At 70.6% G+C, this 56,754-nt stretch carries 53 protein-coding genes (1 of these 53 only partly in view); 39 read left to right on the top strand and 14 right to left on the bottom strand.

Annotated elements, in window-relative coordinates; translation table 11 throughout:
- From treY to ACIBF7_RS26120, 4 genes are all read left to right on the top strand, one after another.
- Positions 1-88: the 3' end of a malto-oligosyltrehalose synthase gene (gene treY / locus ACIBF7_RS26135; RefSeq protein WP_397198369.1), read on the top strand. It extends 2,081 nt beyond the left edge of the window; only the last 88 of its 2,169 coding nucleotides appear in the window; its start codon lies off the left edge, out of view; it ends in the stop codon at positions 86-88.
- A complete protein-coding gene (gene treZ, locus ACIBF7_RS26130) occupies positions 78-1,790 on the top strand; it encodes a malto-oligosyltrehalose trehalohydrolase (protein ID WP_364226301.1) in 1,713 nt (570 codons plus the stop codon). The genes treY and treZ overlap by 11 nt, the downstream gene beginning before the upstream one ends.
- Positions 1,791-1,959: 169 nt before the next feature.
- A complete protein-coding gene (locus ACIBF7_RS26125; protein ID WP_271275453.1) occupies positions 1,960-2,856 on the top strand; it encodes a hypothetical protein in 897 nt (298 codons plus the stop codon).
- A gap of 49 nt (positions 2,857-2,905) precedes the next feature.
- Positions 2,906-3,844, top strand: coding sequence for a hypothetical protein (locus ACIBF7_RS26120; protein WP_397198368.1), 939 nt, complete (start codon positions 2,906-2,908; stop codon positions 3,842-3,844).
- A gap of 89 nt (positions 3,845-3,933) precedes the next feature.
- Here the strand turns inward: ACIBF7_RS26120 and ACIBF7_RS26115 are convergent, their stop codons facing one another.
- The 8 genes from ACIBF7_RS26115 to ACIBF7_RS26080 all read right to left on the bottom strand — a co-directional run bounded on the left by ACIBF7_RS26115 (position 3,934) and on the right by ACIBF7_RS26080 (position 11,967).
- Positions 3,934-5,535, bottom strand: a complete 1,602-nt coding sequence (locus tag ACIBF7_RS26115; protein ID WP_397198367.1) for an FAD-dependent monooxygenase — start codon at positions 5,533-5,535, stop codon at positions 3,934-3,936.
- An 80-nt stretch (positions 5,536-5,615) separates the two neighbouring features.
- Positions 5,616-5,906, bottom strand: a complete 291-nt coding sequence (locus ACIBF7_RS26110; protein ID WP_271275450.1) for an MTH1187 family thiamine-binding protein — start codon at positions 5,904-5,906, stop codon at positions 5,616-5,618.
- A 63-nt stretch (positions 5,907-5,969) separates the two neighbouring features.
- The gene (locus tag ACIBF7_RS26105) at positions 5,970-6,299 is read right to left on the bottom strand and encodes a hypothetical protein (protein ID WP_148033944.1); all 330 of its coding nucleotides are present in this window, start codon (positions 6,297-6,299) and stop codon (positions 5,970-5,972) included.
- A gap of 9 nt (positions 6,300-6,308) precedes the next feature.
- The gene (locus ACIBF7_RS26100) at positions 6,309-6,986 is read right to left on the bottom strand and encodes a uracil-DNA glycosylase (RefSeq protein ID WP_148033943.1); all 678 of its coding nucleotides are present in this window, start codon (positions 6,984-6,986) and stop codon (positions 6,309-6,311) included.
- A gap of 108 nt (positions 6,987-7,094) precedes the next feature.
- Positions 7,095-7,994, bottom strand: coding sequence for a carbohydrate ABC transporter permease (locus ACIBF7_RS26095; RefSeq protein ID WP_397198366.1), 900 nt, complete (start codon positions 7,992-7,994; stop codon positions 7,095-7,097).
- On the bottom strand, positions 7,991-9,376 hold the full coding sequence (locus tag ACIBF7_RS26090; RefSeq protein WP_397198365.1) for an ABC transporter permease subunit: 1,386 nt from the start codon (positions 9,374-9,376) through the stop codon (positions 7,991-7,993). Before ACIBF7_RS26090 ends, ACIBF7_RS26095 begins: the two co-directional genes overlap by 4 nt.
- Positions 9,377-9,382: 6 nt before the next feature.
- Positions 9,383-10,708 (bottom strand): ABC transporter substrate-binding protein, encoded by a 1,326-nt coding sequence (locus ACIBF7_RS26085; protein ID WP_364226315.1) that lies wholly within the window; start codon positions 10,706-10,708, stop codon positions 9,383-9,385.
- 8 nt (positions 10,709-10,716) lie between these two features.
- A complete protein-coding gene (locus ACIBF7_RS26080; RefSeq protein WP_271275448.1) occupies positions 10,717-11,967 on the bottom strand; it encodes an ABC transporter substrate-binding protein in 1,251 nt (416 codons plus the stop codon).
- A gap of 130 nt (positions 11,968-12,097) precedes the next feature.
- Here ACIBF7_RS26080 and ACIBF7_RS26075 point away from each other — a divergent pair, with 130 nt between their 5' ends.
- Genes ACIBF7_RS26075 through ACIBF7_RS26065 form a run of 3 tightly spaced genes read left to right on the top strand, consistent with a single transcriptional unit; the run spans position 12,098 to position 15,608 of the window.
- Positions 12,098-12,604 carry a PadR family transcriptional regulator gene (locus tag ACIBF7_RS26075; protein ID WP_148033938.1) on the top strand — a complete coding sequence of 169 codons (507 nt, stop codon included), beginning with the start codon at positions 12,098-12,100 and terminating at the stop codon, positions 12,602-12,604.
- On the top strand, positions 12,601-13,335 hold the full coding sequence (locus ACIBF7_RS26070; protein ID WP_148033937.1) for an ABC transporter ATP-binding protein: 735 nt from the start codon (positions 12,601-12,603) through the stop codon (positions 13,333-13,335). The genes ACIBF7_RS26075 and ACIBF7_RS26070 overlap by 4 nt, the downstream gene beginning before the upstream one ends.
- Positions 13,332-15,608: an ABC transporter permease gene (locus tag ACIBF7_RS26065; RefSeq protein ID WP_148033936.1), complete on the top strand. Its 2,277-nt coding sequence runs from the start codon at positions 13,332-13,334 to the stop codon at positions 15,606-15,608. The genes ACIBF7_RS26070 and ACIBF7_RS26065 overlap by 4 nt, the downstream gene beginning before the upstream one ends.
- A 56-nt stretch (positions 15,609-15,664) precedes the next feature.
- On the opposite strand, the gene treS is transcribed toward ACIBF7_RS26065, so the two are convergent.
- Both treS and ACIBF7_RS26055 read right to left on the bottom strand, forming a co-directional pair.
- Positions 15,665-17,365, bottom strand: a complete 1,701-nt coding sequence (gene treS, locus ACIBF7_RS26060; protein WP_148033935.1) for a maltose alpha-D-glucosyltransferase — start codon at positions 17,363-17,365, stop codon at positions 15,665-15,667.
- 271 nt (positions 17,366-17,636) lie between these two features.
- The gene (locus ACIBF7_RS26055; RefSeq protein WP_397198364.1) at positions 17,637-19,286 is read right to left on the bottom strand and encodes an asparagine synthetase B family protein; all 1,650 of its coding nucleotides are present in this window, start codon (positions 19,284-19,286) and stop codon (positions 17,637-17,639) included.
- A 70-nt stretch (positions 19,287-19,356) separates the two neighbouring features.
- Between ACIBF7_RS26055 and ACIBF7_RS26050 the strand changes: the two genes are divergently transcribed.
- From ACIBF7_RS26050 to ACIBF7_RS26025, 6 genes are all read left to right on the top strand, one after another.
- Positions 19,357-21,198 carry a hypothetical protein gene (locus ACIBF7_RS26050; RefSeq protein ID WP_397198363.1) on the top strand — a complete coding sequence of 614 codons (1,842 nt, stop codon included), beginning with the start codon at positions 19,357-19,359 and terminating at the stop codon, positions 21,196-21,198.
- Positions 21,199-21,220: 22 nt separating this feature from the next.
- Positions 21,221-21,841 (top strand): anticodon-binding protein, encoded by a 621-nt coding sequence (locus ACIBF7_RS26045; protein ID WP_397198362.1) that lies wholly within the window; start codon positions 21,221-21,223, stop codon positions 21,839-21,841.
- A 117-nt stretch (positions 21,842-21,958) separates the two neighbouring features.
- Positions 21,959-23,341, top strand: coding sequence for a diaminopimelate decarboxylase (gene lysA / locus ACIBF7_RS26040; protein ID WP_148033932.1), 1,383 nt, complete (start codon positions 21,959-21,961; stop codon positions 23,339-23,341).
- Positions 23,338-24,627, top strand: a complete 1,290-nt coding sequence (locus tag ACIBF7_RS26035; protein WP_271275442.1) for a homoserine dehydrogenase — start codon at positions 23,338-23,340, stop codon at positions 24,625-24,627. Before lysA ends, ACIBF7_RS26035 begins: the two co-directional genes overlap by 4 nt.
- A 228-nt stretch (positions 24,628-24,855) precedes the next feature.
- The gene (locus ACIBF7_RS26030) at positions 24,856-25,938 is read left to right on the top strand and encodes a glycosyltransferase (RefSeq protein ID WP_148033931.1); all 1,083 of its coding nucleotides are present in this window, start codon (positions 24,856-24,858) and stop codon (positions 25,936-25,938) included.
- Complete coding sequence (locus ACIBF7_RS26025) at positions 25,935-27,563, top strand: glycosyltransferase (RefSeq protein WP_397198361.1); 1,629 nt, start codon at positions 25,935-25,937, stop codon at positions 27,561-27,563. Before ACIBF7_RS26030 ends, ACIBF7_RS26025 begins: the two co-directional genes overlap by 4 nt.
- 16 nt (positions 27,564-27,579) lie before the next feature.
- Here ACIBF7_RS26025 and ACIBF7_RS26020 read toward each other — a convergent pair whose 3' ends face one another.
- Complete coding sequence (locus ACIBF7_RS26020; protein WP_261808806.1) at positions 27,580-28,962, bottom strand: glycosyltransferase family 2 protein; 1,383 nt, start codon at positions 28,960-28,962, stop codon at positions 27,580-27,582.
- A 251-nt stretch (positions 28,963-29,213) separates the two neighbouring features.
- Between ACIBF7_RS26020 and thrC the strand changes: the two genes are divergently transcribed.
- From thrC to rho, 3 genes are all read left to right on the top strand, one after another.
- Positions 29,214-30,272, top strand: coding sequence for a threonine synthase (gene thrC / locus ACIBF7_RS26015; RefSeq protein ID WP_148033928.1), 1,059 nt, complete (start codon positions 29,214-29,216; stop codon positions 30,270-30,272).
- Positions 30,273-30,410: 138 nt separating this feature from the next.
- A complete protein-coding gene (thrB, locus tag ACIBF7_RS26010; RefSeq protein ID WP_219551283.1) occupies positions 30,411-31,316 on the top strand; it encodes a homoserine kinase in 906 nt (301 codons plus the stop codon).
- A 457-nt stretch (positions 31,317-31,773) separates the two neighbouring features.
- Entirely contained in the window at positions 31,774-33,762 is a 1,989-nt protein-coding gene (gene rho / locus ACIBF7_RS26005; protein WP_397198360.1) for a transcription termination factor Rho, read from the top strand.
- Between the two features lie 50 nt (positions 33,763-33,812).
- Here the strand turns inward: rho and ACIBF7_RS26000 are convergent, their stop codons facing one another.
- Complete coding sequence (locus tag ACIBF7_RS26000; protein WP_397198359.1) at positions 33,813-34,847, bottom strand: hypothetical protein; 1,035 nt, start codon at positions 34,845-34,847, stop codon at positions 33,813-33,815.
- A gap of 215 nt (positions 34,848-35,062) precedes the next feature.
- Here ACIBF7_RS26000 and rpmE point away from each other — a divergent pair, with 215 nt between their 5' ends.
- From rpmE to ACIBF7_RS25905, 19 genes are all read left to right on the top strand, one after another.
- A complete protein-coding gene (gene rpmE / locus ACIBF7_RS25995) occupies positions 35,063-35,281 on the top strand; it encodes a 50S ribosomal protein L31 (protein ID WP_148033924.1) in 219 nt (72 codons plus the stop codon).
- 85 nt (positions 35,282-35,366) lie between these two features.
- The gene (prfA, locus tag ACIBF7_RS25990) at positions 35,367-36,419 is read left to right on the top strand and encodes a peptide chain release factor 1 (RefSeq protein WP_397198358.1); all 1,053 of its coding nucleotides are present in this window, start codon (positions 35,367-35,369) and stop codon (positions 36,417-36,419) included.
- Entirely contained in the window at positions 36,416-37,270 is an 855-nt protein-coding gene (gene prmC / locus ACIBF7_RS25985) for a peptide chain release factor N(5)-glutamine methyltransferase (protein ID WP_219551045.1), read from the top strand. Before prfA ends, prmC begins: the two co-directional genes overlap by 4 nt.
- 103 nt (positions 37,271-37,373) lie before the next feature.
- Positions 37,374-38,021 carry an L-threonylcarbamoyladenylate synthase gene (locus ACIBF7_RS25980; protein WP_148033921.1) on the top strand — a complete coding sequence of 216 codons (648 nt, stop codon included), beginning with the start codon at positions 37,374-37,376 and terminating at the stop codon, positions 38,019-38,021.
- An 88-nt stretch (positions 38,022-38,109) separates the two neighbouring features.
- Positions 38,110-40,482, top strand: coding sequence for a hypothetical protein (locus tag ACIBF7_RS25975; RefSeq protein ID WP_397198357.1), 2,373 nt, complete (start codon positions 38,110-38,112; stop codon positions 40,480-40,482).
- On the top strand, positions 40,482-40,856 hold the full coding sequence (locus ACIBF7_RS25970) for a hypothetical protein (RefSeq protein ID WP_148033919.1): 375 nt from the start codon (positions 40,482-40,484) through the stop codon (positions 40,854-40,856). Before ACIBF7_RS25975 ends, ACIBF7_RS25970 begins: the two co-directional genes overlap by 1 nt.
- Before the next feature lie 50 nt (positions 40,857-40,906).
- Positions 40,907-42,169 carry a serine hydroxymethyltransferase gene (glyA, locus tag ACIBF7_RS25965; protein ID WP_397198356.1) on the top strand — a complete coding sequence of 421 codons (1,263 nt, stop codon included), beginning with the start codon at positions 40,907-40,909 and terminating at the stop codon, positions 42,167-42,169.
- A 60-nt stretch (positions 42,170-42,229) separates the two neighbouring features.
- Positions 42,230-43,516 carry a glycosyltransferase family 4 protein gene (locus ACIBF7_RS25960; protein WP_219551051.1) on the top strand — a complete coding sequence of 429 codons (1,287 nt, stop codon included), beginning with the start codon at positions 42,230-42,232 and terminating at the stop codon, positions 43,514-43,516.
- Positions 43,517-43,645: 129 nt separating this feature from the next.
- Complete coding sequence (locus tag ACIBF7_RS25955; RefSeq protein WP_148033917.1) at positions 43,646-44,065, top strand: hypothetical protein; 420 nt, start codon at positions 43,646-43,648, stop codon at positions 44,063-44,065.
- A gap of 67 nt (positions 44,066-44,132) precedes the next feature.
- Entirely contained in the window at positions 44,133-44,348 is a 216-nt protein-coding gene (locus ACIBF7_RS25950; protein WP_187281350.1) for an AtpZ/AtpI family protein, read from the top strand.
- A 67-nt stretch (positions 44,349-44,415) separates the two neighbouring features.
- The gene (gene atpB / locus ACIBF7_RS25945) at positions 44,416-45,213 is read left to right on the top strand and encodes a F0F1 ATP synthase subunit A (RefSeq protein ID WP_271280216.1); all 798 of its coding nucleotides are present in this window, start codon (positions 44,416-44,418) and stop codon (positions 45,211-45,213) included.
- 70 nt (positions 45,214-45,283) lie between these two features.
- On the top strand, positions 45,284-45,514 hold the full coding sequence (gene atpE / locus ACIBF7_RS25940; protein WP_148033915.1) for an ATP synthase F0 subunit C: 231 nt from the start codon (positions 45,284-45,286) through the stop codon (positions 45,512-45,514).
- Positions 45,515-45,549: 35 nt separating this feature from the next.
- Entirely contained in the window at positions 45,550-46,107 is a 558-nt protein-coding gene (locus tag ACIBF7_RS25935; RefSeq protein WP_148033914.1) for a F0F1 ATP synthase subunit B, read from the top strand.
- Positions 46,107-46,916, top strand: coding sequence for a F0F1 ATP synthase subunit delta (locus tag ACIBF7_RS25930; RefSeq protein ID WP_271280215.1), 810 nt, complete (start codon positions 46,107-46,109; stop codon positions 46,914-46,916). The genes ACIBF7_RS25935 and ACIBF7_RS25930 overlap by 1 nt, the downstream gene beginning before the upstream one ends.
- A 23-nt stretch (positions 46,917-46,939) precedes the next feature.
- Positions 46,940-48,589 carry a F0F1 ATP synthase subunit alpha gene (atpA, locus tag ACIBF7_RS25925; RefSeq protein WP_271280214.1) on the top strand — a complete coding sequence of 550 codons (1,650 nt, stop codon included), beginning with the start codon at positions 46,940-46,942 and terminating at the stop codon, positions 48,587-48,589.
- Between the two features lie 3 nt (positions 48,590-48,592).
- Positions 48,593-49,495, top strand: a complete 903-nt coding sequence (locus ACIBF7_RS25920) for a F0F1 ATP synthase subunit gamma (protein WP_148033911.1) — start codon at positions 48,593-48,595, stop codon at positions 49,493-49,495.
- Between the two features lies 1 nt (position 49,496).
- Positions 49,497-50,945 carry a F0F1 ATP synthase subunit beta gene (atpD, locus tag ACIBF7_RS25915; protein ID WP_271279427.1) on the top strand — a complete coding sequence of 483 codons (1,449 nt, stop codon included), beginning with the start codon at positions 49,497-49,499 and terminating at the stop codon, positions 50,943-50,945.
- Positions 50,946-51,014: 69 nt separating this feature from the next.
- A complete protein-coding gene (locus ACIBF7_RS25910) occupies positions 51,015-51,416 on the top strand; it encodes a F0F1 ATP synthase subunit epsilon (protein ID WP_148033909.1) in 402 nt (133 codons plus the stop codon).
- 25 nt (positions 51,417-51,441) lie between these two features.
- Entirely contained in the window at positions 51,442-51,819 is a 378-nt protein-coding gene (locus ACIBF7_RS25905; RefSeq protein ID WP_148033908.1) for a DUF2550 domain-containing protein, read from the top strand.
- 4 nt (positions 51,820-51,823) lie between these two features.
- Here the strand turns inward: ACIBF7_RS25905 and ACIBF7_RS25900 are convergent, their stop codons facing one another.
- Positions 51,824-52,414 (bottom strand): cob(I)yrinic acid a,c-diamide adenosyltransferase, encoded by a 591-nt coding sequence (locus ACIBF7_RS25900; protein ID WP_271279426.1) that lies wholly within the window; start codon positions 52,412-52,414, stop codon positions 51,824-51,826.
- Positions 52,415-52,540: 126 nt separating this feature from the next.
- Between ACIBF7_RS25900 and ACIBF7_RS25895 the strand changes: the two genes are divergently transcribed.
- Genes ACIBF7_RS25895 through ACIBF7_RS25880 form a run of 4 tightly spaced genes read left to right on the top strand, consistent with a single transcriptional unit; the run spans position 52,541 to position 56,063 of the window.
- Positions 52,541-53,437, top strand: a complete 897-nt coding sequence (locus ACIBF7_RS25895; RefSeq protein WP_397198355.1) for an ABC transporter ATP-binding protein — start codon at positions 52,541-52,543, stop codon at positions 53,435-53,437.
- Positions 53,438-53,442: 5 nt separating this feature from the next.
- Complete coding sequence (locus ACIBF7_RS25890) at positions 53,443-54,543, top strand: ABC transporter permease (protein ID WP_397198584.1); 1,101 nt, start codon at positions 53,443-53,445, stop codon at positions 54,541-54,543.
- Positions 54,543-55,715, top strand: coding sequence for a sensor histidine kinase (locus ACIBF7_RS25885; protein ID WP_364226354.1), 1,173 nt, complete (start codon positions 54,543-54,545; stop codon positions 55,713-55,715). Before ACIBF7_RS25890 ends, ACIBF7_RS25885 begins: the two co-directional genes overlap by 1 nt.
- Positions 55,716-55,745: 30 nt before the next feature.
- A complete protein-coding gene (locus tag ACIBF7_RS25880; protein WP_148033903.1) occupies positions 55,746-56,063 on the top strand; it encodes an STAS domain-containing protein in 318 nt (105 codons plus the stop codon).
- Positions 56,064-56,115: 52 nt separating this feature from the next.
- Here ACIBF7_RS25880 and ACIBF7_RS25875 read toward each other — a convergent pair whose 3' ends face one another.
- Positions 56,116-56,655, bottom strand: a complete 540-nt coding sequence (locus ACIBF7_RS25875) for a TetR/AcrR family transcriptional regulator (RefSeq protein ID WP_364226358.1) — start codon at positions 56,653-56,655, stop codon at positions 56,116-56,118.
- Positions 56,656-56,754: the final 99 nt, after the last annotated feature.

Raw genomic sequence — 56,754 nt, 5'->3', positions numbered from 1 at the left:
CGGCGGCGGCGTGCACACCGGCCGGGTCCCCCTGGCCCACCTGCTCGGTTCCCTTCCCGTCGCACTCCTGGAGCGAAATGATCTTTGACGTGTGGGCCCCCAACGCCACGGCCGTCGAGGTCCTGGTCCTGGGCGAGCGGCGCGGGCTGTCCGCCGGGACGGACGGCTGGTGGTCGCTCGACGTGCCGGACGCCGCGCACGGCACCAGCTACGCGTACGTGATCGACGGCGACGGCCCCTACCCCGACCCCCGCTCCCGCCGGCAGCCCGAGGGCGTCTTCGGGCCCAGCGCCGTGTACGACCACGCCCGCTACACCTGGTCCGACCACGACTGGAAGGGCCGCGACCTGCGCGGCGGGGTGATCTACGAGCTGCACATCGGCACGTTCACCCCCGAGGGCACGTTCCAGGCCGCCGCCGGCAGGCTGGACCATCTCGTCGAGCTGTGCGTCGACTTCGTGGAGATCATGCCGGTCGCGCCGGTGCCCGGCACCCGCAACTGGGGCTACGACGGGGTCGACCTGTACGCGGTGAACGAGACCTACGGCGGGCCCGACGGGCTCAAGACCTTCGTCGACGCCTGTCACCGGGCCGGCATCGGCGTCATCCTCGACGTGGTCTACAACCACCTGGGGCCGTCGGGCAACTTCCTGCACCCGTTCGGCCCGTACTTCGGCGGGTTCGAGGGGAGCTACTGGGGCGAGGCGGTCAACCTGGACGGGCCCGGCTCCGACGTGGTGCGCCGCTACTTCATCGAGAACGCGTTGCAGTGGCTGCGCGACTACCACGTCGACGGCCTGCGGCTGGACGCCGTACACGCGCTGCACGACAAGCGCGCCACCCACCTGCTGGCGGAGCTGGCCGAGGAGGTGGACGCGCTGTCGTGCGCGACCGGCCGGCCGCTGACGCTGATCGCCGAGTCCGACCTGAACGACCCGCGCATGGTGCGTTCCCTGGACGCGGGCGGCCTGGGCATGACCGCCCAGTGGAACGACGACGTGCACCACGCGCTGCACACCGCGGTGAGCGGCGAGACCCACGGCTACTACGCGGACTTCGCCGGGCTGTCCGCCCTGGCGAAGGTGTTCACCGACGGCGTCCTGCACGACGGCGGCTACTCCAGCTTCCGCCGCCGCTCCCACGGCCGGCCCTACACCGGCGTCCCCGGCCACCGGTTGGTCGCCTGCCTGCAGAACCACGACCAGATCGGCAACCGGCCGATGGGCGACCGGCTGCCGATGCCCGCGCTCAAGCTCGGCGCGGGCCTGCTGCTGACCTCGCCGTTCACGCCGATGCTGTTCATGGGGGAGGAGTGGGGGGCGGGGACGCCTTTCCTGTTCTTCTCCGACCACGCCGAGCCCCACCTGCGCGAGAGCGAGGGCGGGCGCAGGGAGAAGGAGTTCGAGGGCTTCGGCTACACGTGGGAGGCGCCCGACCCGTCGGCGGAGGAGACGTTCCTGAGCTGCAAGCTCGACTGGCAGGAGCTGAAGGACGAGGCGCACTGGTCGCTGCTGTGCTGGTACCGCGACCTGATCGCGCTGCGCAAGGCGCTGCCCGAACTGACCGACCCGCGCCTCGACCGGGTCAGGGTGGAGACCGATCCGGCGGGGAAGTGGCTGGTCGTGTGGCGGGGCGAGGTGTGCGTGAGCGTGAACTTCAGCACGGACACGGTCACGGTGCCGGTGCCGCTGGGCGGGCTGCTGCTGTCGTCGGACGAGCCGGTGGCGGAGGACGGGCAGGGGGTACGGCTCCCGGGCCAGTCCCTGGTGGTCCACCGCCCTTCCGGCTGAAGGCCCGATCCGTTCCGGCGCCGACCGCTCCGCCTCCGGGGTCCGACTGGCGGCCGGCGGTCGTCCACAGGGGGTGTCGCTCCGCGCTCGTCATCCCCAGAACCTGGTTCGTGCCCGCGTGTCCGGCGCGCTCTCGCCGATCCTGGGGTCCCGACCACCGGAGGCCCTCGTGAAGATCGTCCTGCCCCTGCCCGTCACCCTGACGTCCCTGTTCGTCGTCACGCTCATCGGCGGCGCCTTCGAGCCCTGGCAGCTGACCGGCCCCCACAGGAAGGCCGCCATGGCCGCGCTCGGCTCCCGCCGCCTGCGGCTCACCCACCACCCCACCCCGTGGAAACCCGCCGCCGTCGCCCTCACCCCCGGCGAGCGCCGCCTGCTGCGCCGCTCCAGACAGCACCTCACCGTCTCCTCCGCCGCTCCGCCCCACGACCAACCGGCCGCCGTCCAGGCCGCCAGGGCCGTCGCCCGCGCCCTCGCCCAGGCGTACGGCGGCCTCCTGGCCGACCCGCTGACCGGCGCCGTCCTGCCCGCCCGCGACCCGGAGCCCACCGCCTTCCACCTGGCCGACGGCTGGCTCGGCTGGGACGTCCAGGTCCACGACGACGCCACCTGCTCGCCGTGGGACCCGGCTGGCGCCGGCGCCTGCGACGGTCTCATGGTCACCTCCCGCGGGCTGCGCAGGTTCGCCCTCCCGGAGATCACCCTCGACGGCGCGGCCTGCGCCCACACCCTGTGCGCCACCAACCTCCTGCGTACGGTGGCCGCCCGCCTGGTCGCCGGCCACCTCGCCTTCGCCGCCGCCCACCCCGGGGCCCGCCGCCGCGCCATCGACGACCACCTCCCCCTCCCGCCCGCCCCTCTCGGCGTCCGCCTCACCCCCTGCGCGCCGGCCCCTTCACCCGGAGGCGGCAGCATCAGACGCCTGAAGGTCGGCCCGGCGGGCGACGCCGGCCCCGTCACCTACCTCAAGGTCGGCCCCCCGGCCGGCTTCACCGGCTCACTCAACGACTGGCTCTGCGCCACCCAGGCCCCCGCCCGAGCCGCCGTCACCTCCATCGCGGCCTGACGCCCTCCGGCGGGGGAACGACCGGGGCCGGTCGTTCGTAGGACCTGATGTGGACCCATTCGAAGACCTCGACCGCAGGTTGAGGGAGGCACACGACCGAGTCCGCTGGTTCGACCACCTGGCGGCGCGGCGCTCCTCGCTCGGGCGGCAGATCCGGGAGGTCGCCGACCTGGTGACCGAGCTGGAGCAGCAGCTGGCCAAGGAGCGGCGAGACGTCGAACGCCTGGAGGGCGGCCTGTCCGCGTTCATGGCCAGGCTGACCGGCTCCAGGGAGGAGCGCCTCACGCGGGAGCGGGCCGAGGCGGCGCTCGCGGGGGAGCGCCTCGACGGCCAGCGCGCGAGACTGGAGGCCCTCACCGGCGACCTCGGCGAGACGGAGCGCGACCTCGCCGCCACCGCGGGGGCCGCCGACGACTACCAGCGGCTGCTGTCCGAGAAGGAGCGCCTCCTCGTCGAGCGGGGCGACCAGCGCGGGCGGCGCCTCATGGAGCTGTCGGGCCTGATGGCCGACACGCAGGCCGACCTGCGCGAGCACGACGAGGCCGTGCAGGCGGGCAAGGCGGCGGGGCAGTGGGTCGGCCACGTGCTGACGCAACTGGAGCACGCCCGCGGCGCCTCGACCTGGGACATGTTCGGCGGCGGCGTCTTCGCCGACGCCGTCGAGCGGGAGCACCTCGTCACCGCCGACCAGGCCACGTGGCAGGCCCAGCAGGCGCTCGACACGTTCGCGAGGGAGCTGGCCGACCTCGGCTGGGCCGTCCGGCCGAAGATGCCGGAGGTGGACACCCGCTGGTTCGCCGACGTCTTCTTCGACAACATCATCACCGACGCGCTCAAGCACCAGCGCATCAACAGGACCCGCACCGCCGTGGCCGAGATGTCCGCCTGGATCGACGACTCGCTCCGGACGCTCGCCCAGGGCCAGGCCGACCTGACCCGGCGCCTCGGCGACCTCACCGGCGAGCGCGAACACCTGCTCGCCACCTGACCTCAGGGGATGGCGGGCAGGCCGACGACCACCCTCCTGCCGCCGTGGTCGTAGATGAGGACCCTCGATGGCGGCCTGGCGGTCTCCCGTCAGCGGCTGAGAACGCGGCGCAGGGCCGACTCCAGCGCGGTGGCCGGATCGGGGGCGGGGCCGGTGGCGCGCCAGGCGACGTAGCCGTCCGGGCGGACCAGGACCGCCCCGCCCGCGCCGACGCCGTACCGCGACCGCCACTCGCCCTTGACGTCCACCGCGTCGTGGCCGAGCACGACCCTCGACAGCGCGACCCCGAGACGCCTGGACACCAGGCGGCCCGCGTCGGACCAGGACTGCCCGCCCTCGCCGTCGGCCAGGAGCACGAACCCGCCGCCGAACAGGTCGATCGTGGACATCGGGCGGCCCTCCCAGGTCAGCGGCACGTGCGGGGCCCGGCTGCCGGGCCGGCCGGTGGGGTGGCGCGGGTCCTCCAACAGGGAGCCGTCGTCGTCCGGATCCTCGATGACGGCCGTGGAGTGGTAGCGGGCGCCGAGGACGGCGCCCTGCGGGTCGCCGAGCGGCTCGGGATAGCCGACGCGGGCGGCCGGCGGCATCCGCATGCCGAGGTTGGCCAGCTGGGCGTCGGCGGTCATGACCCCGATCGGGCGGCGTTCGGCGTCGTAGGAGTCCAGGAAGTCCGGCCCCGCCTGACCGGTGATCACCAGCCAGAGGCGCCAGGCCAGGTCGGCGCCGTCCTGCAGCGCGAGGCTGCCGCCCTGGCCGCCGGTGGGCGGCATGGTGTGGGCCGCGTCCCCGGCCAGGAACACCCGGCCCTCGCGGTAGCGTCCGGCCAGCACGTGCGCCATGGCGAAGCTGGTCCGGTCGAGCAGCTTCACCGCCAGGTCGGGCACGCCGGTGGCGACGCGGGCCAGCTCGACGCAGCGTTCGGGGGTGAAGTCGGCCTCGCTCCGGCCCGCGCCGGTGTCGTAGTTGACCGCGAGGACGTGGGCGCCGACCCCGGTGCCGGTGAGGATCACGCCGGTCATCGCGTCGTTCCGGAGGTACCAGAGCGTCACCTCGCGCTCTCGTACGAGCCCTGACAGGTCGGCGTCGAACATGATCGAGCACATCCGCCCGAGCTCGCCCTTGCCCGTCACGGGGATGCCGAGGCTCCGGCGCAGTGGGCTGCGGTAGCCGTCGGCGGCCACCACGTAGTCGGCGCGCACCGTGACCGGCCCGTCGCCGGAGCGGACGGTGGCGGTGACGCCCGCGCCGTCCTGGTGGAGCGCGACCAGCTCGGTGGAGAACCGCAGGTCGGCGCCGAGATCCTCGGCGCGCTCCCGCAGGATGCGCTCGACCTCGGCCTGCGGTGCGCCCACGAGCGCGGCGGGAGTGGCCTCGGCCATGAAGGCGAACTCCTCCCGCTCGTCCGAGACGATCATCTGAGGGTCGGGGTCGTCGAGGGCCGAGGCGATGGCGATGCGCAGGTTGTCGCCGATGCCCGCCCAGATGTCGCACAGCTCCTGCTCGACACCGGGGACGGAGCGAAGCAACTCGACGGCCCGGTGGTTCACGCCGAACGCCTTGGGCTGGAGCGAGGTGCCGGGCCGCCGCTCGACCAGCATGACGGGGATGTCACGCCAGGCCAGGAGCAGGGCCGCGCTCAGACCGGCGTAGCCGCCGCCGACGATCAGAACAGGGACACGGTGGTACGTCATGACGACCTCCCGAGGCACGAGTAATATCGCGATGGTCACGCTATGTCGCGTCTCGGGAGCGGTCAAGACATATCTCGAACTCAGTCCAGGTGCTTCTCCAGCGACTCCACCTTGCCGGTCATGGCGTCCGTCACGCCGGGGCGCAGGTCGGCCTTGAGCACCAGCCCCACCCGGGGAGCGACCTCCGCCACCGCGTCGACGGCCCGCTTGACGACGTCCATCACCTCGTCCCACTCACCCTCGACGGTGGTGAACATGGCATCCGTGTGGTTCGGCAGCCCGCTCTCCCGCACGACCTTGACGGCCCTGGCGACGGGCTCGGCGACCCCCTCGCCGACGCCGAGCGGGGTGATGGAGAATGCGACGATCACGGCGTGACCTCCTGAGCTCCTGGCGCGGCAGGTCCGCGCCGACGAACGTGGCAGGCCGGACGGTCAGAGGTGGAGGTGCTCGTCCTCCGCCTCCTCCTCGTCCTCGGCCGGGCCCTCGGAGGGCTCGACGCCGAGCATCGCCTCACGCGGCTCGATCTCGTCGATGTGGTCGACGAGCTGCAGCACGTGCTCGGGCTCGATCAGCCACTGGAGGGCGGAGGCGCCGGTCTCGTCGGACTTGACCAGCTCGGCCTGCTCGCTGCGCTCTTCGTCGGTCAGCTCGGCCTCGGGGTGGCGGATCTCCGCCAGGGCCGCCGCCTGCAGGGCGTCCACGTCGAGCACTTCGACCGTCAGCTCGACCGTGAGTCGTAGGAACTTCTGTGCGTCACTCATGCGACGAGCCTAGGGCAGCTTCCACTCCACGGGGGCCGCGCCTTGCTGGGCGAGCAGTTCGTTCGCGCGGCTGAACGGCCGGGAGCCGAAGAACCCGCTGCGCGCCGACAGCGGCGACGGATGGGCGGACTCGACGCGCGGCACGGAGCCCAGCATGGGCGCGAGATTGCGGGCGTCGCGGCCCCACAGGATGGCCACCATCGGCTTCTCACGCGCGACCAGGGCGCGGATGGCCTGCTCGGTGACCTCTTCCCAGCCCTTGCCCCGGTGGGAGGCGGGCTTGCCCGGCATCACCGTCAGCACCCTGTTGAGCAGCAGCACGCCCTGGTCGGCCCAGGGAGTGAGGTCGCCGTTGGCCGGCCTGGGCAGCCCCAGGTCGGACTCCATCTCCTTGTAGATGTTGACCAGGCTGCCCGGCAGCGGCCGCACGTCGGGGGCGACGGAGAACGACAGCCCGACGGGGTGACCCGGGGTGGGGTACGGATCCTGACCCACGATCAGGACCCTGACATCGTCGAAGGGCTGGTTGAAGGCACGCAGCACGTTGGCTCCCGAAGGGAGGTACTGCCTGCCTTCGGCGATCTCGTTGCGGAGGAACTCGCCCATGTGGGCGATGCGCTCGGCCACGGGCTCCAGCGCGCGGGCCCATCCGGCTTCGACGACTTCGTTCAGTGGACGTCCGGCCATGGGCGTTGAGCTTAGCCAGGTCTGGCGGGCGATGCGTACGGAACCCGGAGAAATGATCACCAAGGGCGGGCGCCCGCGCCCCCGCGGGAAGACGGGCGCCCGCTTGGGTCACTTCACCGAGCCGGCCATCATGCCCTGGACGAAGTAACGCTGGAACGCGAAGAACAGCACCAGCGGGATGATCAGCGACAGGAAGGCGCCGGACGAGAGGATGTCCATGTTGGTGCCGAACTGCCGCATCTGGGACTGGAGGTACTTGGTCATCGGCTGGTTCGCCGGGTTGGCGTAGACCAGCGCGATCAGCATGTCGTTCCACACCCAGAGGAACTGGAAGATGCCCAGCGAGGCGATGGCGGGCTTGCCCAGCGGGAACACCACCGACACGAAGATCCGCCACTCCGGCGCCCCGTCCATCCGCGCCGCCTCCAGCAGGGAGGCCGGGATGCCGATGAAGAAGTTACGGAGCAGGAAGATCGCGAACGGCAGCCCGAACGCCACGTGGAAGAGCACGACGCCGGGGATCGAGCCGAAGATCCCGGCCTGGCCGTAGAGCGCGGCCACGGGGATCAGCGCGATCTGGATCGGCACGATCAGCAGCCCGACCACGACCAGGAACAGCAGGTCCCGGCCGGGGAACTCCATCCAGGCGAACGCGTACGCCGCCATGGCCGCGATGCCGATCACCAGGATCGTGGTCGGCACCGTGATGGCCACGGTGTTCCAGAAGGACGCCCCGAAGCCGCCGGCCAGCAGGTCGGCGTAGTTGGCGATGGTGATCTCGGCGGGCTTGGTGAAGATCGTCCACCAGCCCTCGGCGTTGTTGACCTCGGTCGTGCGCAGCGAGACCACCAGCAGGCCCAGCGTGGGCACCAGCCAGAACAGGCCGAGCAGGATCATCACGACCTGGACGACGCCGCTGCCGAGGCGGTCGACGATGCGTCCGGCCAGGTTTCGCCGTGGCGCGCCGGCGTGGCTCTGCGCCGGGGCCGTGGCCGTGGCCGTGGTCATGACTCACCCCTCTTGAACCTGCGGATGTTCATGATCATGAAGGGCAGGACCAGGATCAGCAGGAAGACGGCCAGCGCGCTGCCGAGCCCCTGGTTGTTCCCGCCGCCGAACGCGACCCGCCACATCTCCAGCGCGATCACGTTCGCCTCCGGCTGGACCGACGGCGGTGCGATGATGAACACCAGGTCGAACACCTTCAACGTATTGATGATCATCGTCACGAAGACGACGAGCAGCACCGGCGACAGCAACGGCACCGTGATCCTGCGGAACACCTGCCATTCGGTGGCGCCGTCGATGCGGGCCGCCTCCAGCGCGTCGCGCGGGATGGCCGCCAGGCCGGCCGCGATCAGCACCATGGCGAACCCCGCCCACACCCAGACGAACGCCCCGATGATCGCCGGCGTGATGAGCGTCGGGCCGAGCCAGGTCAGGCCGTTGTAGGCGGCCGTGAAGTTCTCCTGCGGCAGCCGTACCTCGTAGGTGCCCGAGGGCAGGCCGTCGAACCGGAACGATCCGTCAGCGGCCGTCGTGGCGGTCGCCGCCACCTCACCGTCGCTCACGGCCTCCACGGTCATCCCGGGCAGGCCCTTCTCCGTGGGGTCCGGCTGGCCGTTCACGCCGCCGCCGCCCGGGGTGAAGTCGAACCACACCGTGCCCGACAGCCCGTCGCCGCCGGTCGCCGCGACCGCCGGCTGGGCGTCCGCGGGCATCACCTCCGGCTTGACGCCCACGATCGGGATCAGCACGGTCTGGCCGGACTCCACCGGCTGCTTGGTGACGACCGAGCCGTCCTCCTGGGCGGCCACCGGTGACTGGTCGCCCTCGCGGGCGCGCGCCTCCGGATAGCCCTGGGAGGAGGAGAACGTGTCGTGCACCACGGTCATGATGGCGTTGGCCACGCCCTTGTCCGGGTCCTCGTCGTACACGAGGCGGAAGATGACGCCGGCGGCCATCAGCGAGACGGCCATCGGCATGAAGACGATCAGCTTGAACGCGGTCGCCCACTTGATGCGCTCGGTCAGCACCGCGAAGATCAGGCCGATCGTGGTGACCACGATCGGGGCGACGATCACCCAGATCAGGTTGTTGCGGATGGTCTTCAGCGTCCCGGCGTCACTGAAGATCGTCCCGTAGTTCTCCAGCCCGACGAACACCTGGTTGGTGGAGTCGTACATGCTGCGGACGATCGAGTATCCGATCGGGTAGACCACCCAGATGCCGAGGAGCAGGGCCGCCGGCAGCAGGAAGACGATGGCGATCGTGGGTGACGGGCCGAGGCGTCGTCGTGTGCGGGGGGTATCAGCCGGTCCCGAGGTAGGCCCGCCCGTGTCGTCCACGGGCGGGTCCTGGGGGCCGTCCAACCTTTCGGTCACGGCCATGCCTCTTTACTTCCAGGCCTTCTTGGCCTCTGCTTCGAGCGCCTCCTGGGCGCCCTTGACGTCACTCGGGTCGCGCAGGAAGTCCTGCAGGACCTTCCACTCGCCCTTGCCGTCGGTGCCGCCGAAGGCGCTCGGCGCGAGGTCGGACATGTCGTAGCGGACCGACTCACCGGCCGTGACGATCGTCTGGCCGAGCTGCTTGGTCATCTCGTTCGGGTAGTTGTCGGGGGAGACGTTCCTGTTGGGGGACAGGTAGCCGGGCAGCTTGGCCCAGACCTCGCCGCCCTCCTTGGAGGCCAGGAACTGCAGCAGCGCCATGGCGCCGGGGGAGTCCTTCATGGCCACCGCGACGTCACCGCCGAGCACGACCGGAGCGGTGTCGCCCACCTTCGGGAACGGGAAGTACTTGGCCTCCTCGCCGACCTTGGCGCCCGACTCCTCGGCCGTGACGGCGACGAAGTCGGCCTCGATCACCATCGCGGCTTCCTTCTCGCCGTAGACCTTGGTGACGCAGGTCGGGAAGTCGGTCTGCAGCGCGCCGGAGGTGCCGCCCGCGACGAACTCCTTCTTGCCGGCGATCTGCGCGATCTTCTCCAGGGCGGTGGCCACGCTGGGGTCGGTCCAGGGGATCTCGTGCTTGGAGAGCTGGTCGTACTTCTCCGGGCCGGCCGAGGACAGGTAGACGTTCTCGAACAGGTCGGTCAGCGTCCAGCCGGAGGCGCCGCAGAACGAGAACGGCGCGGTGCCGGAGTCGGCGATCGTCTGCGAGGCGGTCACCAGCTCGTCCCACGTGGTCGGCGGCTGCACGCCGGCGTCCTCGAAGGCCTTCGACTGGTACCAGACCAGCGACTTGTGCGCCGCCTTGATCAGCACGCCGTACACCTGGCCGTCGGCGGAGCCGAGCTCCTTCCAGTATTCGGTGTAGTTGGCGTCGATCTCCTTGGTGACGTCCTCGGTGAGCGGCTTGAGCGCCTTCTGCTCGGCGTACTGCTGGACCAGGCCCGGCTGCGGCAGGATCGCCACGTCGGGCGGGCTGCCGCCCTGGATGCGCGGGCCGAGGTAGGCGCCGGTGTCCTCACCGGTGGAGGCATAGGTGACCTTGGCGCCGGTCTTGTCGGAGAAGGCCTTGAGCACCTGCTCGAAGTTCTTCTGCTCCTCGCCGGTCCACTTGGCGGCGACTTCGAGCGTGACGCCTTCGAGCGTCTTGGCGCCGCCGCTCTCGCTGGCGGCGGGAGCGGACTCGGTCGGCTGGGAGGTCGTCGGGGCGTTGCCGCAAGCGGTCACCGCCAGCGCCAGTCCGGCCAGAATCGCTGTTGCTCTGCCTTTACGCATGGCTTGCCTCACTGGGTTCTGATGATCTCTTCGAGTTCAGCTTTCAGCGAGGCCGCCACGTCGTTCGCGGACTCGCTGATCGGGGGGGTGAGCGCTTTGGCGACCGTGCTCGCGATCACCAGGCTGAGCTGGTTGTAGTGCGGGCTCGCCGCGCGCGGCTCGGCGGCGAGGATGCTCTCCTTGAGTACGGGCAGGTACGGAAAGCGCTCGATGAGCTCTGGGTCGTCGTAGAGCTCGGTCCACACCGGCGGGAACGACCCCTCGGTGAGGACCCGGCGCTCGTTCTCCAGGCTCGTGAAGTAACGGATGAACTCCGTCGCGGTCTGCTGGTGCTGCGAGTAGGCGCTGATGGCCAGGTTGATGCCGCCCAGCGAGCTGCTCCCCGGCCCGTCGGGGCCCGGCAGCGTGGTGACCGCGACCTTGTCGCCGAGCCTGTTCCTGGCCGGCCCGTAGGCGTGCGGCCAGTTGCGGGCGAAGGCGAGCCGGCCTTCCTGGAAGGCCAGGCGGGACTCCTCCTCCTTGTAGTTGAGCGACTCCTCGGGGATCCAGCCTTCGCGCAGGCCCTGCTGGAGGAACTCCAGCGCGGTCGTCGCGGCGGCGGGTTCGAGGGTCACCCTGGTGCCGTCGGCGCTGAGGATCTGGCCTCCCGCCGACTGCACGGCCTCGGAGAAGTTGACGGTCAGTCCCTCGTACGCGAGGAACTGTCCGGCATAACCCTCTATATCGTGCTTTTTCGTGATCTTTTGGGTCTGTTCGCGAAGTTCCGCCCACGTGCGCGGCGGCTTCTTCACCAGGTCGGTGCGGTAGTAGAGCAGCCCCGCGTTGCTCGTGTACGGGACCGCCCACAGCTTGTCCTTGTAGATCGCGGTCTTCACGACAGGCGGCAGGAACTTGTCGAGCGGGAAGGACCCGCGCTCCAAGGGGATGATCCAGCCGTTCTCCGCGAACTCCGCGGTCCACACCACGTCCAGCCCGAGCACGTCGTAACGGGTGCTGCGGGCCTGCAAGTTGGCCACCATCTGGGCGCGCTGCTCGTCGGCCGCCTCGGGCAGCTCGATGAGCGTCACCTTTTCGGCCGGGTGGGCCTGGTTCCAGCGATCCAGCAAGGGTTGAAGGTACGCCGTGGTGTCGCGCCCGGTGGCGAACGTGATCGGGCCGGTGCTTCCCGCCCGGGACTCGCCGCCACCGTCATCGCCCGTCGCCGCGCACCCTCCGGACGCCGCGAGGACGGCCAGGACGATCGCCAGACGACGGAGCACCGGTTTTTCCCTCCTTGTGCACGGGGGTTACATACGTGTTAGGTAGATGCATTCATGTTATGCACACCGGTAATCTGGTGGTCAACGGCAAGCCATGTAACGCATCCGTAACACACGGGGAGGTGAGGCGGTGCGGCTTCACCTGCTGGCGCTTCTGGCCAAGGAGCCTGCCCACGGCTACGAACTGAAACAGGACCTTGAACAGACCTTCGGAAGCGCCTACCCGTCGCCCAACATCGGGCAGATCTATGTGACGTTGGGCCGGCTGGAGAAGGACGGCCTGGTGAGAGCCGTCGACGTCGAGCAGTCCAACCGGCCGAACAAGAAGGTCTACTACCTCACGGCCAAGGGCCGCGACGTGCTCCACCTGTGGGTCGACGAGCCGACCGAGGGTCCGCGGGTGCGCGACGAGTTCTTCATGAAGCTGGTGCTGGCCCCGATGACCGGCATCGCCGACCGGATGGTGCTGATCAACCGGCAGCGCCGCCACTACCTGTCGCTGATGAAGGACCTCAACGAACTGCTCGACCGCACCTCTCCGGATGACAAGATCGCCATACTGCTCATCGAAGGTGCGATGCTCCACCTTCAGGCCGATCTCGACTGGCTCGAACGTTGTCAGGAGGACCTCGCATGAGTGACGAGGCCGTGCTCAAGGCGATCAACCTGGTGAAGATCTACTCCGGCGGCGCGGTGCCGGTGCCCGCCGTGCGCGGCGTGGACCTCCAGGTCGACGCGGGGGAGTTCGTGGCCGTGATGGGCCCTTCGGGGTCCGGGAAGTCGACGCTCGTCCACATGCTCGGCGGCCTCGACTCCCGCACCAGTGGCGAGATCTGGCTCGACGGCAAGCGGGCCGACACCCTCTCCGAGAGCGCCTGGGCGCTGCTGCGCCGCAAGAAGATCGGCTTCGTCTTCCAGTTCTTCAACCTGGTCGCCAACATGACCGTGGCCGACAACGTCGAGTTGCCCGCGCTGCTGGCCGGGGCCTCGCCCAGGGAGGCCCGCGAGCGCCGCGAGGACCTCCTGGGCGCGCTCAACCTCGGCGACCGGGCCGACGCCTCGCCCGCCCAGCTCTCCGGCGGCGAGCAGCAGCGGGTCGCGCTCGCCCGCGCGCTCGCCAACCAGCCCAGCGTGCTGCTGGCCGACGAGCCCACCGGCAACCTCGACAGCCGCAACACCCGCGACGTGCTCCGCCTGCTCGGCCGGGTCCACAAGGACGGCCAGACGATCGTCATGGTCACTCACGACGCCCGCGTGGCCGCGCTCGCCGACCGGGTGGTCAGCCTGCTCGACGGCGAGATCGTGGACGACGGTCGCATCGCCAGGCCCCGCCGGCGCACCGTCGGAGAAGTGATCGACCTGCGATGAGCACCGCACGCGCGGGCAGCCGCTGGATCAGGGCGGACCTGCGGGCCAGGAAGGGCCAGGCGACGCTGACCGTGCTCGCCGTGGCCGGCATCGTGGCCGCCCTGATCACCGCGGTGACCCTCCTGGAGGACTCCACCAACCCGTGGCGCGGCCTGTTCGCCCAGACCGAAGGCGCCCACGTCTGGCTCTACACCCGCGACAACACCGCCCAGCTGGCCGGCGTGCAGGCGCTCGACGGGGTGACGGCCACCGCCGGCCCGTACCGGTCGGCCCCCGTCACCGCGCTGCAGGACGGCAAGCGCGAGCCAGCCTCGCTGCGCGCGATGCCCGCCACGCCGCCCCGCGTGGCGCATCCCGCGGTCGTCGAGGGCGGCTGGCTCGACCCCGCGCAGCCCGACGGCGTGGTCGTCGAGCGCTCCTTCGCCCGCGAACTGCGGCTGCGGATCGGCGCCCCGTTCACCGTCGTCGCGCTCAGCGGCCAGCGCCACACCCTGTACGTGCGCGGCATCGCCGACTCCGCCGACCAGGGCTTCTACCCGGAGTGGACCCCCGGCCTGGGCTGGGTGCTGCCCGAGGCGCTCGACCGGATCGAGCCGATGCTTGGCCGCAGCGAGTGGGTGACCGGGCTGCGGCTGACCGACGCCGACGCCGCCCAGGTGGTCTCCCAGCGGGTCGTCGTCATGCTCGACGACCAGCTCCAGCGGCTCTACACCTGGCGCGAGATCCGGGCCGCCATGGAGCTCGACAACCGGCTGCTCGGCACCATGCTCGCGCTGTTCGGCGTGGGCGGCCTGGTGGCGGCGGCGCTCGCGCTGGCCAACGCGGCCGGCGGGCGCGTGCTGGGCCAGCTCCGCGACCTGGCGACGCTCAAGTCCATGGGCTTCACCCGCGGCCAGGTCGCGCTGCTGCTGCTGGTCGAGCACGGCGCGCTCGGCCTGATCGGCGTCGCGCTCGGCACGGTCGCCGGCTGGGCGGTCACTGCTCTGGCCGTCGGCGCCAGCTCCGTCGCGCCGATACCCGTGCTCACCATCGTCGCCGGCACCGCCCTGGCCGTGCTGGCCGCGGTCGGCGTGCCGGCCTGGCGCGGCGGGCGCACCCCGCCCATTCCGGCCGCGCCCTCCCAGCCGCCCGGCGGCCGCCTGTCCAGGCTGGCCAGGCTCGCGCTGCTGGTACGGCTGCCGCCCGCGCTGGTGCTGGGCACGAGAGACGCCTTCACCCGCCGGGTGCCCGCGTTCCTGACCGTGTTCGGGCTGGCCGTGCCGATGATGATGATCACGATCGGGCTGGGCGTGTGGGCCACGCTCGACAACTTCGCCCGCAATCCCGAGCAGGTCGGCCAGCACGCCTCGCTCTACGTGCGCCCCGGCAAGCTGGAGGCGGCCCAGGCCGCGCGGCTGGCCGGCGCCGACCGCGACGTGGCCGCCGTCTATCCCGGCACCGACGTGAACGCGCTGGCGCCCGGAGAGGGCCGGTCCGTCCGGGTGCGGGCGGTCGGCGGCTCCGCCTCCGACCGCTACCCGTTCCCGGTCGTCGAGGGCCGCATGTACGCCGAGCCCGGCGAGGCCGTGGCCGGGCAGGGGCTGCTCGACCTGCTCGGCGTGAAGATCGGCGACCGGGTGCGGCTGACCGTGGGCGGCTCGCCGCTGATCGTGCGCGTCGTCGGCCGCACCGTCGAGCCCGACCAGGACGGCGAGGTGCTGTCGGTCGGCCTCGACAGCCTGGCGGCCAAGGACTCCGTGCCGCCTGAGTACTACGCGCTCGCCCTGCACCCGGGGGCGAGCCGCGACGAGGTGGCGGCCCGGCTGCTGGCGGAGTCAGGGGAGAACCTGGAGGTGCAGGCCGCGGTCAACCCCGCCGACCGGCTGGCGATGATCCGGGTGGTGATCGTGGCGCTGACCGCCGTGCTCACCCTGATCGGGCTGGCGAACCTGCTCACCGCGAGCGCGCTCGGGCTGCGCGACCACGCCGCGGACCTGGCCGTGCTGAAGGCGATGGGGCTGACACCCCGCCAGGTGATGGCCACCCTCGTGACCGGCACCGGCCTGCTGGTGGTGCTGGGCGTCGTGGCGGGAGCCGCTGCCGGGGCCTCGGTGGCGACCGGGCTGATCGACCTGCAGGGGCACACCAGCGGGGTGGGCGCCGGGATCGGCCGTCCGCCCTCACCGGTGACGCTGGCCCTGGCGGTGCTGCTGGCCGTGGGCACGGCCCTCGCGGTGGCGCTCATCCCGGCCCGCCGCGCGGCCCGCGCCCAGGTGCCGATCACCGCCCGCTGACCTGCGGAAACGCCACCGCCCGGTGACCAGGTGACTGGTCACCGGGCGGTGATCGGTCAGCGCGACGCCTCTCGCCGCAGCGCGAACCAGTAGAAGCCGTGACCCGGCAGGGTCAGCAGGTAGGGCAGGGCGCCGATCACCGGGAAGTGCACGCCGCCGCGCGCCTCCACCGGCGTCATGCCCTCGAACCGGCGCAGGTCCAGCTCCACCGGCTGCGGGAACTTCGACAGGTTGTTCACGCAGAGCATCACGTCGTCGCCCTCTTCACGCACGTACGTGAGGACCGACGGGTTGGACGACCACATCTCCGTGTACGAGCCGGTGCCGAACACCGGGTGGTCGCGCCGGATCTGCAGCATCTTGCGGGTGAAGTGGAGCAGTGACCCCTCGCTGCGCTGCTGGGCCTCCACGTTGATGGCCTGGTAGCCGTAGATCGGGTCCATGACCACCGGCAGGTAGAGCCGGCCCGGATCGCCGGTGGAGAAGCCCGCGTTGCGGTCGGGGCTCCACTGCATCGGCGTGCGCACCGAGTCGCGGTCCTCCAGCCAGATATTGTCGCCCATGCCGATCTCGTCGCCGTAGTACATGACGGGCGAGCCGGGCAGCGACAGCAGCAGGGCGGTGAACAGCTCGATCCGGTCGCGGTCGTTGTCGAGCAACGGCGCCAGCCGGCGGCGGATGCCGAGGTAGGCCCGCATCCGCGGGTCCTTGGCGTACTCGCTGTGCATGTAGTCGCGCTCTTCCTCGGTCACCGTCTCGAGCGTCAGCTCGTCGTGGTTGCGGAGGAAGATGCCCCACTGCGCGGTGTCCGGCAGCTTCGGCGTACGGGACATGATCTCGGAGATCGGCTCCCGGGTCTCCTTCTTCACCGCCATGTAGATGCGCGGCATCAGCGGGAAGTGGAAGGCCATGTGGCACTCGTCGCCGCCGACCGTCGGGTCGCCGAAGTACTCGACGACGTCCTCCGGCCAGCCGTTGGCCTCGGCCAGCAGCACCCGGTCAGGGTAGAGGCGGTCGACCTCGGCCCGGACCTTCTTCAGGTAGGCGTGCGTCTCCGGCAGGCCGGCGCAGGCGGTGCCCTCGCGCTCGAACAGGTACGGCACCGCGTCCAGCCGGAACCCGTCGATGCCCAGGTCGAGCCAGAAGCGCAGCACCTCCAGCATGGCCTCCTGCACCGCCGGGTTGTCATAGTTGAGATCCGGCTGGTGATGGAAGAACCGGTGCCAGTAGTACTGCTTGCGCACAGGGTCCCAGGTCCAGTTGGACTCCTCGGCGCCGACGAAGATGATCGGCGCGTCGGGGTAGCCCGTCGGCTCGTCCGACCAGACGTAGAAGTCGCCGTACGGGCCCTCAGGGTCGTGACGGGACGCCTGGAACCAGGGATGCCGATCAGAGGTGTGGTTCATCACCAGGTCGGTGATGATCCGCAGGCCGCGTTCGTGGGCGGCCTCCACCAGTTGGATGAAATCGGCGAGATCCCCGAAGTCCGGCAGGATCTTCATGTAGTCGGAGATGTCGTAGCCGCCGTCGCGCAGCGGCGATTCGTAGAGCGGCAACAACCAGAGGCAGTCGACGCCCAGCCACTCGAGATAGTCGAGCTTCTCGACGAGGCCGCGAAGATCTCCGGTGCCGTCGCCGTTGGAGTCCTTGAACCCCCGGACGAGAACCTCGTAGAACACCGCCCGCTTGTACCAAGCCGGATCTTCCGAGATGAAGTTCTCGGCCACCGGCTCCGGTGATGGGGATGCGTTGATCATGTGTCGCTCACAGAAGGAGATGTGGGCAGGACGAAGTCACCGGGTACCCCGGCGTTCATATCTGGTGACCGCGCCGCGTGGAGTCGTCATCCCTGCGAATCCATGCCCTTGACAGGCCCGGATTTGTGATCCGGTGCCCGCTTGTGCGGCGCTTACGGGCCGAACACTACCAGCCCGTTGGCTTTCCGGAACCCGCTTGTGGTGTGCCAGCTGTAATACCCCGGAGATCCCTGCGTAACCGTGATGTTACTGGCTGTTCTTCTCGGTGTAACTAGAACGGGGCAGAGAGGTCATCCAGGTCGTTTTCGAAGTCACTCAGCCAGAGACCGAAAAGCACCAGCCCGCGCACCCAGAACCGGTCGTTCCATCCGTTGAACCGGGTCAGCGCGTCGGGCCCGTCGGCGACCAGCGCGTGCAGCTCATCCGACAGCAGGCTGGGCACCCGCGTGGCGACCACCCGCAGCATCCGGTGGGAGTAGTCGCGCGCGGGGGCGGCCGTGGAGCGCAGCGCCACCCGCCGCAGCGGCTGCTTGATCACGTTGGTCGAGGGCAGCGCCGCCACCCGCGGGTCGGCGGCGTGCAGCACCTCGCGGTAGAAGCGGCCCTTGTCCTTGCGGGCCACGCCCACCGACAGGGCCGCGTCGAAGAAGTCCGGGTGGATGAACGGCGCCGCGAACGACGCCTCAGGACCCACCAGGTTGACCGCCGAGCGGGCGATGCCGCGCACCGTGCGGGTGTGGAGCACCGACAGCGGCAGCTCGGCCCGGTGGCCGTGGAGCATCGAGGTGGCCGCCGCGAACTGCTCGCGCACCGTCTCGTCGATCCACGCCCCGGCCGCCTCCGACAGGAACGGCTGCGAAGGCGCCCCGAGGCTGAGCGAGCCCAGCACGGCCGCCGACCGCTCGGCCTGGCTGGTGGCCTCCAGGGCGGCGCCGCTGACCATGAAGTTCTTCAGCAGCGGCCCGCCCGCCAGCCCGTCGACCAGGATGCGGCCCGACTTGTGGACCTCCTTGGCGAACGGGGCGTACCACGCGTGGTGCGGCGTCAGGTATTCGAGCCTGCGCGCCACCTCCGCGGCGTCGTCCGGGTACGAGGCCGCGTCCTGTGTGATCACCCGGTGCGGGATGCCCAGCTCGCCGGTGATCGCCCTGGCGAAGGCGATGTCGGTGTCGGTGCCGTCGTCGGGGCTCGTGGTCCACGACTCCACGTCGAACCCCTGGGCCTTGGCCACGCTGCCCAGCAGCCGGGAGTCGTAGCCGCCGCTGATCGGCACCAGCAGCTTGCGGCCGTCGTAGTCCTTGTAGACGTCGTGCAGCAGCTCCACGATCTCGCCCGCGCCGACCCACGTCTCGTAGGGCTCGCTGCGCAGCCAGCGCGGCAGCCTGCGCTCGGTCGACAGCCGCTCGCCGTCCCAGACCAGCGCGCTGGAGCCCGGCAGCCGCCTGATCTCCCGGTAAGGAGTCGCCTCGCCCAGCGGGAACGTCACCCGCAGGATCGACGCCCAGGCCGACCAGTCGATCTCCAGCGGCACCAGGGCCATCAACGGCTGGATCAGGGACGAGAAGTAGACCGCCTCGCCGATCCGTACGTAATAGACGTCGACCAGCCCGAGCGCGCCGGTGTGCAGCGTGGTGCGCGGGCCGTCGCCGATCAGGCCGGGCGTCTCGTACGTCTCCGCGACCGCCATCCAGTCGGCGGCCCGTTCCGAGCGGGCGGCGGGCGGCCTGCGCTCTCCCCAGGAGAACGCGAACGCCTCGCCGGAACGCTGGTAGGGAGGCAGCGGAGCGGAGCTGAACAGCGCCGCCTCGGCCGTCTGGAGCGCGGGGCGCACGCGAGGGCCGGCGGAGGACAGTTTGCCGACGAGGGCGCTGTCGATCCGTCCGAGACCGCCGCAGACATAGGGCCGCACGATGAACTGCACCGGATCTCTTCCCTTCGAGCCGCTTCCCGCAAAAGAGTATCCTTTGCCGGGCTGAGAGACGGAGGTCCAGTTGTCCACCGAGCTGGAGAGCACGCGCAAGGCGCTGCGGGAAGCGGTCGCGCAGGCCGAGCACGCGGCCGAGCTGGCGAGGCTGCTGGACGCGGCGCAGAGCAGGCTGGCCGAGGCCGAGCGGCACGCGGAGGAGGTCAAGGCGCTCGCCGAACGGCTGGCGGGGGCCGAGGAAGACCTGGAGCGCGAGCGCGCCGCCGCCGACAAGCTCCGCAAGGAGCTGGCCGAGCAGCGCTACCAGGCCGAGGTGGCCAACTGGAAGCTCAAGTCGATCAAGGTCGCGCGCTGGAGCAGGCTCGGCGACGCGATCAAGACCGGCAAGAGCAACCCCGTCCGGCTGGCCAAGGAGCTCAAGGGCGCCACCAAGCCGGTGAAGCGGCCCATCGCCCCCAAGCGCAAGCCCGTCGTCGTCCAGCGCAAGGACGACCGGCCTGGCGCCGCCTTCCAGGCCACCACCACGACCCGCACGCTCGCCGGCGAGTCGTTCAAGCTGAGGCCGTTCCGGGTGCCGACCGGCCCCAACACCCGCCCCCACATCACCGCCGCGGTGATCGCCGAGCCGCACGCCGAGGCGCTGCTGCGCTACGAGTGGCGGCAGACCACCGGGTTCACGCCACGCGACTTCGCCAGGGTGCTGCCGCTGGAGGTGCCCCACCTGCTCGTGGTCGAGTCCGTCGCGACCGGGCCGTGGGCCGAGGAGCTGCGCGGCGAGCCGGGCGACGGGCTCAAGGCACTGCTGGCCTGGTGCGCCGAGCGCGGCATCCGCACCGTGTTCTGGCACACCCACGGCGACGTGTCGGCCTACGCCGCCTCCGCCGAGCTGTTCGAGCACCGCTTCACCACCGACCTGACCGTCGGCTGGCCGCGCCTGCAGTTCGGCGTCCAGCCCCGGGTGCACAACCCGCTGCCGCTGTCCGGCGGCCGCATCGACCGGGTGCTCACCCTCGACCAGCTGCTGCCGGGTCACCTGGCCTATCCCGACGTGCTGACCTCCTACCGCTGGCCGGCGGGCGTCGACTGCCCGCCCGGCACGCCCATGTGGCGCCTGGCCGAGATCGCCGCCTGCGGCACCCCGATCGGCTCGGACCCCGACACCCGACGCGCGCACGTCGCGCTGCGGCGCGCCTACGACAGCGGCACCATGACCGAGCGGATCGACGAGCTGCTCGACAAGGTCGGGCTGCCCAGCGCCCGCGCCACCCTCGACACCTCCGTCCTGCTCGTCATCCCCGAGCCAGGGCGGACGGAGCACGCGCTGGCCCAGGTCGCCAGGCAGAGCGGGGTCGCCCAGCTCGTCGTCTTCGGCCCGCCCGAGGCGGGGGAGCGCGCCCGCGACGTGCTGCCCGACGCCGACGTGATCCACCGGCCGCTCCGTCCCGAGCTCACCGTCGGCGCGATGCTCGGGCGCGGGCTCGACCTGTGCGAGGCCGACCTGGTCGCGGTCATGGACCCGCGCGACGTCTACGGCTCCCACTACCTGTCCGACCTGCGGCGCGCCTTCCTGTTCACGACGGCCGACATCGTCGGCAAGGCCGCCTTCTACGCCCACCTGCGCAAGCCGCAGGCCACGCTGCTCAAGCAGCCGGAGGCCGAATACTCCTACCTGCCGGAGATCGCCGGCGCGACCCTGCTCGCCCGCCGCAACCCGCTGCGCGAGCTGGGCTTCGCCGACCTCACCGACGGCTGGGACGAGGTGCTCATGCGCCAGTGCCGCCAGGACGGCGTCAAGGTGTTCGCCGCCGACCGGTTCGGCTACGTCCGGGTGCGCGACGAGGACCGCTGGCTCCTCGGCGCCGCCCACCTCGTGGAGTACGGCTCCGCCGAGCCGCACGCCCTCATCTGACCATGCGCCGGCGGGGGTCCCGGTGATCGCGCGACTGGCGGAGGTGCTCGGGGAGCCGCCGGTCCCTGACGGCACGTGGGAGCGGGAGGCGGCCTACGTCTCGCCCGCCGCGTTGCGGAGCGGGGTGCCGGCGGAGGATCTGGCCGCGCGGCTGCGGGCGCTGCCGGGCGTGACCGGGGCCGAGGCGCTGCCCGGCGGGTTCGTGCGGGTCGTGGTGGCCGTGCCGGGGGCGCTCCTGGACGACTTCGAACCTCCCGCGCTGCCGGAGCCCGCCTGGCCGGACTTCCCCCGTACGTGGGAGAACCCCGGGTTCGTGGTCCGGTACGGGCACGCGCGGGCGGCGGGCGTGCGGCGGTGGGCGCGCGACCTGGGCGTCCCGGAGACCGGCTTCCGGCCCGGCCTGCTGGAGTCCCCGTACGACAGGAAAGTCCTGCGGGTGCTGGCCGAGCTGCCGGGACGGGCGGCGAGCAGGGATCCGGGCTGGGACGCCTACCAGGTGCGGCTGGCGCTGGCGTACCACGACGCGCACGAGCGCGCCCCCGCGGTGCCGATGGGAGACGCGCCGCCGCGGCCGGTGCACACCGCGAGGGTGCGGCTGGCGGCGGCGGTGGAGAGCGTGCTGGCGGGACCGGACCGCATCTAAGATATATCCGGCGAAACAGTAAAAAGACGTAAAATCTTCGCCCGTCGGCCCATGATCGTGTCTCGATAGGTGAGCACCGGGCACGGGCAGACGGGCCGTTCCGATAGCCTCGATCGGGTGAGTCGATTCGCCCACCCAGCCGGGGACCGGCACGCCGAGCCGCCGCCCCACGAGCGCCCTCCGCTGGCGCCCGCCGACCTCAACCGGATCAACCCCGCGATCTGGCCGCGAACGGCCGGCCGGGCCGACGGCGCGCTCACGATCGGCGGGCTGGACATACGCGATCTGGCCCGCGAGTACGGCACCCCGCTGTACGTCCTCGACGAGGACGACGTGCGCTCGCGCATGCGCGACTACGTCACCGCCTTCGCCGGCTCCGACGTCCACTACGCGGGCAAGGCCTTCCTGTGCAAGGAGATGGTCCGCTGGCTGCAGGACGAGGGGCTCGGCCTCGACGTGGCCAGCGGGGGCGAGCTGGCTGTGGCGCTGAGCGTCGGCTTCCCCGCCGAGCGCATCACCCTCCACGGCAACAACAAGTCGTCGGCCGAGCTGAGGCGGGCCCTGGAGGTCGGCGTCGGCCACGTCGTGGTCGACTCCTACGAGGAGATCGCCCGGCTCGGCTACTTCGCCGCCGAGCTCGGCAAGCGGCCTAAGGTCATGATCCGGGTGACCACCGGCGTCGAGGCGCACACCCACGAGTTCATCGCCACCGCCCACGACGACCAGAAGTTCGGCCTGTCGCTGAGCTCCGGCGCCGCCGCCGAGGCCGTGCGCCGCGTCCTGGAGCTGCCGTCGCTGGAGCTGGTCGGCCTCCACTCCCACATCGGGTCCCAGATCGTCGACACGGCCGGGTTCGAGGTGGCCGCCCGCCGCCTCACCGCGCTGCTCGTGCAGATCAAGGAGGAGCACGGCGTCGTGCTGCCCGAGCTCGACCTCGGCGGCGGCTACGGCATCGCCTACGTCGAGGGCGACGAGGCGCTCGACGTCAAGACCATCGCCGACAGCCTGCGCGAGATCGTGCGCAAGGTCTGCACCGACGCCGGGCTGCCCGTGCCCCGCCTCACCGTCGAGCCCGGCCGCGCCATCGTCGGCACCGGCGGCATCACCCTGTACGAGGTCGGCACGGTCAAGGACGTCGAGGGGCTGCGCACGTACGTGAGCATCGACGGCGGCATGAGCGACAACGTCCGCACCGCACTCTACGGCGCCGAATACACCGTCGTGCTGGCCAGCCGCGAGAGCGACGCCGCGCCCATGCTGAGCCGCGTCGTCGGCAAGCACTGCGAGAGCGGCGACATGATCGTGCGCGACTGCTACCTGCCGGCCGACCTGGTGCCCGGCGACCTGGTGGCGGTCGCCGCCACCGGCGCCTACTGCCGTTCCCTGGCCAACAACTACAACTACCTGCCCAAACCTGCCGTGGTCGCCGTCTCCGACGGCCGGTCCCGGGTGATCGTGCGGGGCGAGACCGAGGACGACCTGTTGAGGGGGCAGCTGTGAAACCGTTGAAGGTGGCCCTGCTGGGCTGTGGAGTGGTCGGCTCCCAGGTCATCCGGCTCATGCACGAGCAGCACGACGACCTCGCCGCCCGCGTCGGCGCCCCGTTCGAGATCGCCGGCGTCGCCGTGCGCCGCCTGGGCCGCAAACGCGACGTGGAGGTCGACCCCGGCCTGTTCACCACCGACGCCGAGTCGCTCGTCACCCGCGACGACGTCGACATCGTCATCGAGGTCATCGGCGGCATCGAGCCCGCCCGCTCGCTCATCACCGCCGCGCTGACCCGCGGCAAGTCCGTCGTCACCGCCAACAAGGCGCTGCTGGCCGAAGACGGCGCGAGCCTGTACGAAGCGGCCAGGGCCGGCGGCGGCGACCTCTACTTCGAGGCGAGCGTGGCCGGGGCGATCCCGCTGCTGCGGCCGCTGCGCGAGTCGCTGGCCGGTGACCGCGTCAACCGCGTGCTCGGCATCGTCAACGGCACCACCAACTACATCCTCGACAAGATGGACTCGACCGGCGCGTCCTTCACCGACGCCCTGGAGGAGGCCCAGACCCTCGGCTACGCGGAGGCCGACCCCACCGCCGACGTCGAGGGCTTCGACGCCGCGGCCAAGGCCGCCATCCTGGCGAGCCTCGCCTTCCACAGCCGGGTCACCGCCGAGCAGGTCCACCGCGAGGGCATCACCGAGATCACCGCCACCGACGTGGCCTCCGCCAAGGACATGGGCTACGTCATCAAGCTGCTGGCCATCTGCGCCCGCTCCGACGACGGCCGCTCCATCGGCGTCCGCGTCCACCCCGCCATGATCCCCAGGTCCCACCCGCTGGCCGGGGTGCGCGAGGCCTACAACGCGGTCTTCGTCGAGGCCGAGTCGGCGGGCCAGCTCATGTTCTACGGCAAGGGCGCGGGCGGCGCCCCCACGGCCTCGGCCGTGCTCGGCGACCTGGTGGCCGTCGGCCGCAACCGGCTGGCCGGCGCCCGCGGGCCGCAGGAGTCGACCTACGCGTCGCTGCGCGTGCATCCCATGGGCGAGACCGTCACCCGCTGCCACGTCGCGCTGGACGTCGCCGACAAGCCGGGTGTCCTGGCCCGGGTGGCGGAGCTGTTCGCCAAGCACGACGTGTCCATCCAGACGGTGCGCCAGGAGGGCCACGGCGACGACGCCCAGCTCGTCATCGTCACCCACCGGGCCACCGACGCGGCGCTCTCGGCGACGATGGAGGGGCTGCGCGAGCTCGACATCGTCCGGGCCGTCGCCAGCGTGATGCGCGTCGAGGGCGACGAGTAACCGCGAATCACCGTTTTCATCCCGTGATCGTGAAGAGCTGATCACGGGATGATTTCGTACACTATCCGTGATCTTCTGCGGGAAATGTAACTACGCGTAGAAGATGCTGAATGAGTGCTGTGACCAGCCTTCGGGGTTTCCGGGAAAGAACACCGGATGAGTCCGCTTGTGTAAGAAGCGGCGTAAGGTAGGCGCCGGTCGAGTTTCCGGTCCTCAGGAGCAGCAGCGATGTCCCTCACCCCATGCGGTTTCGCGCGCACGCCGGAGAAAGGGCTTGCCCGCCTGCTCTGGCGTGACGGCGAATGGGTCGTGGACGGGCAGGAGGAGCCCGGGGAGGCGGCGCTGCGGGCGCTGCGCGGGCTCGAAGTCGACTGGCCCGAGCAGCGGGTGCCGCTCGACGGCGTCATGCGCATGGCCGCCGCCGGGGTGCCGCTGACGTCGTCCGGGGCGCCTCCGTGGGTGCCGGAGGAACTGCGGGAGCCGCTCACCGACCACGCCTGGCTGGCGCACGAGCCCGACGGCACCGCGCGGTGCCTGGCCGACCTGCGGCGCGAGGAGCACAGCATCCGTCTGCGCCGCCTGGCCGCGCCTCGCCGGCCCGCGCAGCCGCTGGTCAGCGTGGTGATGGCGACCAAACGGCCGGAGTACGTCGCCTCCGCGCTGGGCCAGATGGCGCGCCAGCGCGGGGTGCGGGCCGAGGTGGTGCTCGGGCTGCACGGGGTCGCGTTCGAGCGGGTGCGGGAGGCCGTCGAGGGCTGCCCGCTGCCGGTGAGCTGGGTGGAGGCGGACGCCGGGGTCCCGTTCGGCGAGGTGCTGAACCGGGCCGCCGCCCGGGCCGGCGGCGACTACGTCACCAAGTGGGACGACGACGACTGGTACGGTCCCGGCCATCTTTCCGATCTGCTCATGGCCGCCGCCTATTCGGGGGCCGACGTGGTCGGCGTGACGGGCGAGTTCTTCTATCTGGAGCCGCTCAACCTGACGATCAGGCGCACGACCTTCGCGAGCGGGGCCTCGTACCCGAGTGAGGTGTGGGCGGATCACATAGCGGGCGGGACGATCTTGCTGTCCCGGGAGAAATTTCAGGAAATAGGGGGGTTTCCTGCCTTGCATTCGGCAGTGGATCGGGAGTTTCTCAAGGCGGCGACCGGTCTCGGCGCGCGGGTGTACCGCACCCACGGGCTCGGGTACGTGCTGCGCCGCGGGCTGAGCGAGCAGCACACCTGGCAGCTGCCGCTGGCCCACTTCGTCAAGGTCGCGGCCAACCAGTGGCACGGCTTCCGTCCCAGCCTGCTGATGGAAGCGGCATGAGGGTACGCAACAACGACTACCGCCCGATCCGGCCCGCCGCGGACTTCGAGCCGGAGCTGCGGGTGAGCGTGGTCATCCCCGCCTACGGCGCCCAGGACAAGCTCGACCTGGTGCTCGCCGGGCTCGCCAGGCAGACCTACCCGGCCGGTCTGACCGAGGTCATCGTCGTCGACAACGGCAGCGACCCGCCCCTGCGGCTGCCCGCCGACTGCCCGCCGGACACCCGGCTGATCCGCTGCGAGACCCCCGGCCGCGGCAGCGCGCGCAACGCCGGGCTGGCCGAGGCCACGGGCGACGTCATCCACTGGCTCGACTCCGACGTGGTGCCGACCGCCGGCGCGATCACGGCGCACATGCGCTGGCACCACGCGGCCCCGTACCTCGCCGTCACCGGCTACATCCGCTTCTCCGAGTCCCCGCTGCCCGAGAAGCTGCCCGACGACATGGAGGCGTACTTCGAGCCGGCCGAGCCGCACGCCTGGATCGTCCGCCTGGTCGAGCGGACCGACGGGCTGACCGACAACGGCGAGCGCCCCTTCAGCCTGCACGTCGGCGGCGCCACCTCCGTCAGCGCCCGGCTGATCGAGGCCGCCGGGCCCATGGACGGCGACCTCGTCCTCGGCCAGGACACCGAGATGGGCTACCGGCTCATGCAGGCGGGGGCCGTGTTCGTGCCCGAACCGGAAGCCCGCGCCTACCATCTTGGCCCCACCATGCGGATGCGCCACAAGGAGCGCATCGACCGGGTCAGCTACGCGTTCATCGGCGACCGCATCCCCGCCTACCGCTGGCTGCGCCGCCATCCGGGCCGCACGTGGAAGATCCCGTACCTGGAGGTCCTGGTCGACGGGACCGCCGGGTACGACACCGTGCGCGCGACCGTGGACGCGCTGCTGGCGGGCACGGCGCACGACCTGCGCGTGGTGCTCGTCGGGCCCTGGGACACGCTCGAACGCGACCGCCGCGCCCCGCTCCGGGACCCGAACCTGGAGCTGGAGCTGGTCCGCGGGCACTACGCGTACGAGCGCCGGGTGCGGCTGGCCGCCGACGACCGCGTCGACCCGGCCGTGCCGTACGTGCTGCGGCTGCCGCCCGGCTGGGCGCCCGGCGAGGACTCCGTGGCCGCGCTGCTCGAACGGGCGCGCACCGAAGGGCTCGGGCTGATCAACATCCTGCTCGACGAGACGCCGGACGGGGTGGTGTCCGCCCGGCTCGAACGCGCCGCGTCCTTCGCCAGGGCCCGCATGCTCGCCGGTCCGGGCGAGGACCTCGACGACGTGGTGGACGAGGTGTCCGGCATCGTCTGGGTGTCCGGTGAGAGCTGCGGTTTCGCCGGCGAACAGCCGGCGCCGCAGGGCCGCCGCAGCGCCTACCGGGCCCGGGTCGCGGCCCAGGCGGAGGCGGAGCGGCTGGCCAAGGAGACCGAGCGGCTGCGGGGCGAGGTGGCCAGGTGGCGCGACGAGGCGGGCAAGTGGCGCAAGAGCGCCGTCGAGTACCGCCGGGAGATCGCCACGCTCCGCAAGGAGGCGGCGGGCCTGCGCCGCGACCTGTCCGCCGCCGACCGCAGCCGGCAGACCCTCCGCACGGCCTTCTCCGCCCGCGTCAAACGCGCCCTCCGCAAGTAGGCGCCTTTCTCGTACGTCAGTCGGGGCGTAGCGCGGATCTGAGGCGGCCCAGGAGGGTGCGGTCGGGGCCGGGGGCCGCCGGGGCCGGGATGGTGACCGGGGCAGGCGGCTGTTCCTTCGGCTGCGGCCAGTAACGGTCGGGGGAGACGCGGCGTACTCCGTGGGTGGTGCCGACGACCGCGTCCGGGTCCTCGCAGGGACCCGACAGGAGCAGGGCGCGGCCCAGCGCGGAGGTGCGCTCCAGCCGGGCCTCGCGGCCGTCCGGCAGGTCCACGACCAGCACGCCCGTCAGGTCCTTCTGCACCGTCTCGATCATCCGCTCCAGCGTGACCCGGTGCAGCGGCACCTCCACCGGCCCCCGGTAACGGAAGGGGATCGGCGCGGGTGTCGGCGCGGCCTCGTCGATGAGCCTGATCCGGTCGTCGTGGCCGAACAGGTCGCGCATCAGCCGCAGGTCGAAGTGCGGGTCCGCCAGCACGGACCGCCGTCCCTCGCGCAGCCGGGACCACGGCCCGACCAGCGTCACCACCACGTCGTGCAGCTTGCCGTCGAGCGCCGCCGAGACCGCGCGCCGCACGTCCGCCTCCGCGGCGCCCGTGACGTCCAGCACCACCTCCACGTACGGCACCAGCCACCGCCGCCCGCGGTCCTTGCGCAGGTCACGCCGGAGCGGGACGCGGTGCGCCAGGTACGGCTCGACGGCCCGCACGGCGCGCTCCCTGTCGCGGTGCTGCGCGGGCAGCCCCAGGTGGACGGCCTGCGCCCGCGTCTCCGGTACGAAGACCACGCCGTGCATCGCCAGCCGGTAGGCGAACTCGGTGTCCTCGCCCCGCAGCACGTTCGGGTCCAGTCCGCCGACTGCGTGGAACACCTCGCGCGGCATGGCGACCGTCGGCCCCGTGCACACGTGGTACGGGTTGCGGCTCTTGCGCAGCCCGTCGGTCTTGGCGATCGTCGCCTCGGTCGAGCTGGCCACCGCCGCGTCCAGGTCGAACAGCTCGTCCAGGCACCGGGCGCCGAACACCTCGCGGGCGGTGAGCGGCGGCGCCTCGACGAACCTCTTCATGCCGATCGTGACCAGGTAGTCGGTCACGTGGTGCCAGCGGGCCATCGCCTCGATGTGCTCACGGCATGGCACCATGTCCGCGTCGAGCCGCTGGATGATCTCGCCGTCGGCGGCCTTGACGCCGGTGTTGACGGCGTTGGAGATGCCCCAGCCGCACTCCGGCCGCACGATCCTGGTGTCGGCCGGGCGGATCTCCGGCAGCACGATGGGCGGCTCGCTGCCGTCGTCGACGACCAGGACCTCCATGAGGTGGCCCGGGTACGTCTGCGCCGCCAGCGCGGCGAGCGTCAGCTCCAGGTGCGGCCCCCCGTGCGCGGGTATCACCACGCTCACGGACAGTGCCGGAGACCAGCAACCCAGCTCGGGTGGCAGCAAGGCCGAATAGTCGTTCTGCGGCAAAGCAGGACGCGCGTTCATGTGGATGACCCCCTGGCGAGACCCTATCGGGAGATGCTGGGAATTTGCTGAATAATGACGTTGCGCGACCCCACTTGTCAGGGTCTTGACAGCTCGCCCCCGCTCAGCACGCACACCCCGCCCACCCCGTACACTCGGTGCGGAACATCGCAGGTAGGGAGTCAAGCATGAGCAGGTCCTGGCGTGGCCTCATCGAGGAGTACCGCGAGCGTCTTCCGGTCACCCCCAAGACGCCCGTCATCACGCTGCTCGAAGGCGGCACGCCGCTGGTGCCAGCGCACCGCGTCTCCGCCCTGACGGGATGCGACGTCTACCTCAAGGTCGAGGGCGCCAACCCGACCGGCAGCTTCAAGGACCGCGGCATGACCATGGCCATCAGCAAGGCCGTGGAAGAGGGCGCCAAGGCCGTCATCTGCGCCTCCACCGGCAACACCTCCGCCTCGGCCGCCGCCTACGCCGTGCGCGCCGGTCTCACCTGCGCCGTCCTGGTGCCGCGCGGCAAGATCGCGATGGGCAAGCTCGCCCAGGCGCTCGTCCACGGCGCGACGCTGCTGCAGGTCGAGGGGTCGTTCGACGACTGCCTGGAGATGACGCGCAAGCTGTCGTCCAACTACCCGATCGCGCTGGTCAACTCCGTCAACCCGTTCCGCCTCCAGGGACAGAAGACGGCCGCGTTCGAGATCGTCGACGCGCTCGGCGACGCCCCCGACATCCACTGCATCCCGGTGGGCAACGCGGGCAACATCTCCGCCTACTGGATGGGCTACCAGGAGTACGCCGCGGACGGCCTGGCCGCCAGGCGGCCGCGCATGTTCGGCTTCCAGGCCAGCGGCGCCGCGCCCATCGTCGACGGCGCGCCCGTGTCCCACCCGCACACCATCGCCACCGCCATCCGCATCGGCAACCCCGCCTCCTGGCAGCTCGCCACGGCGGCCAGAGACGAGTCCGGCGGCCTGATCCACAAGGTGACCGACCGGCAGATCGCGGCCGCCTACAAGCTGCTGGCCCAGGAAGAGGGCGTCTTCGTCGAGCTGGCCTCGGCGGCCAGCGTGGCGGGCCTGCTCCAGGCGCACGCCGAGGGCCTCGTCGACCCGGGGCAGCGGATCGTCTGCACCGTCACGGGCAACGGGCTGAAGGACCCCGACTGGGCCATCTCCGGCGCGCCCGCCCCGATCACCATCCCCATCGACGTCCACGCCGCCGCCTCGGCGCTCAGCCTGGCCTGACCCTCGCGCGGCACGGTGTTCCCGCGTCCGGGCGGCGGTCGCGGGAGAAGAGGGATGGCATGACGGGGATGTGCGTGCGAGAGGCATGAAGAGCCTTCGCGTTCCGGGGGCCGCGTGGTCCGCGGGGAAAGGTGAGAAATGAGCACCGTCGAGGTACGCGTGCCCGCCACGTCCGCCAATCTCGGGCCGGGGTTCGACACGCTCGGGCTGGCGCTGACGCTGTACGACCACGTCGAGGCCACGCTCACCGACGAGCCCGGCGTGACGGTGGCCGTCGAGGGCGAGGGCGCGGGGACGGTCGACACCGGCGAGGGCAACCTGATCGTCAGGGTGATGCGCAGGACGTTCGACCGGATGGGCGTCCCCCAGCCGGCCGGGATCCGGCTGCGGTGCCGTAACCGGATCCCGCACGCGCGCGGGCTCGGCAGCTCGTCCGGCGCCATCTGCGCGGGCATCCTGGCCGCGCGGGCGCTGGGCGGCGGCGGGCTGAGCGACGACGCGGTGTACGCGCTCGCCACCGAGATCGAAGGCCACCCCGACAACGTCGCTCCGTGCCTGGCCGGCGGCCTGACGATCGCATGGAGCGAGCATGACGGAGCACCACGTATGGTGAAGCTGACGCCCGACGCGGGCATCCGCCCCGTCGCGATCGTTCCACCGGTACGACTGGACACGGAGACCGCTCGGGGGTTGCTGCCGAAGGACGTGCCCCACAAGGACGCCTCCTTCAACACCGGCCGGGCCGCGTTGCTGATCGCGGCGCTGACCCGACGTCCGGATCGGGAGCTGCTGCTCGCCGCCACCGAGGATCGTCTGCACCAGCCCTACCGCGCGCCTGCCATGCTGGAGAGCGCGGATCTGGTAGAACGGCTCCGTGCAGTGGGCGTGCCCGCCGTCGTTTCGGGAGCGGGTCCCACGGTCCTTGCGTTTTCGACATCGGATTCGCAGGATTTGATCGCGCCAGAAGTGGGTAGTGACTGGCACATCCAGCTAATGGACGTCGACCCAGTTGGTGCGAACGTTCAGTTCCCCGAGACACGCTGATGCCTCTCTAGACCTTCAGGGAATAGCCGTGTGCGCTGGTGATGTTAGGCTGATAGCCGCACCAGGTGCCCCCTTGTTGGGTGCGTGCTTGTCAGCCACACATCGTTGCATCATGCTTCACGTCGCGAGGCGTGAGCAGCGCGGCTGTCTCCCCGGAATCCGTCGCCTCCGGTTGGCCCACACCCGGTTGGCCCGACGTGAGGTGGCGACGACGGGGACTCGCGCGTTCGATCACCTCGACATCTGGTTGTCGGCAGCAATCTGGGGGGTGTCATCCACGCGCCACCGTCCTGTGGCGGCCTGGACGAGCCCCTCGCCAAGAGTGGCGACCGTCCCCAGCGGCGGCCGAAGATCGCAAACGTGCACCCCGACCCGGTCTGTCCCGCCGGATCGCAAGCACCTCCGGGACGCCCGGTCGAACGAAGCCGGGGCCCGACCCCTGGGAAGGACCTTTTAGTTGAGCGACACCACCGAACTCCTCTCCGACGCAACAGGCACATCTGCGGCGTCCGGCGACACCCCCACTCGCGCCGCGGCCAAGCCCCGCGCGCGTCGCTCCGGCACGGGCCTGTCGGCCAAGGTGCTGCCCGAGCTGCAGAAGATGGCTGCTGAGCTGGGCATCAGCGGGACCGGGCGGATGCGGAAGAGCCAGCTCATCGCGGCCATCCAGGAGAAGCAGGGTGGCGGTTCCGGAGAAGGCGCGGCGGCTCCCGCCGCCGAGGCACCCGCCGCGGCCGACGCGGCGCCCGCCACGGAGCGACCTACCCGGACGCGCAGGGAACGCTCCCGCGCCAAGACCGCCGAAGAGCCCGCTCCGCAGGCCGCCGAGCCGGTGGCCGCCGCGGCCACCGTGACCGCGCCCGCCGAGCCCGTCGCGGCTCCGGCCGAGCCCGTCGTCGAGCAGCCCGCGCAGCCCGCGGCGGACGCCCATCAGGGCGACTCCCGTGGCGAGCGCGGTGAGAGCCGGCGCGAGCGCCGCAGCCGTGGCGAGCGCCGCGAACGCGGCAACGACCGCGGCGACCGTGGCAACGACCGTGGCAGTGACCGTGGCAGTGACCGTGGCGGCGACCGTGGCGGCGACCAGCGCGTCGCCGACTCGGGCAGCCGAGGCGACCAGCGGGGTAGTGACCAGCGCGGTAGCGACCAGCGTGGCAGTGACCAGCGTGGGGGCGACCAGCGCGGTGGCGACCAGCGGGGCGACGGCGACGACGACCGCGGTGGCCGTGGCCGCCGGGGCCGGTTCAGGGAGCGCAACCGCGGTCGCGGCCGCGACCGCTTCGACAGCAGCGAGCCCGTGATCGGCGAGGACGACGTCCTCATCCCGATCGCCGGCATACTCGACATCCTCGACAACTACGCCTTCGTGCGCACCAGCGGCTACCTGCCGGGCAGCAACGACGTGTACGTCTCGCTCGCCCAGATCCGCCGCAACGGCCTGCGCAAGGGCGACGTCGTCACCGGAGCCGTGCGCCAGCCGCGCGATGGCGAGCGACGCGAGAAGTTCAACGCCCTGGTCCGCCTCGACACGGTCAACGGCATGGACCCGGAGCAGGCCCGCAACCGGCCCGACTTCAACAAGCTGACCCCGCTCTACCCGCAGGAGCGCCTGCGCCTGGAGACCGAGCCGAACATCCTCACCACGCGGATCATCGACCTCGTCTCCCCGATCGGCAAGGGCCAGCGCGGTCTCATCGTCTCGCCGCCGAAGGCCGGCAAGACGATGGTGCTGCAGGCGATCGCCAACGCGATCACCCACAACAACCCCGAGTGCCACCTCATGGTCGTCCTCGTCGACGAGCGGCCTGAAGAGGTCACCGACATGCAGCGTTCGGTCAAGGGCGAGGTCATCCACTCGACCTTCGACCGTCCCGCCGAAGATCACACCACGGTCGCGGAGCTGGCGATCGAGCGCGCGAAGCGCCTGGTGGAACTCGGCCATGACGTGGTCGTCCTGCTCGACTCGATCACCCGCCTCGGCCGTGCCTACAACCTGGCGGCCCCGGCGTCCGGGCGCATCCTGTCGGGTGGTGTCGACTCCACCGCCCTCTACCCGCCCAAGCGCTTCTTCGGCGCGGCCCGCAACATCGAGAACGGCGGCTCGCTGACGATCCTCGCCACGGCCCTTGTCGAGACCGGGTCCAAGATGGACGAGGTCATCTTCGAGGAGTTCAAGGGCACCGGCAACATGGAGCTCAAGCTCAACCGGTCCCTGGCCGACAAGCGCATCTTCCCCGCGGTGGACGTCGACGCGTCCGGCACCCGTAAGGAAGAGATCCTCATGGCGAGGGAAGAGCTCCAGATCGTCTGGAAGCTGCGCCGGGTGCTGCACGCGCTCGACATGCAGCAGGCGCTGGAGCTGCTCCTCGACCGCATGAAGGAGACCAAGTCCAACGCGGAGTTCCTGCTCCAGGTGCAGAAGACCACGGTCAACAACGACCGCGACTAGCGGCTGACGCGCGACGGGCGGCGGGGGCGACCCCGCCGCCCGTTCCGTCTCTAGCGGACGTCCACGAGCCGCTGCGGCGACAGCGCGGCGCTGGTCCTGCTCGTGCCGGCCGACTTCACCTGGTAATAGCCGTCCCTGCCGGCCTTGAAGGACCTGGTGTAGCGGCCGGTGGAGTTGGTGGTCGCGTATCCGGCGAGGCGATACTTCGCGGCGCCCACGGCCTTGAAATAGATGCGGACCTTCTTGCGCTTGTACGGCCTGCCGTCGCGGTACACCTTGCCGTGCACGCGGAACCACCGGCCCTTGCCGACTCGCTTCGGCACGCCGACGGTGACCCTGGCGCCGGCCTTGGCCGGGGTGCCGGCGGCGGGTTTCGTGACGGTGAAGGAGAGCAGGCTCCTCAGCGTCTCGCCGCCGCGGGTGGCGTGCACCTGCAGCGTCCACTCGCCGGGCGGGCTGTGGTCGCCGAAGTACGTGACGCCGCGGTGGACGCCGTTCGACTCCCTGGCGAGGGTGCCGAGGTCGTAGTAGGCGGTGGAGCTCTCGGCGACCAGCTTGGCCGTGACCGTCTCCGAGCCCTTGACCTTGACCTCGACGCTCACCTTGACGTCCTTGCCCCTGACCAGCTTGACGGGGGAGGGGCTGACCGTCGCCCCGGTGATGGCCTGCCTGGCGGCGACCTGCACGGTGAGGTCGTTGGCCCGCGGGGCGCCGCCGCGCGTGACCTCGGCGGTCAGCCGCCACGCGCCCGCCGGGTCGCCGGGCGCGACGGTCCACTTCCCGGTGACGGTGGCCGAGCCGGGCCTGAGGTCGAACGTGACCCGGCGCCGCTGCTTGCCCGGCGGCACGATCCAGCCGGTGACGCGCTCGACCGTGTCCGGGTCCTTCAGTTTGAGCGTCGCCCTGGCCTCCGCGTCGGCGTGGGCGGGCACGTACGCGACCGCCTGGACCTCCCCCGTGAAGTCCGGGACCGTGGAGACCTGCCCGTACCGCGTGCCGGCCTGCGCGGACGGCACCCCCGTGCCCGTGAGGAGCAGCGCCGCCCCCGTGGCGGCCGCGAGCAGCGACCGTGCCCTGCCTGTCATCTGATGACGTCCCCCGTCCGATCGATGATGTGCGGGAGCCTAGTGTGACCGGCGGCGCGGGTCGTCATCAAGATCGGGTGGAATGCCTGGCGGCGCTGGACGGTTGAAGGATCTGGCACACTGGTAGCTGACCGATTTTCGCGGTACCGGCTCCCGCCCCTGCGCTCCGTCGCACCTTGTCTGGCGACCCGGCGACCGCACCCGAAAGGACAGCCATGAAGCGCGACATCCACCCTGACTATCACGTGACGCAGGTGACCTGCTCCTGCGGCAACACGTTCACCACCCGCAGCACCGCCAAGAACGGCGTGATCCACGCCGACGTCTGCTCTGCCTGCCACCCCTTCTACACCGGCAAGCAGAAGATCCTCGACACCGGCGGCCGGGTGGCGCGTTTCGAGAAGCGCTTCGGCAAGAAGGCCTCGGGCAAGTAGCTTCACCGACGCCGGCCCGACGCACGACCGTGCGGCGGGCCGGCGTTCTTGGTTCGAACACAGCCCACACACGAAGGACCCGACGGTGAACCTCGACGAGTTGCTCAAGGAATACTCCGAGCTGGAGCTGCAGCTCGCCGACCCCGCCGTGCACGCCGACCAGAGCATGGCCCGCACGCTCGGCAGGCGCTACTCCCAGCTCACCCCCATCGTCGCCACCTACCGCGAGCTGGAGACGGCCCGCGACGACCTGACCGCGGCCAGGGAGCTGGCGGGCGAGGACGAGGGGTTCGCGGCCGAGGCGGCGGAGATCGAGGAGCGCATCCCCAAGCTCGAAGAACGGCTCAAACACCTGCTGATCCCGCGTGATCCCAACGATGACAAGGACATCATCATGGAGATCAAGGCGGGCGAGGGCGGTGAGGAGTCCGCGCTGTTCGCCGGCGACCTGCTGCGCATGTACCTCCGCTACGCCGAGCGGATCGGCTGGAAGACCGAGATCATCGACAGTCAGCCGTCCGACCTGGGCGGCTACAAGGACGTCACGGTCGCGATCAAGGCCAAGGGCGACGAGGGCGTGTGGTCCAGGCTCAAGTTCGAAGGCGGCGTCCACCGCGTGCAGCGGGTGCCCGTCACCGAGTCGCAGGGCCGCATCCACACCAGCGCCGCCGGCGTGCTCGTCTACCCGGAGGCCGAGGAGGTCGAGGTCCAGATCGACCCCAACGACCTGCGCATCGACGTCTACCGCTCCAGCGGCCCCGGCGGGCAGAGCGTCAACACCACCGACTCGGCGGTCCGCATCACCCACCTGCCGACCGGCGTGGTCGTCTCCTGCCAGAACGAGAAGAGCCAGCTGCAGAACAAGGAGTCGGCGCTGCGCATCCTGCGCGCCCGGCTGCTGGCCGTGGCGCAGGAGCAGGCCGACGCCGCCGCGCAGGCCGAACGCAAGTCGCAGGTGCGCACCGTCGACCGCTCCGAGCGGGTTCGCACGTACAACTTCCCGGAAAACCGCATCTCCGACCACCGCGTCGGCTTCAAGGCGTATAACCTCGACCAGGTTCTCGACGGTGAACTCAACGCCGTCACCCAGTCCCTCATCGACGCCGAGATGGCGGAGAAGCTCGCACAACACTCATGACATTTCTGCTGGACGAGATCGCCCTCGCCACCGCCCGGCTGGCGGAGGCGGGTGTGCCGTCACCGCGCACCGACGCCGAGGAGATCGCGGCGTTCGTCCACGGCGTGCGCAGGAGCCAACTGCACGCCGTGAAGGACGCCGACTTCGACGCGCTGTTCTGGGAGGGCGTCGCGCGGCGTGAGGCCCGCGAGCCGCTCCAGCACATCACCGGCCGCGCGTACTTCCGCTACCTCGACCTGGAGGTCGGGCCGGGGGTCTTCGTGCCGCGCCCCGAGACCGAGGTGATGACCGGCTGGGCGATCGAGACGCTGCGCGAGATGGACGTGACCGCGCCGCTCGTCGTCGACCTCGGCACCGGCTCGGGCGCGATCGCCCTGTCGATCGCCCAGGAGGTGGCGCTGTCCGAGGTGCACGCCGTGGAGGTCGACCCCGACGCCTACACCTGGGCCAAGCGCAACATCTCCGAGCACGGCCAGGGCCGCACCCACCTGCACCCCGAGGACCTCGCCGCCGCCCTGCCCGAGCTGAACGGCAGGGTCGACCTGGTCATCTCCAACCCGCCGTACATCCCGCCCGGCGCGGTGCCGCGCGACCCCGAGGTGCGCGACTACGACCCGGTACGCGCCCTCTACGGCACCGGCGACGACGGGCTCGGCGAGGTGCGGGCGGTCGAGCTCACCGCGCGGCGCCTGCTGCGCCCCGGCGGCTGGGTCGCCGTCGAGCACGCCGACGAGCAGGGCAGGGACGTCTACCTGCAGTTCTCGGAAGACAACGGCTGGCGTGACGTACGGCTACGGCAGGATCTCACCCGCAGAGACCGATTCGTCACCGCCAGGCTGGGCCAGGACTAGGATGCACGCGAAGCGGCGCGGCCTTCTCCGGACGACGCCGAACATGACGGAAGGAGGAGGCCTCGTAGAGCGCCGCTCGCGAGCGGAGTGAGGCAATGAGACCGTGACAAAGCGCTTTGACTGCAGCGATCTCGAACAGCGGGCCGAGGGCCTGCGAGAGGCGGCCGCCGCCGTCCGGCGCGGCGAGCTCGTCGTGCTGCCCACCGACACGGTGTACGGGATCGGCGCCGACGCCTTCACCCCCGCCGCCGTCACCGCGCTGCTGGACGCCAAGGGCCGCGGCCGCGACATGCCGCCGCCCGTCCTCGTCGGCACCGTACGGGCGGCCAACGCGCTCGTCGAGGACCTCGGACCGTACGGGCAGGACCTGATAGACGCGTTCTGGCCGGGGCCGCTGACCATCGTCTGCAAGGCGAACCGCGCCCTGTCGTGGGACCTCGGCGACACCAAGGGCACGGTCGCGCTGCGCATGCCGCTCCACCCGGTGGCGCTCGACCTGCTCAAGGAGACCGGCCCGATGGCCGTCTCCAGCGCCAACCGCTCGGGCATGGCGGCCGCCGCCACCGCGGCGGAGGCGGAGGAGCAGCTCGGCGACTCGGTCGCGGTCTACCTCGACGGCGGCAAGACCACCGACAACACCCCGTCGTCGATCCTCGACCTGACCACCGCCGTGCCCCGGCTCCTGCGCCGCGGCGCCATCCCGGTCGAGAAGCTGCGCGGCATCATCGGGTACGTCGCGACCGACGGCTGACCGATACCGTCTGCTTATCCCGCCTGCGCTGTGGGTGGTGGCGAGAATACGGTGAGACCCGGGAGCTAGCGACGTCCGGGAGTGGCCCATGGGCAAGTTCGACGGCATGGATCCCCAGCTGGTCCGCGAGCTGCTGGCGGAGACGAAACAGGCGGCCGTCGAGCTGCGCCAGGTGGAGGGGCGCGTCTCGCAGATCATGTCCAGGGCGGGCCTCGCGACCCAGACCACCCATCGGCCCGTCCAGGTGGCGGACTCCGCGGACCGGATGGTCAAGGACGTCTCCGCCCGGCTGGACCTCCTCGAGAAGCGCGCCGCCGGCGAGTCCCGTTCTGGCGACTCCCGCCGCACGGACCCTCCCACCGACAAACCAGGCACCGACCCAAAGCCCGACAAATCCAACCCAGACACGGACGCCCGCGACGGGAAGCCGGACGGGAACGTGCGGGACGGGAAACCCGACGGGGGCAAGCCGGACGCGGACGCGCGGGGCGACAAGCCCGATGGGGGCAAGCCGGACGCTGACAGCCGCGGCGAGAAGCCGGACCCGGGCAAGCCTGACGCGGACGCCCGCAGTGAGAAGCCGGACGCGGATGCGCGGGGCGAGAAGCCGGATGGGGGCAAGCCTGACGCGGGTACGCCTGAGGAGAAGCCGGACGCGGACGCTCGTGGTGAGAAGCCGGATGCGGACGGCCGGGACGGGAAGCCGGACGCGGATGCCCGGGACGGGAAGCCGGACGGGGACGCGCGGGACGGGAAACCCGATGGGGGCAAGCCCGACGCCGGTACCCCTGAGGATAAGCCTGACGCCGACGCTCGTGGTGAGAAGCCCGATGTGGATCGGCCCGAGGCCAAGCCCGGTGAGGACGGGAAGTGCGACGACGGCGCCACGGCCCGAGAGGACAAGCCCGTTACCGGTACCCCCGAGGAGAAGCCTGACGCCGACGCTCGTGGTGAGAAGCCCGATGTCGCTACTCCTGAGGAGAAGCCGGACGCCGATGCCCGCGGTGAGAAGCCGGATGCGGATCGGCCTGAGGCCAAGCCCGGTGAGGACGGGAAGTGTGACGACGGCGTCCCGGGACGAGAGGGCAAGCCCGACGTCGGTACTCCTGAGGAGAAGCCGGATGCCGACGCTCGTGGTGAGAAGCCCGACGCGGATACAGGCGAGAAGCCGGACGCGATAGGCCAGGAGAAGCCGGACGCGGACCGGTCCGAGACGAAGCCCAGGGAGGATGGCCGACGGGACGGGGCGTGCGATGGCGAGCCTGGGACCCAGAAGCCTGATGCCGGTGGACAGCGGGACGGAAACACGCAGGGCATCGCCGACACCCCCCGTAAGGATCACCCGGACGACATCGAGACCGGCAGGCCAAAGGTCGTCGAGATCGACGGGGTCAAGGTGGTCCAGGTGCCCATCGACCCGCCCACCGCGAAGGAGCTGGAGAGTCTCCTGGAGAACCTCGACCAGGTCCAGCCGGCCGACACGCCCTCCGTCGGCGGCCCCTGCGACGACGGCACCTCCCAGGACACCCGCCCACCGGATCAGGGACGCGCCACCCCCGACGAGGGACGCGCCACGCCGGATCAGGGACGCGCGACGCCCGACGAGGGACGGACGACGCCCGACCAGGGACGCGCCACGCCAGACCAGGGGCGCGCCACGCCTGACGAGGGACGGACGACGCCCGATCAGGGACGCGCGACGCCCGACACGCCTGGGACCGGCCAGGATGCCCCCTCAAGGGGTGGCGACACCGGGCTGGTCGTTCCACCCACCCCACCCCCTGATGACGCCGCCACGGCCGCTGTGAGCGCCAGCGCTCCGCCGCCTGACGGCGCCGTCTCGTCCGGCGACGGTTCGCGTACCGAGGGCGCGGTCTCGTACGACGCAGGCTCACGTCGTGACGATGCGGTCTTGCACGGCCAGGGCTCGCGTCCGGACGGTGGTGTCTCATATGGAGAGGGTTCGCGTACCGAGGGCGCGGTCTCGTACGGAGAAGGCTTGAGCCGTGACGGCGTTGTCTCGTACGGAGAGGGTTCGCGACCCGAGGGTGCGGTCTCGTACGGCGAGGGGTTAGCCCGTGACGACGTCGTCTCGTACGGCGAGGGCTCTCGCACCGAGGGTGCGGGCTCGTACGGCGAGGGCTCGCGTCCCGGCGGCAGCGTCTCGTACGGCGAGGACTTAGGCCGTGACGACGTTGTCTCGTACGGAGAGGGCTCACGTACCGAGGGTGCGGGCTCGTACGGCGAGGGTTTGCGGCCGGGTGTGGTGGCGGGGGAGGGTGCGGCGCCGAGTGAGGAGGAGCTGCGGGAGCTCATCGCGCGGGCCGCGGGCGTTCCGTCCATGGAGATGCCGTCCGTCGAGGGCGCGGAGGGGGAGTGGGGCCCGGGGGCCGACGGTCCGCCGGGGCAGGTCGAGCCCGGTGGTCCGCGGCGAGGCGATGACGATGGGAGGAGTGCCTGATGTACGTGGATCCGCCCGCGCCGCGGCCCCGTGAGCTGGGGGAGATGCCGCCCGCCACCGCGACCGGTCCGCTCGACGAGCAGCCGCGGGTGTGGGAGTTCAACCCTGAGTACCAGCGGCTGGTCACCGCGTGGCAGGAGGCCCTGCCCCTGCTCGACAAGCTGTCCAAGGCCCTGGACAAGCCCTACGCCAAGGCCAGGAGCCCGCAGACCTGGGACGCCCCGGTGGGGTCGCGCTACGTCGAGGACATCGGCCAGTGGCGCACCAGGCTCGGCCTCTACCGTCAGGCCGTGCTCACGGCCATCAGCGACGAGGCCGCCGACACGCCCCGGTGGATCCCGGCTCCGGCGGGGGCGCCGCACGCCTTCTCCTGAGAAGGAGTGCCAAACTAGGGCAAAGGGGTACGCCGCCGTACAGTGGGGTCATGGGCGCAGGACCCTTCTACGGTCCGGGCTTCGGGCTCCTGGAGGAGCGGGACCCGGAGGTGGCCGCGCTGCTGCTCGACGAGGTCGAGCGGGTGCGCGGCGGCCTCCAGCTCATCGCCAGCGAGAACTTCGCCTCACCCGCCGTGCTGGCCGCCCTCGGCTCCACGCTGAGCAACAAGTACGCGGAGGGCTACCCGGGCGGCCGCTACTACGGCGGGTGCGAGGTCGTCGACCGGGCCGAGCGGCTGGCCGTCAAGCGGGCGCGCGAGCTGTTCGGCGCCGAGCACGCCAACGTGCAGCCGCATTCCGGCGCGTCCGCCAACCTGGCCGCCTACGCGGCGCTGCTGCAGCCGGGTGACCGGATGCTGGCCATGGCGCTGCCGCACGGCGGTCATCTCACGCACGGGTCGCGGGCCAACTTCTCCGGACGGTGGTTCGACGTGGCCTCGTACGGGGTGCGGCGCGACACGGAGCTGATCGACTACGACGAGGTCAGGGACCTGGCGCTGCGGCACCAGCCCAAGCTGATTGTGTGCGGGGCGACCGCCTATCCGCGGCTGATCGACTTCGGGGTGTTCCGGGGGATCGCCGACGAGGTGGGGGCGTGGCTGATGGCGGACGTGGCGCACCCGATGGGGCTGATCGCGGCCCGCGCCATCCCGTCCCCGGTCCCGGAGGCGGACGTCGTCACCTTCACCACCCACAAGACGCTGCGCGGACCGCGCGGCGGCGGCATCCTGTGCACCGCCGAGCTGGCCGCGCGGATCGACCGGGCGGTGTTCCCGTTCACGCAGGGCGGGCCGATGATGCACGCGGTGGCGGCCAAGGCGGTGGCGTTCGGGGAGGCGCTGCGGCCGGAGTTCGCCGGCTACGCCCGGCAGGTGATCGCCAACGCGCGGGCGCTGAGCGAGGCGCTGGCGGAGGCGGGCATGCGGCCTGTCACCGGCGGCACGGACACCCACCTGGCGCTGATCGACGTGCGCGGGCTGGGCGTCACCGGTGCCGAGGCCGAGCTCAGGTGCGCCGCGGCCGGCATCACGCTCAACCGCAACGCGATACCGTACGACCCCGAACCGCCGCGCGTGACCTCGGGCGTCCGGGTCGGCACGCCGTGCGTCACCACCCAGGGCCTGGAGCCCCGGGATCTGCGGGAGGTCGGGGCGCTGGTGGCCCGCGCGGTGCGCGACCAGGAGTCGGCCGCGGACGTCAGGGACAGGGTGACGGCGCTGCTGGGCATACATCAGCCTTATATGGACCAATAATAAGCTGGTCTGTGTCGTTTTCCGGTCACAGCCGGCCGGAGCATCCGGGAAACTAGGTCCGTGCGCGAATACCTGTTCATGGCGCTCATCGCGGCAGCGGTGACCTATCTGCTGGTCCCTCTGGTGCGCCGCTTCGCCATCCGCATCGGCGCGGCCCCCGAGATCCGTGATCGTGACGTGCACACCACGCCCACGCCCCGGCTGGGCGGCCTGGCGATGTACGGGGGTCTGGTCGTCGGGCTGCTGGTGGCCGCCCAGCTGACCAACACCGGCAAGGCGCTGGCCGGCACCGCCGCCGAGCCGGTCGTGGCCCTGATCCTGGCGGGCGGCCTGATCACGGTGACCGGCTTCCTGGACGACTGGTGGGGGATGGACCCCTTCATCAAGCTGGCCGGGCAGATCGCCGCCGCCGGGGTGCTGGTCCACTTCGAGCTGAGACTGACCTACATCCCGCTGCCGAAGGACTGGGGCGGCTCCACCAGCCTCGACTACACGCTGAGCGCGATCATCACGATCCTCGTGGTGGTGGTGGCGATCAACGCGGTCAACTTCGTCGACGGGCTCGACGGGCTCGCGGCCGGCATCGTGTGCATCGCCGCCATGGCGACCTGGGCCTACTCCATCTACCTCGGGCAGAACATCAGCGGTGACCGCATCACCACCACCGCCGCCATCTCCGCCGTGCTCATCGGGGCCTGCATCGGCTTCCTGCCGCACAACTTCCACCCGGCCAAGATCTTCATGGGCGACACCGGCGCGATGCTGATCGGGCTGGTGCTGGCCTCGTCGCTCGTCACCGTGATGCCGGTGGACCCGTCGGTCATCGAGGGCATCAACCGGTTCGGCGTGCTGCTGCCCCTGCTGGTGCCGGCCGCGGTCCTGGTGCTCCCGCTCATCGATCTGATAACGGCCGTGGTGCGCCGCACCTCCTACGGGATGTCGCCGTTCGCGCCCGACCGCGGCCACCTGCACCACCGGCTGATGGACATCGGCCACTCCCACCGGCAGTCCGTGATGATCATGTACGCGTGGACGTTCCTGTTCGCGTTCGGCATCTTCGCGATGTCCGTGGTCACGGTGCCGGTGCTGGCGTTCCCGGTGGTCATCCTGCTGGCCCTGGGCGTGCTGGTGCTGATGGCGCTGCCGCGCTGGCGGGGCCGGGGCGGCGCGCACACCTCGCGGGGCAAGCCGTCGAGCGACGACGACGACGGCCCGCCCACCGGCCCGATGCCGCCGGTCCGGCCCGACGCCGAGTTCCGGCGGCCGGTGCCGCCGCCCGGCCCGCCGCGGGAGCGGCCGAGCACCGATCCGAACTCGGTCATTCCCATCTATCCGGGCCGATCGTGATCGCGAACTAGAAACGGCAGGTAAAAGCAGCCTTCCGTGAGCTTGTGATATCTTTCACGAGCAGGGCCTCCAGATTTTCGTGTTCTGGAGGTAGCAAACGCTCGCTTGATAACTCGCGATGGAGCACCGATGCAGGCCAACGACGTGCGCGTACTGAAAAGCGCCGCGCTTCCCACCCTCGGGGTCGGAGTCGTCGCGCTGGCCGCGGCCACCATCCTGGCCGGTGGCAAAGGAGCGCTCGGCGCGGCCATCGGCGTGCTCCTGGTGATGGTCTTCTTCAGCGTCAGCGTGGTGGCCGTGTCGTACGCGGCCCGCGTCTCGCCCCAGCTGATGGCCATCGCCGCGATGGGCAGCTACCTCGTGAAGGTCATCGTCATCATGCTGATGCTGGCCACCTTCGGCGACACCACGCTGTGGAACTCGCAGGCTTTCGCCTGGACCGTGGTGGTCGGCACGATCGTGTGGACGGCCTTCGAGGTCCGCGCCTTCCTCAAGACCAAGATGCTGTACGTCGACCCCGACGCCAAGGTCCCCGGGCACGGCGACTGATGAGCCTGGTAAAACACGGGGTCCGATATGACTAGTCCTCTGCCCGCCTGCTATCGTCAGGGCCGCGATGAGCGAACAGGAACGCCGACCGGAGACAGACGGTCGCGACTTCGCCGACGCCATGTGGTCAGTCCCCAGCTATCTTCTCGCCGGGATGGCGGTCTACGGCGGCATCGGCTGGTTGCTGGACCGTTGGCTCGACCTGTCCGCGTTCTTCCCCATAGGCATCGTCCTGGGGCTGGTGCTGGCCGGCTACGCGGTCTACCGACGGCACGGTCGCTAGCCCCACGCCGCGACCGCTTCGCCGAGGAAATTCCTGTGATCCACTACGACGTTGAAGGGAACGCCGCGTGAGTGCGCTGACGGTCCTAGCGGCACCACCGGGTGAGTTCGGTGCGCCGACGCCTGGCGAGCTGTTCGACCTGCCCCCCATCATTCCCGGGGTCGCCTGGTTCACCAAGCCGGTCCTGCTCGCCATTCTCAGCTCGATCATCGTGATCGGCGTGTGCTGGGCGGCCTTCGCCAAGCCGAAACTCGTCCCCCGGGGCATCCAGAACGTCACCGAATATGGCTACATGTTCGTTCGTGACCAGGTCGCCCGGCCCTTCCTGGGCAAGGACACCGACCGGTGGATGGGCCTGCTCGTCAGCGTCTTCTTCCTGGTGCTGGTCTGGAATCTCATGGGCGTCATCCCCTTCCTCCAGTTCCCGGTCGCCTCGCACATCGCCTTCCCGTTCGTGCTGGCGCTCTCGATCTACGTCCTGAAGATCTACCTGGGCGTCAAGCACCAGGGTGGCATCGGCTACTTCAAGAACATGATGTTCCCGCCGGGGCTGCCGAAGCCGATCTATCTACTGCTGGCCCCGATCGAGTTCCTCTCGAACATGATCATCGCGCCGTTCACGCACGCCGTGCGACTGTTCGCGAACATGTTCGCGGGCCACATGCTGCTCGCCTTCTTCAGCATGGTGGGTTTCTGGTTCCTCTTCGAGAAGCTGACCCTGCCGGGCTCCACCATCGGTGTCCTCGGCGTGGTGATGACCATCATCCTCACCGGCTTCGAGATGTTCATCCAGTTCCTGCAGGCATTCCTCTTCGCGATGCTGGCCGCGATGTACATCGGTGGCTCGCTGCACGCGGAGCACTGAACCCCATACCGGAATATCCATGACCGGTGAGACTCCACTTCACCGGCCGTCCAGTAAAGGAATAAGAGCAATGGGTCTTCTCGCTGAGGTCTCCGGCAACGTCACCGCCATCGGTTACGGTCTCGCCGCCATCGGCCCCGGCATCGGCGTCGGCATCATCTTCGGTCAGGGCGTGCAGGCCATCGCCCGCCAGCCCGAGGCCTACGGCCTGATCCGCCAGAACATGCTCCTCGGCTTCGTCCTCACCGAGGCCCTCGCCCTGATCGGTCTGGTCGCGCCGTTCATCTTCCAGGCTCTCTGACGGCCAGAAGCATCCCCTGACGAAAGGCTGCACCCATGAACATGGCAGCTACGCTCCTCACAGTGGCGGCGGAGGAGGGTGCCAACCCCCTCATGCCGCACACTTACGAGCTCGTCGTCGGCATCTTCTCGTTCTTCGTCGTCGTTCTCGTCGTCGGCAAGATGCTCGTCCCGCGCATCCAGAAGACGCTGGCCGAGCGCACCGACGCCATCGAGGGCGGCATCAAGAGGGCGGAGGAGGCCCAGGCTCAGGCCCAGGCCCTGCAGCAGCAGTACGCCGAGCGGCTCGAAGAGGCGCGGCGCGAGGCGGCCAGGCTCCGCGAGGAAGCTCGCGAGCAGGCCGCGCTGATCAAGGCGGAGCTCCGCGAGGAGGCGCAGGCCGAGGCCCGTCGCCTCGTCGAGGCCGCACACGCCCAGATCGAGGCCGACCGCCAGGCGGCGTTCGCCCAGCTCCGCACCGAGATCGGCCGTCTGTCGACCGACCTGGCCGGCCGCATCGTCGGCGAGTCGCTGACGGACGAGGCCCGGCAGAGCCGCATCGTCGACCGGTTCCTCGACGAGCTGGAGAGCTCCAACGCGCAGGCGGTGCGCTAATGCGCGGCATGAGCAGAACCTCGCTGGCAGAGGTCGAGGAGCGCTTCAACGCGGTCGCGGGCAGCGCTGACCTCGGCACGCTCTCCGACGAGCTGTTCGCGGTCGCGGATCTGCTCGACCGCGAGCACGGCCTGCGCCGGGCGCTGTCCGACCCGGCGAGGCCCGCCGAGCAGAAGGCGCAGAGCGTGCGCGTGCTGCTGGAGGGCAAGGTCAGCGAGTCGGCGGTCGCCACCACCGAGGCCGCGGTCTCGGCCCGGTGGTCGCGCGTCGGCGACCTGGCCGACGTGATCGAGCGGCTCGGCGTGGTCGCGGCCGCCGCCGAGGCGGAGAGCCAGCGGCGGCTCGACGACGTGGAGGACGAGCTCTTCCGCTTCGGCCGCATCGTCGCCGCCAACCCGTCGCTGCGCCGCGCGCTCAGCGACGCCGGCGCCCCGGCGGAGGGCAAGCGCGAGCTGCTGCGGTCCTTGCTCGAAGGCAAGGTCGCGCCCAGCACGATGCGGCTCATCACGCAGGTTGTGGTACATCCACGAGGACGTAGCCTGGAGACAGGGCTGGAGGAGTTCGGCCGGCTGGTGGCTCAGCAGAGCCGGCGCCTGGTCGCCGTGGTCCGCAGCGCGGTCGAGCTGACCGAGGAGCAGAGGCAGCGTCTCATCACGTGGCTGCGCTCCTCCTACGGCCGTGACGTGCACCTGAACGTCGAGGTGGACAAGCGAGTGCTCGGTGGGTTCTCGGTCCGCATCGGCGACGAGATCATCGACACCACCATTGTGGGACGAATCGAAGAAGTCCGCCGCCGGTTGGCCGGCTAGGCGAATAGGGAGACAGAGTAGAGATGGCGGAGCTTACGATCCGGCCGGACGAGATCCGGGACGCGCTTGAGCGCTTCGTCCAGGCGTACGAACCGGAAGGCGCCGCGCGCGAGGAGATCGGGACCGTCGTCGACGCCGGCGACGGTATCGCCCATGTCTCCGGCCTTCCCTCGGCGATGGCGAACGAGCTGCTCGAGTTCGAGAACGGTACGCGCGGCCTGGCACTTAACCTCGACCCGCGCGAGATCGGTGTCGTTATCCTCGGCGAGTTCGCCGGCATCGAGGAGGGCCAGACGGTCCGCAGGACGGGCGAGGTCCTGTCCGTGCCCGTCGGCGACAACTTCCTCGGCCGCGTCGTCGACCCCCTGGGCAAGCCGCTCGACGGCAAGGGCGCGATCGAGCACGAGGAGCTGCGCGCCCTGGAGCTGCAGGCCCCGTCGGTCGTCCAGCGGCAGCCCGTGAAGGAGCCGCTGCAGACCGGCATCAAGGCGATCGACGCGATGACCCCGATCGGCCGCGGCCAGCGTCAGCTGATCATCGGCGACCGCGGCACCGGCAAGACCGCGATCGCCGTCGACACGATCCTCAACCAGCGCGAGGGCTGGCTGTCGGGCGACCCGGAGCGCCAGGTGCGCTGCGTCTACGTCGCCGTCGGTCAGAAGGGCTCGACGATCGCGCAGGTGCGTTCCCGCCTTGAGGAGGCGGGCGCGATGGACTACACGACCATCGTCGCCGCCCCGGCCTCCGACCCCGCGGGTTACAAGTACATCGCCCCCTACGCCGGTTCGGCCATCGGCCAGCACTGGATGTACCAGGGCAAGCACGTCCTCATCATCTTCGACGACCTCACCAAGCAGGCCGACGCCTACCGCGCGGTCTCGCTGCTGCTGCGCCGCCCGCCGGGCCGCGAGGCGTTCCCCGGTGACGTCTTCTACCTCCACTCCCGCCTGCTGGAGCGCTGCGCGAAGCTCTCCAACGACATGGGCGCGGGCTCGATGACCGGTCTGCCGATCATCGAGACCAAGGGCAACGACGTGTCGGCGTTCATCCCGACCAACGTCATCTCCATCACCGACGGCCAGTGCTTCCTGGAGACCGACCTGTTCAACGCGGGCGTCCGTCCCGCGATCAACGTCGGTATCTCCGTCTCCCGAGTCGGCGGTTCGGCCCAGGTCAAGGCCATGCGCAAGGTGGCCGGCACGCTCAAGCTCTCCCTGTCGCAGTACCGCGACCTGGAGGCCTTCGCGGCCTTCGCCTCCGACCTCGACGCCGCCTCTCGGGCCCAGCTCGACCGCGGTCAGCGTCTGGTCGAGCTGCTCAAGCAGCCGCAGTACTCACCGTTCCCGGTCGAGCGTCAGGTGGTGTCGGTGTGGGCCGGCACGACCGGTGAGCTCGACGAGGTGCCGGTCGAGGACGTCCGCCGCTTCGAGTCGGAGTTCCTCGACTACCTGGCCTCCTCGCACAAGGGCATCTTCGACGGCATCCGTGAGACCAAGGAGCTGCCGGACGACGCGGCGACCGCTCTCAAGGACGCCATCTCGGAGTTCAAGAAGGGCTTCACCACCTCTTCGGGCGAGCTGCTGGTGAAGGACGAGCCGGTGGCGCCGCTCGAGGCGGACGAGGTCGGCCAGGAGAAGATCAAGAAGGTCGTCCGTCCGGCGACGGGGAAGTAGCACATGGGTGCCCAGCTAAGGCTGCTGCGGCGGCGGATCAACTCGGTCAAGTCGACCGCGAAGATCACGCGCGCCCAGGAGCTCATCGCCTCCTCACGGATCGTGCGGGCGCAGCAACGGATGCAGGCGGCGCTGCCGTACGAGCGCGAGATCACTCGCGCCGTCACCGGCGTCGTCAGCAACGCGGCCAGCGTCGACCATCCGCTGACCGTGGCGAAGGAGAACCCCGCCAAGGCGGGCGTCCTCATCGTCACCAGCGACAGCGGCTTCTGCGGCGGCTTCAACGCCAACGTGCTGCGTGAGGCCGAAGCGCTGCGCGGGCTCATCGAGGGCCGCGGGATGCAGTACATCCCGTTCGTCAGCGGGACCAAGGGAGTCACCTGGCACACCTTCCGCCAGCGCGAGATGGGCGGTCAGTGGACCGGTTTCTCCAGGAACCCGTCGTACGCCGACGCCAAGGAGATCGCGACCACGCTGATCGACTCGTTCAAGGACGACAACGGGATCGACGAGATCCACATCGTCTCGACGCAGTTCGTCTCGATGCTCACGCAGAACGTCGTGGTCCGGCGGATCCTGCCGCTCGAGGTCGAGGTGACCGAGGCGACGGAAGCCACCGTGATCCCGCCGTACTTCGAGTTCGAGCCGACCGCCGGCGACGTGCTGGAGTCGCTGCTGCCGCGCTACGTGGAGTCCCGCATCTTCACCGCGCTGCTGCAGTCGGCGGCCTCCGAGGAGGCCGCGAGGCGGCGCGCGATGAAGTCCGCGACCGACAACGCCAACGAGCTGATGCGGATTCTCACCCAGCAGATGAACCAGGCTCGCCAGGCCGAGATCACCCAGGAAATCAGCGAGATCGTCGGTGGCGCCAACGCGCTCGCTGACGCCGCAGCGGGGAAAGAGTGAAATGACTGCAGAGGCTGTTGAAACTGTAGAAACCCCCGCGGCCGGCACTGGCCGCGTGGCACGTGTCACCGGCGCCGTCGTCGACGTGGAGTTCTCCGTCGAGACGATGCCGGAGATCTATAACGCGCTCAAGGTCGACGTGACCCTCGGCGGCGAGACCAGGACCCTGACCCTCGAGGTGGCCCAGCACCTGGGCGACAACCTCGTCCGGGCCATCTCCATGCAGCCGACCGACGGCCTGGTCCGTGGCCAGGCGGTGACCGACACCGGCGGCCCGATCTCGGTGCCCGTCGGCGACGTCGTCAAGGGCCACGTGTGGAACGCGCTGGGCGAGACGCTCGACGTGCCGACCTCGTCGCTCAAGATCGAGGAGCGGTGGGGCATCCACCGGCCGTCGCCGCCCTTCGACCAGCTCGAGTCCCGCACCGAGCTGCTGGTCACCGGCATCAAGGTCATCGACCTGCTCACCCCGTACGTGCAGGGTGGGAAGATCGGTCTGTTCGGCGGCGCGGGCGTCGGCAAGACCGTTCTGATCCAGGAGATGATCCGCCGCGTCGCCCGTAACTTCGGCGGCACCTCGTGCTTCGCCGGGGTCGGCGAGCGCACCCGTGAGGGCAACGACCTCTGGCTGGAGATGGAGGAGGCGGACGTCCTCAAGGACACCGCGCTCGTCTTCGGCCAGATGGACGAGCCGCCGGGCACCCGGCTGCGGGTGGCGCTGTCCGCGCTGACCATGGCGGAGTACTTCCGCGATGTGCAGAAGCAGGACGTGCTGCTGTTCATCGACAACATCTTCCGCTTCACGCAGGCCGGTTCCGAGGTCTCCACGCTGCTCGGCCGCATGCCGTCCGCGGTGGGTTACCAGCCGACGCTGGCCGACGAGATGGGTGTGCTCCAGGAGCGCATCACCTCGACGCGTGGTCACTCGATCACCTCCATGCAGGCGATCTACGTGCCCGCGGACGACATCACCGACCCGGCTCCGCACAACGCGTTCGCGCACCTCGACGCGCAGACCGTGCTCTCGCGGCCGATCTCGGAGAAGGGCATCTACCCGGCGGTGGACCCGCTCGACTCCTCCTCCCGGATCCTCGACCCGCAGATCGTGGGCGAGGAGCACTACCGGGTGGCCCAGGAGACCAAGCGGATCCTGCAGAAGTACCGCGAGCTCCAGGACATCATCGCCATCCTCGGCATCGACGAGCTCTCCGAGGAGGACAAGGTCACCGTCCAGCGGGCCCGCCGCATCGAGCGCTTCCTGTCGCACCCGATGTACGCGGCCGAGGCCTTCACCGGCCAGCCGGGCGAGACCGTGCCGCTGGACGAGACCATCGCCTCGTTCAAGGGGCTGTGCGCGGGCGAGTACGACCACCTGCCCGAGCAGGCGTTCTTCATGGTCGGTGGCATCGACCAGGCCGTGGCCAAGGCCAAGGAACTCGAGAGCCGCTAAACCGCCCTCTTATGGTGGTGGCGCGGCGGCCGGCCGTGCCACCACCTGATCGGAAAGGAACCTACACCAGTGGCTAAGCTACGCGTAGGGGTTGTCTCACCCGAGCGTGAGATCTGGTCGGGCGAGGCCGACATGGTGATTGCCAAGACCGTGGACGGCGAGATCGGTATCATGCCGCAACACGCACCCGTGCTCGGCGTCCTCGTCGAGGGCGGCGTGCTGCGCGTGAAGCGGGAGGGTGAGTCCGACCTGGTCGCCGCGGTTCACGGGGGCTTCATCTCCGTGGCCGACGACGAGGTCTCGGTGCTCGCGGAGGCGGCCGAGCTCGGTTCCGAGGTCGACGTCGCCGCGGCCCGTGACGCTCTCGACCGCGCGCAGGCCTCTGTCGAGGCCAACCAGGAAGACGCCGACGCGGCGCTCGAGGCCAAGCGGGCTCGGGCACGGCTGCGCGCGGCGGGCGAAGAGGTCTGACTTACACGAGCCTTTGGGGGGCGGCATGGTGGCAACGTTGGTGATCTGCGCGCTGCTGGCCGCCGCCCTGGTGGGCGCGCGGGTGTTCATGGTGGCCCGCCGCGGCAACGTACCGTGCCGCCTGAAGGCGGGCGACGGGGGGTGGCGTGCCGGAGTGGCACGCTATGCCGACGGAGAACTCCACTGGATCCCGCTCCTGGGTGTGCGACTGAGGCCGCGCCACGCGATCGCGAGGCGCGGCCTCGTCGTTTCCGGGCGCAGAGAGCTCGACAACGGGCTGTACGCCGTCGACTGCTCCGGCTCTACCCGTGACGTCTCGCTGGCGATGAGCGCCGACGCCCTGACCGGTTTCCTGGCCTGGCTGGAGTCGGCGCCGCCGAGCGCCTATCTGGACGTCGCCTGACCGGCTAGCGGGTGCCGCCGGGCTTCCAGAGGATCTCGTCGCCGTCGTGGGCGATCCTGCACAGGATGAAGAGCAGGTCCGACAGCCGGTTGAGGTAGGTGGCGGTCAGCGGGTTCATGTCCTCGTGCTCGTGCAGCGCCGCCCACGTGGTGCGCTCGGCGCGGCGGACGGTCACGCGCGCCAGGTGGAGCGCGGCGGTGGCGGGGTCGCCGCCCGGCAGGATGAAGCTGCGCAGCGGCTTGAGCCGCTCGTTGAAGAGGTCACACTGCTCCTCCAGCCAGTCGATGTACGACTGCTCGACCCGTAGCGGCGGGAACTCGGGATTCTCGGTGATCGGGCTGGACAGGTCGGCCCCGAGGTCGAACAGCTCGTTCTGGACGCGCCGCAGCACCGGTACGAGGTCGCCGGGCAGGGTGTCGTGCGCCAGGGCCAGCCCGAGATGGGCGTTGGCCTCCTCCACGTCCGCGTAGGCGGCCAGCCGCGGATCGGTCTTCGAAGTCCGGCTCATGTCGCCGAGCGTGGTGGTGCCGTCGTCCCCCGTGCGGGTGTAGATACGGGAGAGGACGACCGGTTTGTCCTTGTCTGCGCGCGTCATGTGCTCAGCGTAATGACAAATGTCATCCGGAACGGACGCGGATCACACCCCAGGCCGCTGATTTCCACGACTACCAGGCGAATGCCGCACGCGCCACGATCTATCCATGACGAAGGAGAGGACCTGATGCTCGAGATAAGCGGGCTGCGCAAGCGCTTCGCCGGAGGCCCCGGGGCGCCCGAGGGAAAGCAGGCCCTGGACGGGATCGGCTTCACCGTCCGGCCGGGTGAGATGTTCGGGTTCGTGGGCGCGAACGGCGCGGGCAAGTCGACGACCATGCGGATCGTCATGGGCGTGCTCAAGGCCGACGCCGGCACCGTGAGCTGGCGCGGCGAGCCCATGACGCACGCCGACCGCCAGCGCTTCGGCTATATGCCGGAGGAGCGCGGCCTCTACCAGAAGATGCGCGCGGGCGAGCAGATCGAGTACTTCGGCCGGCTGCACGGGATGAGCCAGGCCGAGGCGAAGAAGGCCACCGAGGACCTGCTGGAGCGGCTCAGCCTGACGGACCGCAGGAACTCCAGCGTGGAGTCGTTGTCGCTGGGCAACCAGCAGCGCGTCCAGCTCGCGGTGGCGCTCGTGCACGACCCCGAGCTGCTGATCCTGGACGAGCCGTTCTCCGGTCTCGACCCGATCGCGGTCGACGCGCTGGCCACGGTGCTGCAGGAGCGGTGCCGCGGCGGGGTGCCGGTGATCTTCTCCAGCCACCAGCTCGAACTGGTGGAGCGGCTGTGCGACTCCGTGGGCATCGTCTCCGCGGGCCGGATGGTGGCCAGCGGCACGGTCGACGAGCTGCGCGCCGCCGAGGGCGGCATGCTGCGGGTCGTGGTCCGCGACCCGGCTCCCGGGTGGGCGGACGGCCTGCCGGGTCAGGTCAACGTGCAGGGCAACCGGCACGTGCTGGTCACCGAGGACGGCGACGACCAGGACATCCTGCGCCGGGCCATCAAGGCGGGACACGTCGAGCACTTCGGGGTCGAGCAGCCGACCCTCACCGAGATCTTCAAGGAGGCCGTGGCGTGAACGGGATGATGCTGGTCGCGCGGCGGGAGATCACGACGCAGATACGGACCCGGTCGTTCGTCATCAGCCTGCTGGTCACCGTCGTGGTGGTGGGAGCGCTGGCGTTCGCGCCCAAGCTGTTCGACGGTCCTGACTCGTACACGATCGGCACCGTGAACTCGCAGCAGCTGCCGCTGGAAGCGGCGGCGCCGGACATCGAGTTCGAGTGGCGCAGCTTCCCCGACGAGGCCGCGGCCACGCGGGCCGTGCTCGACGGGGACGTGGACGCGGTGCTGGTCGACGGGGCCAAGGTGTTCACCGACGGGCAGATCGAGACCGAGCTGGGCGTCCTCCTGCAGAGCACGCACCGCGAGGCGAAGCTGGGCGCGGCCGGGGTGCAGATCGCGCCCCTGCAGATGGAGTCCGTCGGCGCGGACACCCGCTACCAGGCGGCCAGGACCGGCATCGCCGTGGTGCTGGTGCTGGTGCTGTTCATGCTCATCCTCGGACAGGTCATGATGGTCGCCATGGGCGTGGTGGAGGAGAAGGGCAGCCGGATCGTGGAGATCCTGCTCAGCTCGGTGCGCCCGTGGCAGCTCCTCGGCGGCAAGGTCATCGGTCTGGGCGTGCTCGGGCTGATCAACCTCGGCGCGATCCTGGTGGCCGGCATCGGCGCCTCGTTCGCCTCCGGGTTCGCCGCCGACTTCCCGCCGGGCATGACGGGCATCGTGGCCGGGGTCCTCGTCTGGTTCGTGCTCGGCTACGCGTTCTTCGCCACGCTGGGCGCCGCGCTGGCCTCTCTGGTGTCGCGCCAGGAGGAGGTCGGCAACGTGATGTCGCCGATGACCATGCTCATCATGGCGGCCTACTTCGTGGCCTTCTACGCGACCACCGACCCCACCGGCACCCTCGCCACGATCGTCTCGTTCGTCCCGCCGTTCTCCTCGATGGTGATGCCGGTGCGGATGGCGGCCACCGAGGTGCCCCTCTGGGAGGTCGCCGCGTCCGCCGGGCTCATGGTGCTGGCGGTGCTGGCCATCCTGGCCTTCGGGGCCAAGGTGTACGAGCGCGCCGTCCTGCGTACCGGGGCCAGGGTGAAACTCGGCGAAGTGCTGCGCGCGAAGTAATGAACGAGATCGACCGGGCGCGACGCAAGACCTGGTGGATGCTGGCGACTCTGGTGGGCTTCCTGTGGCTGTTCACCGGCACCCGCGTGGTCTTGTCGGCGCTCAACGGGGAGCCGCTTTCCTGGGCCCGCACCGTGCCCGCGATGATCTTGATTGCTGGTTTCACCTGGGTCTACCTGCGTATCTCCGCGGCGCTGACCGAGCGCCGTTACCCCGTCCGTGAGGTGGCGGTGGCCGGGGCGACGGCCGTCGTGACGGCTGCCGTCGGCGGTGCGGACCCGATGTCCTTCGGCTTCGTCCTGATCGCCTGGCTGGCGGTGGCCTCGCTGGAGGTGCCGTCCAGGGTGGCCATCCTGATGGCGGTGGGCACGTTCGTCACGGGCGTGGGACTGGCCTACGTCACCTACCTGAGCGATCCGGGCCATCTGCTGGGCGGCGACTGGAGCGCGGGCCGGAACCTGCTGTACCTGGCCCTCATGTACGGGGTGTTCTGCGCCGCCTTCCCTCCCACGAACCGGGTGTGGATGTGGTTGCTGACGCTGACCATCCAGGCGCACGAGGGCAGGGAGGCGCACACCCGCCTGGCCCTGGCCGAGGAGCGGCTGCGCTTCTCCAGGGACCTGCACGACCTCGTGGGGCACCGGCTGTCCGCGATCGCGGTCAAGGCGGGGCTCGCGGTGCGGCTCTCGGACCAGGACCCGGCGGCGGCCAGGTCGCAGATGGCCGAGGTCAACGAGCTCACCAGGACGGCGCTGCGCGAGCTGCGGCAGGCCGTGCGCGGCTACCGCGAGCTTGACTTGACCGCCGAGCTGAATAGCGTGAAAGACGTGCTCGAAGCGGCGGGCATCGCCTGCCACACCCGGCTGCCCTATCGTGACCTGCCGGGCGAGGTGGCGCCGGTGTTCGCCTACGTGGTGCGCGAGGCGGTGACCAACGTGCTCAAGCACAGCACCGCCACCCGCTGCGACCTCCTCCTGCGGTTCACCGAGGACGAGGCGGAGCTGCGCGTGCACAACGACGGCGCCGGCGCGCTGGACGGTGCGGGGACCGGTAGCGGGCTGCTGGGGCTGGAGGAGCGGGTGGCCGCCGTGGGCGGCGAGCTCACCGCCGGGCCCGACGGCGACGGGGGGTTTCTGCTCACCGCTGTCGTGTCCTTGCCCGTACGTGGGTAGGGGGGCATATATCCCCATGGAGGAGGTGGCATGCGCGTCCGGGGCAATCCCAAGGGTCAGGTGGTGCGGCTCGGCGCCCGGCTCGACGCGGGCACGTCGGCGGGAGTGCGCGAACGCCTGCACGAGGCGGTCGAGTCCGGCGCCGGCGACCTGATCCTCGACCTTTCCGAACTGGAGATGATCGACGCCACCGGCCTCGGCGTGCTCGTGGGCACGCACAGGCTCGCGCTCGACATAGACCGCCGCGTGGTGCTGCGCGCGGTGCCGCCGCGGATCATGCGGATCCTGGCGGTGACCCGGCTGAACCGGGTCCTCCACGTCGAAGCGCACACCGCCGCGGTGGCGTGAATCCGTATTTCGCCGCATTCAAACGTTGAATACGGCGGGCCAAATTGCGGCGTTACGGCGTCAGTGCACGCAGGAAGAGATGCACGGCCACGCCCACGAGTTCGTCGAGCTCCGGCGGCCGGTCGGCCAGCAGCCATTCGATGAGCAGCTCCTGAAGCCCGCCAATTACCCCCAGCGCCACCAGCCGCCGATTCACCCCCGGCGCCTGCGGGAAATCGGCCCAGGCTTCCTCCACGAGCCCGGCGAAGGAGTCGATGGCGCGCTGCCGCGACATCATCAGCACATCGCCGGATCTGCGCACCTCCACATGCATGATCCGGGCCCTGCGCCAGTCGGCGGTGGTGAACTCGATATAGGCCCGAATTCCCGCCCTGATCCGGCCGTCCAGCGTGTCGGGCGCGTCCTGCACGGCCTTCGCCACCACGGCGAGGCTTTCTTCGACGCAGCGCTCGTGCAACGCCTGTAAGAGTTCCTCCCGGCCGCCGAAACATTCATAGAAGGCGCGGTTGGAGATCCGCGCCTCGGAGCACAGCCTTTCGATCGTCGTGGCCGCGAAACCAGGCTTCGCGTATAGCGTGTAGGCGGCTGTCATCAGCCGCTCGCGTCTGTCGGCCAGCCTTTGTTCCGCTGACATCCCCCGGTAAGACCGGTTCACATTCCACCCGTCCAACATGATCGTGGCCCCCGAGCA

This window comes from Nonomuraea sp. NPDC050478 (assembly GCF_044458265.1).
GTDB lineage: Bacteria > Actinomycetota > Actinomycetes > Streptosporangiales > Streptosporangiaceae > Nonomuraea > Nonomuraea ferruginea.
Note: the sequence above shows the minus strand (reverse complement) of the source record. Positions and strands in the feature narration are given on the sequence as shown.

Excerpts from the sequence above, each read along its gene's own strand:
- treZ (WP_364226301.1), top strand. The coding sequence starts at position 78 with ATGATCTTTGACGTGTGGGCCCCCAACGCCACGGCCGTCGAGGTCCTG.
- ACIBF7_RS26115 (WP_397198367.1), bottom strand. The coding sequence starts at position 5,535 with ATGACGTACCACCGTGTCCCTGTTCTGATCGTCGGCGGCGGCTACGCC.
- ACIBF7_RS26105 (WP_148033944.1), bottom strand. The coding sequence starts at position 6,299 with ATGAGTGACGCACAGAAGTTCCTACGACTCACGGTCGAGCTGACGGTC.
- ACIBF7_RS26100 (WP_148033943.1), bottom strand. The coding sequence starts at position 6,986 with ATGGCCGGACGTCCACTGAACGAAGTCGTCGAAGCCGGATGGGCCCGC.
- ACIBF7_RS26095 (WP_397198366.1), bottom strand. The coding sequence starts at position 7,994 with ATGACCACGGCCACGGCCACGGCCCCGGCGCAGAGCCACGCCGGCGCG.
- ACIBF7_RS26090 (WP_397198365.1), bottom strand. The coding sequence starts at position 9,376 with ATGGCCGTGACCGAAAGGTTGGACGGCCCCCAGGACCCGCCCGTGGAC.
- ACIBF7_RS26085 (WP_364226315.1), bottom strand. The coding sequence starts at position 10,708 with ATGCGTAAAGGCAGAGCAACAGCGATTCTGGCCGGACTGGCGCTGGCG.
- ACIBF7_RS26070 (WP_148033937.1), top strand. The coding sequence starts at position 12,601 with ATGAGTGACGAGGCCGTGCTCAAGGCGATCAACCTGGTGAAGATCTAC.
- ACIBF7_RS26065 (WP_148033936.1), top strand. The coding sequence starts at position 13,332 with ATGAGCACCGCACGCGCGGGCAGCCGCTGGATCAGGGCGGACCTGCGG.
- treS (WP_148033935.1), bottom strand. The coding sequence starts at position 17,365 with ATGATCAACGCATCCCCATCACCGGAGCCGGTGGCCGAGAACTTCATC.
- ACIBF7_RS26030 (WP_148033931.1), top strand. The coding sequence starts at position 24,856 with ATGTCCCTCACCCCATGCGGTTTCGCGCGCACGCCGGAGAAAGGGCTT.
- ACIBF7_RS26025 (WP_397198361.1), top strand. The coding sequence starts at position 25,935 with ATGAGGGTACGCAACAACGACTACCGCCCGATCCGGCCCGCCGCGGAC.
- thrC (WP_148033928.1), top strand. The coding sequence starts at position 29,214 with ATGAGCAGGTCCTGGCGTGGCCTCATCGAGGAGTACCGCGAGCGTCTT.
- thrB (WP_219551283.1), top strand. The coding sequence starts at position 30,411 with ATGAGCACCGTCGAGGTACGCGTGCCCGCCACGTCCGCCAATCTCGGG.
- ACIBF7_RS26000 (WP_397198359.1), bottom strand. The coding sequence starts at position 34,847 with ATGACAGGCAGGGCACGGTCGCTGCTCGCGGCCGCCACGGGGGCGGCG.
- rpmE (WP_148033924.1), top strand. The coding sequence starts at position 35,063 with ATGAAGCGCGACATCCACCCTGACTATCACGTGACGCAGGTGACCTGC.
- prmC (WP_219551045.1), top strand. The coding sequence starts at position 36,416 with ATGACATTTCTGCTGGACGAGATCGCCCTCGCCACCGCCCGGCTGGCG.
- ACIBF7_RS25975 (WP_397198357.1), top strand. The coding sequence starts at position 38,110 with ATGGGCAAGTTCGACGGCATGGATCCCCAGCTGGTCCGCGAGCTGCTG.
- ACIBF7_RS25970 (WP_148033919.1), top strand. The coding sequence starts at position 40,482 with ATGTACGTGGATCCGCCCGCGCCGCGGCCCCGTGAGCTGGGGGAGATG.
- glyA (WP_397198356.1), top strand. The coding sequence starts at position 40,907 with ATGGGCGCAGGACCCTTCTACGGTCCGGGCTTCGGGCTCCTGGAGGAG.
- ACIBF7_RS25955 (WP_148033917.1), top strand. The coding sequence starts at position 43,646 with ATGCAGGCCAACGACGTGCGCGTACTGAAAAGCGCCGCGCTTCCCACC.
- ACIBF7_RS25950 (WP_187281350.1), top strand. The coding sequence starts at position 44,133 with ATGAGCGAACAGGAACGCCGACCGGAGACAGACGGTCGCGACTTCGCC.
- atpE (WP_148033915.1), top strand. The coding sequence starts at position 45,284 with ATGGGTCTTCTCGCTGAGGTCTCCGGCAACGTCACCGCCATCGGTTAC.
- ACIBF7_RS25935 (WP_148033914.1), top strand. The coding sequence starts at position 45,550 with ATGAACATGGCAGCTACGCTCCTCACAGTGGCGGCGGAGGAGGGTGCC.
- ACIBF7_RS25930 (WP_271280215.1), top strand. The coding sequence starts at position 46,107 with ATGCGCGGCATGAGCAGAACCTCGCTGGCAGAGGTCGAGGAGCGCTTC.
- atpA (WP_271280214.1), top strand. The coding sequence starts at position 46,940 with ATGGCGGAGCTTACGATCCGGCCGGACGAGATCCGGGACGCGCTTGAG.
- ACIBF7_RS25920 (WP_148033911.1), top strand. The coding sequence starts at position 48,593 with ATGGGTGCCCAGCTAAGGCTGCTGCGGCGGCGGATCAACTCGGTCAAG.
- atpD (WP_271279427.1), top strand. The coding sequence starts at position 49,497 with ATGACTGCAGAGGCTGTTGAAACTGTAGAAACCCCCGCGGCCGGCACT.
- ACIBF7_RS25905 (WP_148033908.1), top strand. The coding sequence starts at position 51,442 with ATGGTGGCAACGTTGGTGATCTGCGCGCTGCTGGCCGCCGCCCTGGTG.
- ACIBF7_RS25900 (WP_271279426.1), bottom strand. The coding sequence starts at position 52,414 with ATGACGCGCGCAGACAAGGACAAACCGGTCGTCCTCTCCCGTATCTAC.
- ACIBF7_RS25895 (WP_397198355.1), top strand. The coding sequence starts at position 52,541 with ATGCTCGAGATAAGCGGGCTGCGCAAGCGCTTCGCCGGAGGCCCCGGG.
- ACIBF7_RS25890 (WP_397198584.1), top strand. The coding sequence starts at position 53,443 with ATGATGCTGGTCGCGCGGCGGGAGATCACGACGCAGATACGGACCCGG.
- ACIBF7_RS25885 (WP_364226354.1), top strand. The coding sequence starts at position 54,543 with ATGAACGAGATCGACCGGGCGCGACGCAAGACCTGGTGGATGCTGGCG.
- ACIBF7_RS25880 (WP_148033903.1), top strand. The coding sequence starts at position 55,746 with ATGCGCGTCCGGGGCAATCCCAAGGGTCAGGTGGTGCGGCTCGGCGCC.
- ACIBF7_RS25875 (WP_364226358.1), bottom strand. The coding sequence starts at position 56,655 with ATGACAGCCGCCTACACGCTATACGCGAAGCCTGGTTTCGCGGCCACG.